Source organism: Streptomyces sp. rh34 (genome assembly GCF_002551245.1).
GTDB lineage: Bacteria > Actinomycetota > Actinomycetes > Streptomycetales > Streptomycetaceae > Streptomyces.
This window is the reverse complement of record NZ_NTGZ01000032.1, coordinates 1-42,372: the sequence shown is the minus strand read 5'-3', so window position 1 is coordinate 42,372 and position 42,372 is coordinate 1. Positions and strand designations below refer to the sequence as shown.

Sequence of the window (42,372 nt, the reverse complement as noted above, 5' to 3'; positions counted from 1 at the left end):
GTCGCCGCCCGCCCGGCGCGGAGACCGAACGCGCTGACGGCGGCGGCGGTCAGGGCCGCGGCCAGCGGGACGACCAGGGCCGCCCGGTACCCGTCGAGGAGGGCGGCGGACGACGTGCCGTCCGTGGCCGCGACGTTGACGGCGGCCACCGCCGACAGCCCCAGCGCGGCCCCGAACTGGAAGGACGTGTAGAGCAGCCCGCCCGCCACACCCTGCTCCTCCTCGGCGATGCCGTCGGTGGCCACGATGGTGAGCGGCCCGTAGACCAGGGAGAAGGCCACGCCCAGGAGGAGCAGGCCCGGGAACATCGCCGCGTACGTCCAGTCCGCGGCGATCGGCAGGAACAGGGCGTACGACAGCGACGCGAGAAGCAGTCCGCCGAAGATGACCCGGGCGTTGCCGAACCGGGCCACCAGCCTCGGGGTGAGCAGCGGTGAGAGGACCGCGTCCACGCCGATCACGATCAGCGCGAAGCTGGTCCGGAGGGACGACCAGCCGCGCAGTTCCTGGAGGTAGAGCACGGCGATGAACTGGAAGCCGAAGAACCCGGCGGCGAACAGCAGCCCCGACACATTGGCACGGATCAGCGCTCCGCTGCGGAAGATCCCCAGGCGCACCAGAGGTGAGGACGAGGCGCGCTCGATCAGGACGAACGCGAGGAAGAGGAGCAGGGCCGCGCCGATCGTGCCGACGGTCCAGGCGGCCGGGACGTGCGTGGCCCGCTCGACGCCGAAGACGAGCAGCAGGATCCCGGCGGTGACGGCGACCGCTCCGGCCAGGTCGACACCCTGCCCGGCTCGCTGCGGGCGGGGCGAGGCGGGGACGAGCGCGAGCGCGGCGAGAAGGATGCCGAACGAGAGGACGACCGGGGCGAAGAACACCCAGCGCCAGTCGATGGCGGAGAGCAGCCCGCCGACGACCAGGCCGATCGAGAAGCCTCCGGCGGCGGTGCCCGAGTAGACCAGCAGGGCCTTGTTGCGCTGCGGCCCCTCCGGGAAGCCGGTGGTGATGATCGACAGGCCGGCCGGGGTCATGAAGGCCGCGGCGATCCCCGTCACGAAGCGGGCGACGACCAGCATCCAGCCCTCGGTGGCCAAGCCGCCCAGGCCGGAGAAGAGCAGGAACACCACGAGCCAGAGGATGAACATCCGGCGGCGGCCGAACAGGTCGGCCGCCCGTCCGCCCAGCAGCATGAAACCGCCGTAGCCCAGGACGTACGCGCTCATCACCCACTGGAGCGTTCCGGTGGACAGATCCAGATCCTCGCGGATCGCGGGCAGGGCCACGTTGAGCATGGCCACATCGATGCCCTCCAGGAAGATCGCGCCGCACAGAACGAGCAGCACGGCCCAGGCGCGTCCGGTCAAGCGGTCACTGCTCGAACTCGGCGGGGACGGTTCCGAAAGGGACGGTGATGAGGACACGGGACTTCTCCTTGTAAGCGGACGAATGGACATGGCGAGTCACCGCAACGGCGGTCGCGTGGAACGGATTTGCTGTGCGGAGACCTCAAGCAGGGTGTGGCAGCGCCGAGTTACCGAAGTGCCGGTCGGTTCCCTCTTGTAACCACTCGAAGCTTGCGGCACCGTGGGGAGGTATGGAAGAAGGCACTTCGAAGTCACCGAGTAACTGCGCGGATACCGGCGCCGCGCAGGACTACGACATCAGCCAGTGGGACGTCCGCGAGGGATGCGAGGTGCGGCAGATCCTCGACCGCGTCGCGGACAAGTGGTCGCTCCTCGCCATCGCCCACCTGGAACGCCGCACGCTGCGCTTCTCCGAGCTGCGCCGGCTGATCGAGGGCATCAGCCAGCGCATGCTGACGGTGACCCTGCGCCAGCTCGAACGGGACGGGCTGGTGCGGCGCACGGTCTACCCTGTCGTCCCGCCCCGGGTGGAGTACGAGCTGACGGAGCTGGGCGCGACGCTGCACACGACGATCAGGGCCCTGGTCGACTGGACCGAGAGCCACCAGCAGGAGATCGCGAGTGCGCGTGCCGACTACGACGCACGCAAGGAAGTAGAGGCGTCGGCCTCCTGAGAACGCGGGTCTTCACCATGTCCGCGCCGCCGGGGCCGCACTAAAGTGGGGCGGTGAACTCACCCCAGGGAAACGCCGTTTCACGCGTGAGCGAGGACGACCGCGAGAGTGCCGTGCGGCGGGTGCGGGAGGCGTACGCCGAGGAGCACATCTCGCACGAGGAGATGGACGAGCGCCTCGGCCGGGTGCTGACCGCCACGACACACGGCGAGCTCGCGGCGGCCCTGGACCCGCTCCCGGCGGAGGACCCGGGCACCACGTCGACGATCGCCGCCGCCGGCGGACGGATCAAGCGGCGCGGCGCATGGCGGGTGCCCCGCGTCCTCAAGGTCGAGTCCGCCTTCGGGCGGGTGCGTCTGGACCTGTCCCGGGCGATCATCGAATATCCGGTCGTCGACATCGAGCTGAGCCTCGGCACCGGCAACGCGGGCATCACCGTCCCGCGCGACGCGATCGTCGAGGTCGAGGGAGTGGCGACCGGCTGGAAGGACCTGCGCTACAGGCCCCGGCAGCCGACCCGTCCCGGCGCGCCGCGCATCCGCTTCTCGGGGGCGCTGGGATACGGGCGGCTGAAGATCCGCCACGCCTGGCGCTGAGGCGGAGGCCTCCGGGCCGCGAGTGCGGCGTCGCCCTACGGGATCAGCCGACTCGTGAACCCGGCCTCGACCAGCCGTTCGTAGGCCGCCGCGACCTCGTCCGGGACGGGCTGCTCGATCATGAAGCCCTGCGCCGGATACACGAGCAGCCGTTGCAGGGTCCCGACGAGCATGTCGACGACCATCCGGTCGTCCCCGATTGTGGCCGCGTACTCCTCGAAGGTCATCGGACTCGACGCGCTCACGATGTCGACCCTCGGCCATAGCTTGCGGGCCGTGGCGTACGCCCGTCGCTCCTCGTACGGCTTGCTGACCAGCAGTACGGAGTCCACGTTCACGCCTGCCGCGTCCAAGACGGTCCGCGAGAAGCGGATGTTCTCACCGGTGTTACGGGCTCGCGGCTCGACCAGCACGGCGGAGTCCGGTACGCCGAGTTCGAGGGCCCGCTCCCGGTAGTGCGCGGCCTCGCCGCGCGGCATCCGGTCGCGGGTGGTGGAGCTGGTCGATCCGGTGAACACGATGACGGGGGCCAGCCCGCGCAGGTAGAACCCCGCCGATGCGTCGGCCACGCCGAGGTCATGGCTGCCGAGCCCGATGATGACCGAGCAGGGGTGGGGGGTGTGGCGCATGAGGTGGTGATCCCACACCTGCCGGGCGTCCGACCAGGACTGGTTGGAGATCATGACGCATTGCCCTTCTTTCGCGCGGAGTCCGGTACCGCGAACTCGTATGTCCACCGGAACCTGGATGCCGCATGTACCCCGATGGCGAACTCGACCACCGTTCCGTCTGCGGTGGAGGTGGTTCGATGGAGCTCCACCACGGCTTCGCCGCTCGGAAGTTGGAGAAGTTTCACCTCTTCCGGCGTCGCGGAGCGGGCGAAGAGGTCCTCGCGCATGTGGTCGATCTCGTACCCGGCGTCGTACAGGACGCGGAACCCTCCACCACGGCCCGCAGGGCCGGGTGTCGGGTCGACGAGGCGTGTTCCCTCGACGTGTTCGGGGCGGTAGTAGCTGGTCATGGTGTGGGTTGGGTGGCCGCTCTCCTTGACCAGGCGAGCACGCGCGTACACATCGGATCCCGGCTCCAGGCCAAGGGCGACGGCAACCGTTGTTGTCGCCTGGACGCGGTTGACCGTCTGCGTCTGGTCACCACGGTTGTGGGGTCGCCCCGAGGCGACACGGTCGGCGATGAAGGCGACTTCGTCGCCGTCGCGCCACTTCGCCTTGTCGTAGCGGTCGATGCCCAGCCGCTTGAGCGCGGCCGGCGGTCGAACGACGGTGCCATGGCCGCGCGACGAGGTGACCAGGCCTTCCGCCTCCAGCGCCCTGTATGCCGCATGGACCGTCGATTTGGAGCCCTCGCCAGTTGCCACGAGATCCCTGATGTGCGGCAACTGCCGGCCCGGCGCGTACTCGCCGCTCCTGATGCGTTCGGCCAGCTTGTCGGCCAGGTCTCGCCACTTGGCCGCCCTGCAAGTGCGGGCATTCGCTGTGCCCCGACCTCGTGCCGCCGGATGGCGACAGGTGACCCTCTGTTGACACAGCCGCCCCGGCCGCGGTGAACACATCTACGGCGGCCGGTCGGCAGTCTCGCGGTATCGGGAGGCGGCAGATCAGCCCGGCAGCCCCAACTCCCGTGCGATCAGCATCCGCTGCACCTCGCTCGTCCCCTCGCCGATCTCCAGGATCTTCGAGTCGCGCCACATCCGCGCCACCGGGTACTCGTTCATGAAGCCGTAGCCGCCGTGGATCTGCGTCGCCTCCCGGGCGTTGTCCACCGCGACCGTCGAGGAGTACAGCTTCGCGATCGCCGCCTCCTTCTTGAACGGTTCGCCCGCCACCAGCCGCGAGGCCGCGTCGCGCCAGCCCACCCGCGCCATGTGGGCGCGCATCTCCATGTCGGCGATCTTGAACTGGATGGCCTGGTTCGCGCCGATCGGCTTGCCGAACGCGTGGCGTTCGGCCGCGTACTTCACCGACTCGTCCACACAGCCCTGCGCCAGGCCCGTGGCCAGTGCCGAGATCGCGACCCGGCCCTCGTCCAGGATGCGCAGGAACTGTGCGTAGCCGCGGCCCTCCTCGCCCAGGAGGTTCGCCGCCGGGACACGGACGTCGGAGAAGGACAACTCCCGGGTGTCCGAGGCGTTCCAGCCGACCTTCGAGTAGGGGGCGGCGACCGTGAAGCCCGGGGTGCCGGAGGGGACGATGATCGCGGAGATCCGGGGGCGGCCGTCCTCCTTACGGCCCGTCACAGCCGTCACCGTCACCAACTCGGTGATGTCCGTACCGGAGTTGGTGATGAAGCACTTCGAGCCGTTGATGACCCACTCGTTCGTTGCCTGGTCCAGCACCGCCGTCGTCCGTGTGCCGCCCGCGTCCGAGCCGCCGTCCGGCTCGGTCAGGCCGAACGCGCCGAGCGCCTCGCCCGAGCAGAGCTTCGGCAGCCACTGCCGCTTCTGCTCCTCCGTGCCGAACAGGTGCAGCGGCATCGCACCCAGCGAGACCCCCGCCTCCAGGGTGATCGCCACCGAGGAGTCGACCCGGGCCAGCTCCTCCAGGGCGATCCCGAGCGCCAGGTAGTCGCCGCCCATACCGCCGTACTCCTCCGGGAACGGCAGCCCGAACAGGCCCATGCGGCCCATCTCGCGCACGATCTCGTACGGGAATTCATGGCGCTCGTAGAAGTCGCCGATCTTCGGCGCGACGACGTCGTGCGCGAACGCCTCGACCGTGCGGCGCAGTTCCTCGTGCTCGGCGGTCAGCCGGTGGTCCAGGGACATGGGTAGCTCACTCCTTGTCGGAGGGGGAAGAAGAGGAAGGGGTCAGGGCGCGGACCGTGCGGGATGGGCTCGGCCGGCCCAGGTGTCCGGCCATCCAGACGCTGGTGGCGGTCAACTCACCCAGGTCGACGCCCGTTTCGATGCCGAGGCCGTCGAGCATCCACACGAGGTCCTCGGTGGCGAGATTGCCCGTGGCGCTCTTCGCGTACGGGCAGCCGCCCAGGCCGCCCGCCGAGGCGTCGACCGTGCTCACCCCGTGCTGGAGTGCCGCCAGGGTGTTGGACAGCGCCTGGCCGTACGTGTCGTGGAAGTGGACGCCGATGGAGTCCGTGGGGACGGCCGCCTCGTTCAGCGCTGTCAGCAGTGCCGACACGTGGCCCGGCGTCGCCACTCCGATGGTGTCGCCCAGCGACAGCTCGTCGCAGCCCAGGTCCATCAGCGCTTTCGCGACCCGGACCACCCGCGCCACCGGCACCGCGCCTTCCCACGGGTCGCCGAAGCACATCGACAGATAGCCGCGGACGTGCGCCTTCTCCGCCTTGGCGCGGGCCACCACCGGCTCGAACATGGCCAGCGACTCGTCCACGGTCCGGTTCAGGTTGCGCGCGGCGAACGTCTCCGTCGCCGAGCCGAACACCGCGATCGACCGGGCCCCGAGCGCCAGCGCACGGTCCAGCCCGCGTTCGTTCGGCACGAGGACCGGGAGGGAGACGTCGCCCACGTCCGCGATCTCCCCGAGGAGCGGGAACAGGGCTTCCGCGTCCGCCAGTTGGGGTACCCACTTCGGGTGCACGAAGCTCGTCGCCTCGATGGTGGTCAGGCCGGCCACCGCCAGCCGGCGGATGAACTCCGCCTTCACCTCCGTCGGAACGATCCCCTTCTCGTTCTGGAGGCCGTCCCGTGCCCCCACCTCGTGGATCCGGACCCGGGCCGGCAGCCCGGGGGCCGGGAGAGTCATCGGGAGCGTGCGCGGGGTCATGAGCCCTCCTCGGCCGCTACGGGGACCACTACCGCCAGGATCTGGTCCATCGCGACCGTCGCACCCGCCGTGACGTCCAGCTCGGTGACGGTCCCCGCGTGCGGGGCGGAGATCACGTGCTCCATCTTCATCGCCTCCACCACGAGCAGGCTCTGCCCGGCCTCGACCTCGTCGCCGACGGCGACCTTCACCACCGTGACCGTGCCCGGCATCGGGGCCGCCAGCGTGTCCGCCCCGCTCCGGCCCGCCCCGCTCAGGGACGCCTCCACCGGATCGTGGTCCTGGACGTGCCAGGTGTCGCCGTCCCGGCCGAGCCAGTCCCCGGAGCGGTGGAAGTGGCCCACCGTGCCGTCGAGTTCGACGGTGACCCGGTCGTGCGTGACCGTCGCGGAGGCCGGCGCGCTCCGAGTGACGGGTTCAGCTCCCCCTACGCGCAGCGGGAAGAGCAACGGCGCCCGCACACCGCCCGTGCGCCACCCGCTCGGCACCGAGAACGGGTCCGTCCAGCCGCCCGCGTCCGGCCGGGGGGCCAGCGCCTCCCGGCGGACCGCCGCAGCCGCCGCGTACACCTCGTCCGGCACCCCGTCCGGCACCAGGCCCTCCGCCTCGCGCTCCACCAGCCCGGTGTCCAGGTCGCCGGAGACCACGTCCGGGTGGGCCAGCAGACGGCGCAGGAAGCCCGCGTTGGTCGGGACGCCGAGGATGACCGTGTCCGCGAGGGCCGCCCGCAGTTTGCGCAGCGCGCTCGCGCGGTCGGGGCCGTACGCGATGACCTTCGACAGCATCGGGTCGTACAGGCTGCCCACCGGCACGCCCTCGCTGAGCCCCGAGTCCGTCCGCACCCCGCCGCCCTGCGGCTCGCGCAGCGCCAGCACCGTACCGCCGGACGGCAGGAAGCCCCGGGAGGGGTCCTCGGCGCAGACGCGGGCCTCGATCGCCCAGCCGGTCAGGGTGATGTCCTCCTGCGCGTACGGCAGTCGCTCGCCGGACGCCACCCGCAGCTGCCACTCCACCAGGTCCAGGCCGGTGATCAGCTCGGTGACCGGGTGCTCGACCTGGAGGCGGGTGTTCATCTCCATGAAGTAGTACGAGGCCGGGTCGTCACCCGGGACGATGAATTCCACCGTGCCCGCGCCCGCATACCCGCAGGAGCGCGCCGCCTGCACGGCCGCCTCGCCCATCGCCGCCCGGGTCTCCTCGTCGAGGAAGACCGACGGGGCCTCCTCGATGATCTTCTGGTGGCGGCGCTGGAGCGAGCACTCGCGCTCGCCGAGGTGGATCACGTTGCCGTGGGCGTCGGCCAGCACCTGGATCTCGATGTGGCGCGGCCGGTCGATCCACCGCTCCACGAGGAGGGTGTCGTCGCCGAAGGAGGCGCGTGCCTCGCGGCGGGCCGCCGCGATCTCCTCCGCCAGCACCGCCGCGTCGCGGACCAGGCGCATGCCCTTGCCGCCGCCGCCCGCCGAGGGCTTCAGGAGGACCGGCACGCCGATCTCCCGTGCCGCTTCCTCCAGTTGGGCATCGGTCAGGCCGCTCCCGGAGGAGCCGGGCACGACCGGGACCCCGGCCGCCGCGACCGTCTCCTTGGCCCGGATCTTGTCGCCCATGAGGGAGATCGCGGAGGCGGGCGGGCCGATGAAGACCAGCCCCGCGTCCGCGCACGCCTGGGCGAAGCCGGCGTTCTCCGCCAGGAACCCGTACCCGGGGTGCACGGCCTGCGCGCCCGTGCGGCGGGCCGCCTCCAGGAGCGCGGCCACGTTCAGATAGCTCTCGGACGCGGGCGGCGGGCCGATCCGGACCGCCGTGTCCGCCTCCCGTACATGGCGGGCGTCCGCGTCCGCGTCGCTGAAGACCGCGACCGAGCGCACCCCCTGCTCCCGCAGGGTCCGGATCACCCGGACCGCGATCTCGCCGCGGTTGGCGACCAGAACGGTGTCGAACATCGTCATCTGTTCCTCACATCCGGAAGACGCCGAAGCCGGGCCCGGCCGGGTCCTTCTGGGGCAGCGGGGCATTGGCGCAGGCCGTGAGCGCGAGGCCCAGGACCTGCCGGGTGTCCACGGGGTCGATCACGCCGTCGTCCCAGAGCCGGGCGGTCGCGTAGTAGGCGTTGCCCTGGGTCTCGTACTGGGCGCGGATCGGGGCCTTGAACGTCTCCTCGTCCTCGGCGCTCCAGTCGTCGCCGAGCTGGTCGCGCTTGACGGTGGCCAGCACGGAGGCGGCCTGCTCGCCGCCCATCACCGAGATCTTGGCGTTCGGCCACATCCACAGGAAGCGGGGGCTGTAGGCCCGGCCGCACATGGAGTAGTTGCCCGCGCCGTACGAACCGCCGACCACGACCGTCAGCTTCGGCACGCGGGTGCAGGCCACCGCCGTGACCATCTTCGCGCCGTGCTTGGCGATGCCGCCCGCCTCGTAGTCCCGGCCGACCATGAAGCCGGAGATGTTCTGGAGGAAGACGAGCGGGATGCCCCGCTGGTCGCACAGTTCGATGAAGTGCGCGCCCTTCTGGGCCGACTCGGAGAACAGGATCCCGTTGTTCGCGACGATCCCGACCGGGTGGCCGTGGATCCGGGCGAAGCCGGTGATCAGCGTCGTGCCGTACTCCGCCTTGAACTCCTGGAAGCGCGAGCCGTCCACCACCCGGGCGATGATCTCGCGCACGTCGTACGGGGTGCGGGAGTCCACCGGGACCGCCCCGTACAGACCGGCCGGGTCCACCTTCGGCTCCTCGGCCGGCTCGACCGACCAGGGGAGCGGGGCACGGTCCGGGAGGGTCGCGACGATGTTGCGGACGATCCGCAGGGCGTGCGCGTCGTCCTCCGCGAGATGGTCGGTGACCCCCGACGTACGGGAGTGGACCTCGCCGCCGCCCAGCTCCTCCGCCGTGACGACCTCGCCGGTGGCGGCCTTCACCAGCGGGGGGCCGCCGAGGAAGATCGTGCCCTGGTTGCGGACGATCACGGCCTCGTCGCTCATCGCCGGGACGTACGCCCCGCCCGCCGTGCAGGAACCCAGTACCGCCGCGATCTGCGGAATGCCGGCCCCCGACATCCGGGCCTGGTTGTAGAAGATCCGCCCGAAGTGGTCCCGGTCGGGGAAGACCTCGTCCTGCATCGGCAGGAACGCGCCGCCCGAGTCGACCAGATAGAGGCAGGGGAGACGATTCTCCAGCGCGACTTCCTGGGCGCGCAGGTGCTTCTTCACGGTCATCGGGTAGTACGTGCCGCCCTTGACGGTCGCGTCATTGGCGACGATCACGCACTCCCGGCCGCTGACCCGCCCGATCCCGGCGATCACCCCGGCGGCCGGGGCGGCGCCCCCGTACAGCCCCTCGGCAGCCAGCGGGGCCAGCTCCAGGAACGGCGAGCCCGGGTCGAGGAGGGTGTCCACCCGGTCCCGGGGGAGCAGCTTGCCGCGCGCCTCGTGGCGGGCCCGCGCCTTCTCACCCCCGCCCAGCCGTGCCGTGGCGAGGCGCCCCGCCAGCTCGTCGGAGAGCGCGCGATGAGCCGCCTCGTTGGCCTGCCAGGCCTCCGAGGCGGGATCGGCCGCGCTCGCCAGGACCGGTGCCTGCTGCATCGTGTCGAGCCCCCTTGCCCGTACCGCGATAGTCAACCGCTGCTGTCACTGCTGTCACTGCTGTTAGTGCTGTTAGTGAGCGTTAACGCGTTTCCCTCAGGTTAACGAGCGCTAACGACCCTGTCTAGAATGAATCCTCATGAGCACCCATGCCGCCGCCCGCGTCGCGGCCCCCACCCGCCGCGAGCAGATCCTCCGGGAGGCCGCCCGCCTCTTCGCCGAGCGCGGCTTCCACGGCGTCGGCGTCGACGAGATAGGCGCCGCCGTGGGGATCAGCGGCCCGGGCCTCTACCGTCACTTCCCCGGCAAGGACGCGATGCTCGCCGAGCTCCTGGTGGGCATCAGCGAACGTCTGCTGGAAGGCGGCCGCATGCGGGTGTCGGAGGACGCCGCCCGGGGCGACGGTTCTCCGGAGGCCCTCCTGGACGCGCTCATCGAGGGCCACATCGACTTCGCCCTCGACGACCGTCCCCTGATCACCCTCCACGACCGAGAGCTGGACCGGCTGCGCGACACGGACCGCAAGCGGGTGCGCCGCCTCCAGCGCGAGTACGTAGAGGTCTGGGTCGGCGTCGTCCGCGCCCTCTATCCGTCGCTGGCCGAGAACCGGGCCCGTGTCACCGTGCACGCCGTCTTCGGCCTGCTGAACTCCACCCCGCACCTGGCCCGGCCCGAGGCCCTGCCCGGCCGGGCGGTGACCGCTGCCCTGCTGCACCGGCTGGCCCGGGGCGCCTTCGCCGCGGCGGAACCCTCCTGAGCAGCGTCTCCGCCTCCGTCCGCTGACCGGGCCCCTGCCCCTGCCCCAGCCCCTGGCCGCCCCCTGATCTGCTCCTTTCCGTTCCTGGGCAACCTCGGACGAGGTCCGCACGTCTGTCCGGACGACACGTAACGAATCGGGGAGCCGCTCCATGCCCGTCTCACTGGGCGAAGAAATCATGCTGCTGTCGCTGGACGACACGACCGGCGCGGCGAAGGGGGAGACCGCGGCCCGCTGGGGCGTGGCGGCCGGCATGCTCCTGGAGCTGGTCATGGCGGGCCGCGTCACGGTGAGGGGCGGCCGCGTCGAGGTCTTCGACCCGTCCCCGACGGGCGACCCGCTCCTGGACGGACGGCTCGACCGGCTGGCGCGCTGGGTCCACGGGACGTCCAGCAGCCGCAAGGTGACCGACTGGCTGACCCGGGACCACGCCAAGGGCTCGCAGGACGTCGTGGTGAGCCTCTGCGCCCGGGGCCTGGTGACCGAGGAGAAGCACCGGGCCCTCGGCGTCTTCCCGGTGCGCCGCTACCCGGAGGCCGACGGAACCGTCGAGCGGGAACTGCGCGCCCGGCTGACCGCCACGGTGCTGCACGGGGCCGAGCCGGACGCCCGCACCAGCGCCCTCGTCGCCCTGCTGCACGCCACGGGCATGCACCCCCAGGCCTTCCCCGGCCTGCCGAAGAAGCAGGTCACCCCGCGCATGGCCCACATCGCCGAAGGCCACTGGGCGGGCGTGAGCGTGCGCGAGGCGATCCGCAACCTCCAGGCGGCGATCTCCACGGTGACCGTGGTGACGGTCCTCTCCGTGGTGTCGTAGGGCCTGGCCGGACCTCGGGACCGGACGCCTGGCCGGACCTCGGGACCGGACGCCTGGCCGGACCTCGGGACCGGACGCCTGACCGGCCACACGCCCGGATGTCCGGCCGGAAGCGGACCCTCCGCCGGACAGAACACCCGGCACACCGGTCCGTCGGGCAAGACACCGGGGACACCCCGCGCACCGGACGGCACAATGGGGCCATGCCGATACCCAGCCGCGCCGCCCTCGTCGACCATCTCGTCCGTACGCGTATCGCGGGGGACGTCGCCACGCCACGCGACAACAACCTCTCCCACTACCGCAAGCTCGCCAACGGCGACCGCCACTACTGGCTGGGCCTGGAGCTGGGCGACCGCTGGACCGACGAGCAGGACGTGCTCGCCGTGATGGCCGAGCGCTGCGGGGTCAACGACGACCCGGCGCACCGGCAGGGCCAGGACACCATCGACCCGGAGCTGACGGTCGACGCCCTGGAGCGGATGGCGGCCCGGCTGCGCAAGGCCGCGGACGGCCGCGAGCGGGTCCTGTTCGCCACCGGGCACCCCGGCGGCATGCTGGACGTGCACCGGCAGACGGCGGACGCGCTGCGCCGCGCGGGCTGCGAGATCGTCCGCATCCCGTCCGGGCTGATGGCGGACGAGGGCATGGTCTTCCAGTTCGCCGACGTCGCGATGCTGGAACGCGGGGCGACCCTCTGGCACACCCACTCCCCGGCCCCGATGGCCGCCGTCCTGGACGCCATGGCCCACCTGGGCCGCCCGCTGCCCGACCTGGTCGTCGCCGACCACGGCTGGGCGGGCTGCGCGGGACAGCGGGGGCTGGACGCGATCGGTTACGCGGACTGCAACGACCCGGCCCTGTTCCTCGGTGAGGCGGAGGGCACCCTTCAGGTCACGGTCCCGCTGGACGACCACGTCACCGACCCGCGCTTCTACGACCCGATGACGGAGTACCTGCTGCACGCGGCGGGGCTGCTGGAGGAGCAGGCGGAGTCCGTGGAGTCCGTGGCATCCGTGGGGGAGCCGGCCGCGTAGGCGATGAGGGCCGGCGATGAGTTTCAGGCCCGGCGGGCGTCCTCATCGACACCGGTACTGACACCGACACCGGTACTGACACCGACACCGGTACTGACACCGACACCGATAAGCGTCAGGGGCCGGTGGCGGAGCCGATGCGGCAACCCTCAGGAGCCGCTGTGGCGCAGCCGCTGCGCCCGGCCCGGCGTCGGGTCCAGATAGACCCGCCGCACCGACGGGAACCGTTCGCGCAGCTGGGCCTCCGCCTCCTCGCAGGCCCACTCGACCTCGGTGGCGGTGGCCATGTCCCGGAAGTCGATCTTCGCCGCGATCAGGATCTCGTACGGCCCCTGGATGAGCGTGGTCAGCTCCAGTACGTCCACGATGTGCGGCACCGACAGCAGCTCCTCGCGCACCCCGGACCGCATCGCCGGGGGCAGCGGCCGGCCGATGAGCAGCTGGGCGTTGGACCGGCCCAGCACCCAGGCCACGTACACGAGCAGCAGGCCGATCAGACAGGACGCGATCCCGTCCCAGACCCCCGACCCCGTCAGTTGCCCGCCCAGCAGGCCGCCCGCGGCCAGCAGCAGGCCGGTCAGGGCCGCCGAGTCCTCCATCACGACGGCTTTCACCGCCGTGTCGGGGGTGTGGCGCAGGTAGTACGCGTCCGGCACCCGCAGCCGTGACGCCTCGCGCCGCACCTGTTTGACCCCGGTGCGCAGCGAGTAGCTCTCCAGGAGGAAGGCGACGCCGAGGACGATGTAGGAGACGAGCGGGTCGCCCAGTTCCTCGCCGGCGACCAGGGTGTGGACTCCGTCGTAGAGGGAGAAGACGGCCCCGCCGACGAAGGTGGCGATGGAGGCGAGCATCGCCCAGATGTAGCGCTCGGGGCCGTAGCCGAGGGGGTGGCTCTCGTCGGCGGGCTTCCCGCTCCGCTTGAGCGCGGCGAGGAGCATGACCTCCGTGACGGTGTCGGCGACGGAGTGGGCCGCCTCGGAGAGCATCGCGCTGGAGCCGCTGATCAGCCCGGCGACGGCCTTCGCCACGGCGATGCCGAGGTTGGCGACGGCCGCCACGATCACCGTGAACGTGGACTCCCCGCCATCAGCTTCACTGCCCGCTCTCGCGTCGCTCATGGTGGGGAGTATGTCCGAAATGATGCTTCGGGTGGTGCTCATCCCCGGGGGATGCGGACGACGCCTTCCTGGATGACGGTGATGGCGAGGCGCCCGTCGGCGGTGTGGATACGGGCCTGGCCCAGACCGCGACCACCGGAGGCGGAGGGCGACTCCTGGTCGTACAGCAGCCACTCGTCCGCCCGGAACGGCCGGTGGAACCACATCGCGTGGTCCAGGCTCGCGCCGACCACGTCCCCGACCGCCCAGCCGCCCCGCCCGTGGGCGAGGAGCACCGAGTCGAGCAGGGTCATGTCGGAGACGTACGTGGCCATGCAGACGTGCAGCAGCGGATCGTCCGCGAGCTTGCCGTTCGTCCGGAACCACACCTGGGACCGGGGCTCGCGCGCCTCGCCCACCGTGCCGAACGGCGGCGCGTCCACGTACCGCAGGTCCACCGCCGCCCGCGCCTCGATCAGCCGGTCCACGACCCCCGGATCGCTGAAGCGGTCCGCGTACCGGGGCAGCATCTCGGCGGCCGTCGGCAGGGTCTCCGGGTCCGGGGCGGTGGGCATGGGCGCCTGGTGCTCCATGCCCTCCTCGTGACTCTGGAAGGACGCGGAGAGGTGGAAGATCGGCTGCCCGTGCTGGACGGCGACGACGCGGCGGGTGGTGAAGGACCGGCCGTCGCGGATCCGGTCGACGCTGTAGACGATGGGCGCGCCGGGGTCGCCCGCCCGCAGGAAGTACGCGTGCAGGGAGTGGGCGGCCCGGTCGGCGGGGACGGTGCGGCCCGCGGCGACGAGCGCCTGGGCCGCGACCTGGCCGCCGAACACCCGGGGCACGAGCGCGCTGCGGCTCTCGCCCCGGAAGATGTCCCGCTCGATCTGCTCCAGGTCGAGCAGGTGGAGCAGATCGAGCAGGGGATCGGGACTCTCGTTCATGGAGGGAAGGTAATCCCTTACAGACCCATGGACTTGGCGATGATCGACTTCATGACCTCGCTGGTGCCGCCGTAGATGCGGTTGACGCGGTTGTCCGCGTAGAGGCGGGCGATCGGGTACTCGTTCATGAAGCCGTAGCCGCCGTGCAGCTGGAGGCAGCGGTCGATGACGCGGTGGGCGACCTCGGTGCAGAACAACTTCGCGGAGGCGGCCTCCGCCGCTGTCAGCTCTCCGGCGTCCAGGGCCTCCAGCGCGCGGTCGGCGACGGCCTGGGCCGCGTCCACCTCGGCCTGGCAGGCGGCCAGCTCGAACTTGGTGTTCTGGAACGAGGCGACCGTCTTGCCGAAGACCGTGCGCTCCCGCACGTAGTCCGAGGCGAAGCGGACGGCGGCCGCGGCCTGGGCGTACGCGCCGAAGGCGATGCCCCAGCGCTCGGAGGCCAGGTTGGTGCCGAGGTAGCCGAAGCCCTTGTTCTCCTCGCCGAGGAGGTCCTCGGCCGGGACCTTGACGTCGACGAACGCCAGCTCGGCGGTGTCGGAGGTCTTCAGGCCGAGCTTGTCGAGCTTGCGGCCGACCGAGTAGCCCGCGGACTTGGTGTCGACGGCGAAGAGGGAGATGCCGAAGCGGCGGTCGTCCTCGCGCGGGGCGGCGGTGCGGGCGCAGACGATGACGCGGTCGGCGTGCACGCCGCCGGTGATGAAGGTCTTCGCGCCGTTGAGGACGTAGTGCGTGCCGTCCTCGGAGAGCTTGGCGGTGGTCTTCATGCCCGCGACGTCGGAGCCGGTGCCCGGCTCGGTCATCGCGAGGGCCCACATCTCCTCGCCGGTGGCGAACTTCGGCAGCCAGCGCTTCTTCTGCTCGCCGGTGGCGAGCATCTTCAGGTAGGGGAGGCCGAGCAGCGTGTGCACGCCGGAGCCGCCGAAGGAGACGCCCGCGCGAGCGGTCTCCTCGTAGATGACGGCCTCGTACTTGTGCGAGTCGATGCCCGCGCCGCCGTACTCCTCGTCGACCGCGATGCCGAAGATGCCCAGCTCGCCGAGTTTGAGGTAGAAGTCGCGCGGCACCTCGCCCGCGGCGAACCACTCGTCGTAGACCGGCACGACCTCGGCCGCGATGAAGGCGCGGATGGTCTCCCGGAACGCCTCGTGGTCCTCGTTGAATACCGTACGGCGCACGGGATGCCTCCTAGGTCGGCAGTCGATTCGTTCTTGCTAAGCGCTTGCTCAGACTTCCCTCGAAGTTACCCGCCGGTTGTGGCCGCTGTCCAGGGTGATGCTCGGCACGCGGAGACCCGAGGGGCACCGCCTCAGCGCCCGCGCACGGCCCGATTGTCAGTGGCGTGGGGGAGTATCGGAACGGCGGCGACGGAACGTACGGAACGTATGGGGGAGACCACCGTGACCATCACGAACGAGCAGTTGGCGGAGCACACGTTCCTGGCCCTGCTGTACGAGGACGACTACTTCCCCGACCACGTCCTGGACAAGGGCACGGCGGTCCTGCGCGCCCTGTGCGAGCGGATCGAGGCCGAGCGGCCCGCGGACCTCACCGCCCTGTACGCCCTGACGGCCGCGCCGACCCGGGCCTTCAACGACCTGGAGGCGGAGTTCGAGGCGGCGGGCAGCGAGATCGAGACGACCGCCCGCGAGGAGATAGGCGAGGCCTTCTGGATCATCGCGACGGCGTACGGCTTCACGGACGCGGACCCGGAGAAGCTGATCGCCGAGCGTGAGTGGTGACCGGGTCCCGCCTCCGCGGGACGGGCCGGGCGCCGGCGGCCGTGGGACGGTGAAGGAGTGAGGCTGGAGGACCTGGCCCGGTTGCGTCGGGCCCGCGACCGCATGGACCGCGAGTACGCCGAACCGCTCGACGTGCCCTCGCTGGCCCGTGCCGCCCTGATGTCGCCCGGCCACTTCTCCCGCAGCTTCCGGGCGGCCTTCGGCGAGACCCCGTACAGCTATCTCATGACCCGCCGCATCGAACGGGCCAAGGCACTGCTGCGCCGGGGCGACCTGTCCGTCACGGACGTCTGCTTCGCCGTCGGCTGTACGTCGCTCGGCTCGTTCAGCTCCCGCTTCACGGAGCTGGTCGGGGAGAGCCCGAGCGCCTACCGGGCCCGACCCCACGACGCGGGCGAGACCATCCCGGCGTGCGTCGCCAAGATGCTCACCCGACCGGTCAGGAATGGAGAAGCGGATCGCAAGCCCCGCCCGTAGCGTGAAATGCATGAACATCAACCTCTCGCAGTGCTTCATCGCCGTCGACGACCACGACAAGGCGCTCGCCTTCTACCGCGACGCCCTGGGAATGGAGGTGCGCAACGATGTCGGATTCGAAGGCATGCGGTGGGTGACCGTCGGATCCCCCGCTCAGCCGGACGTGGAGATCGTCCTCGAACCCCCGCTCGCGGACCCGAACGCCCCGGAAGCCGACCGCCGCACCATGGCCGAGCTGCTCGCCAAGGGCATGCTGCGCGGCGTCATCCTCTCTTCCGAGGACGTCGACGCGGCCTTCGAGAAGGTCCGCGCGGCGGGCGGCGAGGTGCTCCAGGAGCCGATCGACCAGCCGTACGGCGTCCGCGACTGCGCCTTCCGCGACCCCTCCGGCAACATGCTCCGCATCACCCAGGCCAAGAAGTAGCACCAGCCCGTGAGGGCCGGGGCCGAAACAGGCCCTGGCCCTCACGCACGACCAGTAGGCTCCGCGCACCGACAGCCGCCCGTACCAGCCCAACCAGCCGTACCAGCAGGGCTCCCGCACCAGCAGGGCGCCGTACCAGCAGGCTCCGCGCACCAGTAATGGAGAGACGACGAGCATGGCTCCGCGAACGAAGACCCAGCAGCCGCCCGCGCAGCACGCTGCCGACAGCCACGACCTGATCCGCGTGCACGGTGCGCGGGAGAACAACCTGAAGGACGTCAGCATCGAGCTCCCGAAGCGCCGGCTGACGGTGTTCACCGGAGTCTCCGGCTCGGGCAAGAGCTCGCTGGTCTTCAGCACCATCGCCGCGGAGTCCCAGCGGCTGATCAACGAGACGTACCCCGCCTTCGTCCAGGGCTTCATGCCCACGCAGGCGCGGCCCGACGTCGACGTCCTCGACGGTCTGACGACCGCGATCATCGTCGACCAGCAGCGGATGGGCAGCGACCCCCGCTCCACGGTCGGCACCGCCACCGACGCCAACGCCATGCTGCGCATCCTCTTCAGCCGACTGGGCAAGCCGCACATCGGCCCGCCCGGCGCGTTCGCCTTCAACGTCCCCTCGGTGACGGCGAGCGGCGCGATCACCGTCGAGCGCGGCAACAAGAAGGCCGTCAAGGCGACCTTCAGCCGCACCGGCGGCATGTGCAACCGCTGCGAGGGCCGCGGATCGGTCTCCGACATCGACCTCACCCAGCTCTACGACGACTCCAAGTCGATCGCGGAGGGCGCGTTCACCATCCCCGGCTGGAAGTCGGACAGCTGGTGGACCGTGCGGACGTACGCGGAGTCGGGCTTCCTGGACCCGAACAAGCCGATCGCCGAGTTCACCGAGAAGGAGATGCAGGACTTCCTCTACCGGGAGCCGACCAAGGTGAAGGTCGAGGGCGCGAACCTCACCTTCGAAGGGCTGATCCCCAAGATCCAGAAGTCGTTCCTCTCCAAGGACCGCGAGTCCATGCAGCCCCACATCCGGGAGTTCGTCGACCGGGCGGCCACCTTCACCACCTGCCCCGAGTGCGAGGGAACCCGGCTCACCGAGGGCGCGCGCTCCTCGAAGATCAAGAAGATCTCCATCGCCGACGCCTGCGCCATGGAGATCCGCGACCTCGCGGAGTGGGTCCGCGGCCTGGACGAACCCTCGGTCGCCCCCCTCCTCGAAGCCCTTCAGCAGACGCTGGACTCCTTCGTGGAGATCGGCCTCGGCTACCTCGCCCTGGACCGGGCCTCGGGCACCCTGTCCGGCGGCGAGGCGCAGCGCGTCAAGATGATCCGCCACCTCGGCTCCTCGCTGACCGACGTCACCTACGTCTTCGACGAGCCCACCATCGGCCTGCACCCGCACGACATCCAGCGCATGAACGACCTGCTGCTGCGCCTGCGCGACAAGGGCAACACGGTCCTGGTCGTGGAGCACAAGCCCGAGGCCATCGCCATCGCCGACCATGTGGTCGACCTCGGCCCCGGGGCCGGCACGGCGGGCGGCACCGTCTGCTTCGAAGGCACCCTGGACGGACTCCGCGCCTCCGACACCGTCACCGGCCGCCACCTGGACGACCGGGCCGTCCTCAAGGAGGAGGTGCGCAAGTCCACCGGTGCGCTGGAGATCCGGGGCGCGACCTCGCACAACCTCCGCGACGTCGACGTCGACATCCCGCTCGGCGTGCTCACCGTCATCACCGGCGTCGCGGGCTCCGGAAAGAGCTCGCTCGTCCACGGTTCGATCCCGGCGGGCGAGAACGTCATCTCGGTCGACCAGAGCCCGATCCGCGGTTCGCGCCGGAGCAACCCGGCGACGTACACGGGCCTCCTCGAACCGATCCGCAAGGCCTTCGCCAAGGCCAACGGCGTGAAGCCCGCCCTGTTCAGCGCCAACTCCGAGGGCGCCTGCCCCACTTGCAACGGCGCGGGCGTCATCTTCACCGACCTCGGCATGATGGCGAGCGTCTCCAGCCCCTGTGAGGACTGCGAGGGCAAGCGGTTCCAGGCCTCGGTGCTCGACTACCACCTGGGCGGCCGCGACATCAGCGAGGTCCTCTCGATGTCGGTCGCCCAGGCCGAGGAGTTCTTCGGCTCCGGCGACGCGGCCATCCCGGCCGCGCACAAGATCCTCGACCGTCTCGTGGACGTCGGCCTGGGCTACCTGAGCCTCGGCCAGCCGCTCACCACCCTGTCCGGCGGCGAACGCCAACGCCTGAAGCTGGCCACGCACATGGCTGACAAGGGCGGCGTCTACGTCCTCGACGAGCCGACGACGGGCCTGCACCTCGCGGACGTCGAGCAGCTCCTCGGCCTGCTGGACCGGCTGGTCGACTCCGGAAAGTCGGTGATCGTCATCGAGCACCACCAGGCGGTGATGGCTCACGCCGACTGGATCATCGACCTCGGCCCCGGCGCCGGCCACGACGGCGGCCAGATCGTCTTCGAGGGGACCCCGGCGGACCTGGTCGCGGCCCGCTCCACGCTGACGGGCGAGCACCTGGCGGAGTACGTGGGGGAGTGAGACGCCGGGCCCTTTCCGCCTGTCTTTCGGGTCAGGCGGAGAGGGCCCCGCTCTTGACCGCGTCCACGAAGGAGGTCCACCCGGCGGCGGGGATGAGCAGGGCGGGCCCGCCGGGGACCTTGGAGTCGCGGACGGGGACGGCGGTGGGGTGGTGGTCCTGGACTTCGAGGCAGCTGTCCTTGTCAGGGCCGCTGTACGACGACTTTCGCCATACGGCTAGCAGGTTGGCGCCTTCACTCACGGTATCCGTACTCCTTCGCCGCTGCCCTGAGCACATTCAGCGACTCGGGGAGGGACAGCGCGTCGCTCATGGCCAGAGAGTAGGTGGCCTCGATCCGCTCGACCAAGTGCGGTGCATCGTGCACCTTGGCCACCTGCGTGCCTTCGGAGTACGCCACCGGTGGCTGATCCTCGAAGTGCATCAGCGTCACCATGCTCTGGTGCAGATTGCAGATGGGGCCGCCCAGGGGCAGCACGTGGGCGCGGATTCGGCCACGCTCGGCCAGATGCACCACGTGCATGATCTGTTCCGCCATGATGTCCGCACTGCCCGCCACGCGCCGGAGGACAGCCTCGTCCAGCACCGCCCAGACTACTGGCGACGTGGGGCGCTCCAGAACCTTGGCCCGCTCCAGTCGTGAGACAACGGCCTTGTCACGTTCTTCATCGCTGTACGGCGGAAATGCGGTGCCCAGCACCGCATCCGCGTACCGGCGCGTCTGGAGGATTCCAGGAAAATAGGCGATGGCGAACTCGCGGATGAACGTTGCCTGTTCCTCAAGTTTCCGAGCCGCCTTGAAGCGTTCCGCGACGGAACGGTCATCTGCCTGGGGCCGGAAAGTGGTCAGTACATCCCCTGTGCCCAGCGCCCTGTCCAGCCGCAGGGCGTCTTCCTCGCTCGGCATGCGACGCCCTGCCTCGATGTGCGAGATATGCGACCGCGTCATGATCGCCATGTCCGCAAGCTGCTGCTGAGTCAGCCCTGCAGCTTCCCGCTGAGCCTTCAACCATGTGCCATAGGTATTACTCACAGCCAACTCCCGTGCGACGAGCGCGATGTCACCCCGACCCCCCTGGCGAGCCTAGCCGCGCCCATCGCACTCTGTGAGTGGATCGCTACGCAGCGAAGAATTCACCCCCACTGCTCACGGAGTTGACGCCCCCATGAACGAACAGCCCAAGAACGCCGCACGACTGCTCCCCTGGTCCGGAGTGGAGGGCAGGCCCTGTTACGTCGCGGGCGACGGCGACGGACAGGTCTCGCGCACGGCCGACCGGGTGGAGGCCATGCAGCTGGGCATGGCGTACGAACTCCTCGACCACGCCGACGACATGGTCGCGGACGACGGGTCCACGGCTGTCCAGCTCCGCCATGTCGCCGCCGCACTGGCGCACTCCCTGCGGGACGTCCACCGGGTCGCCCGGAGCCGGGGCCTCAGGCTGGGGATTCCCGACGCCTTCGAACCGGGCCACCCGTCGGGCCCGGGGCTGGTCCGGCTGCGACCGTGAGGCGTGGGCGGGCGACCGGGCCCGCTCCGGGCGCTCCGGTACGGTCGCGGTATGCCGTTCTACGTACATGCTCAGGACCAGCCGGACGTCGCGGACCAGTTGATGGAGTTGTGCGAGGAGCACTGGTCCTACATGGACCGCTTCGACAGCCGGCTGATACTCCGCGGCCCCACCCTGTCCGACGACGGGGAGGAGCACACGGGGAGCGTCCACGTCGTTGACGTCGCCGACCGTGCCGCCGCCGAGCGGTTCGCGACCGAGGAGCCCTTCTGGAAGGCCGGTCTCTACCGGTCCTTCACGGCGGTCGCGACGGTGGTATTGCTGCGCCGTGAACCGGCGGCGGATGCCCCGTACACGCTGGTCACCGCCCGGTGGCCTGCGCGGGACCGCGCCCCGGGCCGGGGCGAGCAGGGGCTGTTGGGCGCGGAGCCGGACAGGCGGCTGAGCTTCGTGGCTGTTCTGCTCGACGACGAGGGAGCCCGTACGACGGGGGTGGTCGCGGCGGTGCGAGCGCTCCCGGACGAGGCGCAGCTCGTGGTCCAGCCGTTCGCGGATCAGCTCGCCGGTGGGCCCACGCCCCTCGGTGCGCAGCGCTGGCAGCGCGGCGGACGCTCCTGAGGGGCCGGGGTGAACCCCCGGATCAGCCGGCGTGAAGACCGGGCGCGCGGCTGGTCCGGCTGCGGCCGTAGGGCGGCGGAGGCGCCAAAGGGGGCACGGGTGACGATGGGGCCATGACCCGCGCCCTGTCGACACCGCCCGCGATGATCTCCGGCTGCCTCGCCGCCGCCCCGCAACCCGTGCTCCCGGCAACCGGCGGCGACGGCCTGCTGCTGCGCCCCTGGGGGGCGGCCGACGCGCGGGCGTTCCTCTCCGCATACGAGGACGAGGAGACCCGCCGCTGGCACACGCACCGGCCCTCGACCGAGGGCCAGGTCCGCGAGTGGTTCGAGGGGTACCGCCAGGACTGGGAGCGGGAGAAGGGCTGCCACTGGGCCGTCGCCCGCGACGGCGGCGAGGTGCTCGGCCGGATGGCGTTGCGCGGCCTGGACTTCGACGACGGCGTCGCGAACGTCGCGTACTGGGTGCTCCCGGCCGCACGCGGCGCGGGGGTCGCCTCCCGGGCACTCGCGGCGGTCAGCGGGTGGGCGCTGGACGACATCGGCTTCCACCGGCTGGAGTTGGACCACTCGACGCGTAACCACGCCTCGTGCAGGGTCGCGACGAAGGCCGGCTACCGCCTGGAAGGCACCAAACGCAACGCGGCCGTGCATGACGACGGGCGGCACGACATGCATCTGCACGCCCGGGTCAAGGGCGACTGATCCTGTCGCGCAGCCAGGAGTTGATGCCGTCGAGCGCCGTCGCGGCCAGGGCGGTGGGGTGGCCGGTGAAGCCGTGGGGCGACTCGGGATAGACGCGCAGCTCCACGTCGTTGCCGGCCGCCGACAACCGACCGGCCAGCGTCAGGTTGTCCTCCAGCAGTACGTCCTCGCTTCCCACGACCAGCAGGGCCGGAGGCAGCCCGCTCAGGTCGGCGTAGAGGGGCGAGATGTCGGGAAGGGTGCGGTCGGCGACCTGGCCGACGTAGGCCTGGATGAAGAACTCGTCGGCGATGCGACGGCCGCCGGGGGTGTGCGCGCTCAGGTCGTAGGTGCCGAAGCGGAGCGCGGCCCCGGCGAACCGGTCGACGACACCCCGGTCCCGCAGCCGCAACAAGGTCGCCAGGGCGAGGGTCGCCCCGGCCGAGCTTCCGCCGATCGCGAGCCGGGAGGTCCCGAAACGGGCCTCGGCCTCTTCGACGAGCCAGAGCGCGACCGCCGCGCAGTCGTCGGGCGCGGCCGGCCAGGGGTGCTCGGGCGCGAGCCGGTAGTCGACGCTGACGACCGCGATGCCCAGGGCGTCCGCGAGTTCGCGGTGGCGTTCGTCGCCCTGCGCCGCGGAGCCCATGTAGAAGCCGCCGCCGTGGATGCCCAGGTAGACAGCCCGGGGCGGACCGTCGGCAGGGAGGAAGATCCGGACCGGGACCCGTACCCCGGCGGCTTCGACCGTCTCTTCGACGGCAGGCGGAACGGCGGCACGAGGGCCGGGCTTCTTCGCGCGGGCCTCCTTCAGCTCCTCGTACGATCCGGGCCCACGGCCTGCCACTCTCGACCGGTAGAAGGCGCGAGCCTCGGCAACCTGCTCGGCCGGCACGTCGACCAGCAGTGCTTCCAGCGCGAATCGCACGTGTCGCTCCTCATCCGTCGTCCTGGCTCATCCTGCCTGCCCGGCAGTCAATGTAGCGGCGGACCGTGGGGTTCGGATCGTCACCGTCTGCCGTGATCGCTGCTGTCACGACAGCGCGATCGATCCCGAGGTCAGGCCTCCACCCGCTCCTCCAGGAGGATGGTCACGCTGTCCCCGTCCTCCTTGCCGATCGCCTTGCGTACATCAGCCTTCACGGGCAGTTTGTGCGTGCCGTCGCCCAGGGCCATGAACGAGCTGCGGAACGGATGGCCGTCGATGGTGCCCCGGACCTTCACGAGGCCGCGGGTACCGAAGAACTCGGCCGACTCCGGCCATACGACGTAGGTCCAGCCGCCCTTCTCCGGACTCTTCCGCAGGGTCGCGGTGAACTGCTTGTTCAGCTTGTTCATCGTGCTGCTCATCGTTGATACCGCCTGTCCAGGTGCTTTCGACGAGAAGGGGGCTGTTGCCACCCACCTGTAGGACCGAGGCGATCCGGGAAACTCATCGCGGCCACGACGACCGCCGGACCCTGCACGACCTCTGTTCATGGCATCTGCCATGAACAGAGGTGACAGCAGGCGCCGCCCTGTCCCCTCGTCGCGGGGCAGGCTTGGGCGGGAGTGCGAACCGGAACAGAGCAGATGCGGCGCGGAAGCGGTGAACGCCGCGGTGACGCGGACCGTGGCGGCGGTCTCGGCGGGCACGGGTCTCGGCGGGCACGGTCGTCGCGGTGAGCAGTCAGGGGCTTCTCTGGCTCGCCTTCGGCTCAGGCGGGGCGGCGGGCCATCCACGTCTCACGGGTCGACCGTACGACGAGGTCGTCCCGGTGACGTACGTCCTCGGGCCCGCCACCGATGAGCCGGTCGAGCGCGGCCAGGTCCTCCGGTGAGACGCGCCCGACCAGGTTGCCGCGGATGCGCTCGAAGACGAGATAGGCGTACCGGCCCGCCCCTTCGGGAAGCGGCGCGCGCAGCTCCCACGGCTCGGCGCGTTCCTGCTCGACGGAGAAGCCGGCGGCCGCCAGCAGCGAGCCCCAGTCGGCTCCCCGGTGCGGCAACTGCTCGGCATGCAGGCCGTCGAGGGCCTCCCGGCAGCGGTTCTCCAGCGCACCCGGCTCCCCGTCCTCGGGAAGGAAGGTCGGCATCCCGTCCACCTCCGCGACGGCCAGCAGCCCGCCGGGGCGCAGCGCGGCGCGGATACCGGCCAGGGCGGTGGCGGGGTCGTCCAGGTGATGCAGGGACGCCGACGCCCAGACGAGGTCGGCGTCGACGACCCCGGGCAGCCCCGCACCGGCGTCGGCCTCCAGCGTGTGCACGCGGTCGCCGACTCCCCGGTCCCGCGCCGCTGAGGCGAGCCGTTCCAGCATGTCGGGGGAGCTGTCGACGGCGGTCACCCGGGCGGTCGGGAACCGCTCCAGCAGGGCGAACGTGCCGGTCCCGGTGCCCGAGCCGAGGTCGACGATATTCCGTACGTCGTCACCGGCCAGGCAGGCGATACGCCCGGTGAGAGCGGTCAGGTGGGGCGCGAAGAGGGCGGCGTCGAGGTCGAGGATCTCGGGGAGACCGTTCGGCGTCGCGGCGGAGCCGTGGGAGTGGGCCGCATGTCCGTGCTGGTGCTGGTGCTGGTGCTGGTGTTTGTGAGCCATGAGATCGAGCGTACGGACTCTTGCGTCAGATGCATGCCTTCTTGCTGATAACGCAAGAAGATGGTGCCGGAGCCACCCTCGTACGCAATCGGATCGGCTCCCGATGTGCACAACCATTCACGGTACGGATGGTCTTCCTCAGCAGTGAGCACGTGCGCACATCAGGGGGATGAACAACGATGAAGACTTCTCGACTCCGTACCGCTTCCGCGATCTTCGTGACGCTCGCGGCCACGGCAGCCGCCGTACCGGCCGTGTCCGGTACGGCGGTGGCGGCCACGCAGGTCTCCGCCGCGCGCCAGCTGGTCGACTTCAACGGGGACGGATACGCGGACATGTTCGCCTCGGTGCCCGACGGGACCGTGGCCGGTCTCAAGAAGGCCGGGTACCTGGTGGTCTACCCGGGCGGCGCGAAGGGCATCAGCCCGGCCCGGAACCGGGTGATCAACCAGAACACGTCCGGCGTCCCCGGTACGGCTGCCGCGAACGCCCGCTTCGGCACGGGCACGCCTGCCGACATCGACCGGGACGGGTACACCGACCTGCTGGTCTCGGCCGGCAAGGGCCCGCGGGTCATCCTGTTCGGCGGCAAGAGCGGCCTCGGCACCCGGGCGGTCGAGTTCCGGGGCCAGGGGTACGCGGTGGGCGACTTCGACGGCGACGGCCGGACGGACGCGGCCTGGATCGACCACACCGAATGGGACGGGAAGGTCGTCCTGGACGAGAACATCGGCGCGGACGGCTCGGTCGGCGGCACCCGCACGGCACTCACCGTGAACAACGGCGCCACCGTCTTCGAGGACGTGCAGACCGTGGACATGAACAACGACGGCAAGGACGACCTGCTGGTGAGCACCGGCTGCAACGACGAGCCGGACTGCGGCGGGCGGTCGCTCCACCTGTCGACGGGTACGGGCTTCACCCGCACCCCCATCGCCACCGCGCCGGGGACGTACCTCGACCACTCCTCGGTGACGGTCGGCTCGGTCAACGGCGACGCGTACCCGGACCTGGTCTTCACCCGGCAGCCCACCGGCCTGGACAGCGACCTGGACTTCCCGAGCAAGGGCGGCGCGGTGGCGGTCGTCCTCGGAGGCCCCAAGGGCCAGAACACCTCCGTGAAGCCGAAGTGGATCACCCAGGCCACCACCGGAGTGCCGGGCGCCGACGAGAAGGGTGACGCCATGGGCGCGAGCGCCGCGGTGGGGGACCTGGACGGTGACGGCTACGGCGAGGTCGTCGTGGGCCTGCCGGGCGAGGACGTGGGCCCGGCCAAGGATGCCGGCGGGGTCCTGGTCTTCAAGGGCCGCGCCTCGGGCATCACGGGCGCCGGCACGAAGGTGATCGGCCAGTCCACGGCGAACGTCCCCGGCGTCGACGAGAACGGCGACGCCTTCGGCGGCGAGGTCCACGTCGTGGCCCCCGCCAAGGGCATACCGGCCACACTGGCATTGGCCGCCCCCGGCGAGAACACCGGCCAGGGCGGCGTCTGGCTCCTCAAGGGCAGCCGCACGGGCCCGGTCACGAAGGGCAGCGTCTCCTTCGGCGAGTCGAGCCTGGGCGTGAAGCCGTCGGCGGTCCGTTTCGGGGGCTTGCTGGGGTGAGGGGCGCTGCGGGGCCTGGAGCGCGCACCTGCTGGTGCCCGGCAAGTCTCTGACGCGTCTCTGCGACCATCCGCTCGCGCCAGGCGTCGTTCACTCCCGAACGTAGGAGCGCCCCGCGGCTCCTTGTCTGACCGCCCTGAATGAGCCGATCCCCCTTGGAATATGGGAGTCGCGGGCGCGACTGTGTCGCAGTTCTATGACCCACCTGATTCTTATGGGGGCCGCAATAGGTGCTTTATTCGCCGGCCATTCTCCGGAGAACCCAGAACTCGTCCGTCGCAGTCGGTGGTTCACCTGCAATATGTCCTGCCGTTCTGTCAGTCGGAGAATCCCTGAAGCTCTCCAGGGCTGCCGAGGGCGTCAGGCCACGCTCGAAAGCTTCATGTAGCTTCTCCAGCCATGCCAGACCTGCATGATATCCGGCTAGATCGGCATCATCGCATGGCTCAAAGCTAGCGGCTCCTTCAGCATCCGATGCCCACAAGTAGCCTAGAAGCTTATTCTCGCCGTGCACGGGAAGGTAGGAAACCCGGCCGGTGGCCTCGCGCTTGTACGTTGACTGGAAAGGCGGAGTGTGGCTGAAAGTGCTGTTTCGCTGAGGGATCTCGAAGCGAATCCACACATTGGACGCGGATCCATCGTCCTCGAAGTGGTTTTCCACCCCTTCATCGGTAGCGATACCCAGCCGGGATGGATCGTCTGGATCCACTTCTGTTTTTAGTGCTACTGAAATATCTTTCAGGAGCTCCTCGAGGCGTGGTCGATTCAATCGGAATAGAGAATCGTTCTCTTTGCCTTTGAGGTCGTATTGCATCCAAGCGTCTGAAAATGTCGCCAGCGTTACAGTGAAGTAACTTTCGGATACGTCCACAGAGACAGTGAAGAGCCCTTCTGTCGTTACGGGTCCATCTTCTGTTTCCAGGACGCCGTCGCACGATGTGAACATCTCCACCGTGCCGACGTCTCCCGTCCTTGCGCTTTCTTTTATGCTGTCCAAAAGTGCACTGGTGACTGGGTATTCCTGCTGGGTTAGGAAGCTCCTGTGTCCTGGCTCCGGAATCTTGACGGAAACCTGACCCCTGTGCGGTGTTCCGAGACGGTGACGGTCGAGAACCTCAAGGGTGGCCGAAAACCTGCGGACCGCCTCGTGGATCAAGTCGGTGTCGTGACCGCGGTCGCCCCAATTCCATTGAGCGATCGGTGTGCTGGCGATCAAGGTCGTCCTCCTGGCATGAAGTTCGCGCCCGGCGGATACATTAGCGTTCCATCCTCCACGCGTAGCACGACGATCACGCCGCGTTCGGAGTGGATCCGGCTCAGGTCCTTCTCGATGCCGGATTCCATCATGTCCGCGAGAGTACCCTTCGTGTCAACTACGTACACTTTCACATCCGCATTGGAGTCGGCGAGTTGACCGATGTTTTGCCACATTTTACTGGCGGCTTTCTTCGGATTCAGAACTTCTTTGAATTGATATCCGTAGATCCTGCCGTCGTGGGCACGAGCCATGACGTCCATGTCTGTTCTCGGGCCGGTCATCACCCCCGGGCTGATTTCTATGTCACTTTTGATCTCGAAGCTGATGTCTGCAACGCCATTCTCCTGCAGCATTCGCCCAAGGCGGAGCTGCTCGATGCCGCCGGACATGGCGTTCTTCTGGGTGAAACTGGATACAACCTGGTCGTAGTTCGGAAGGCCTTGGAACCGACCCGAGGCGAGCAAATTTGCTATTTCTCCGCCCGCCGGGTGGCTTGCCAGGTTGGCCAGGGCCTTGTCCAGGTCGCCTGGCTTCACCTTTGAGCCTCGCAGGTTCTCCCGAATTCTCCTCTCGGTCTTACCTCCGCGTTCAAAGGGCTGCGGCTCACCAGAGGGCACGGGACCGTCACCGTGCCGAGGCCCCGGCAGCTCGGGTGTTTCACCGCTGGGCCAGCCAGGGTTGTTGCCCGAGTGGCGATCACCTCCTCCGGGGCCGCCCTCGTGAGCTCCTCCGGAGGGGCTGTGTGTGTCGGGGTGAGGCGGCCCCGTATGCGCGGCAAGGCCGTCGGGACGCTCGTCGCGGGCCCCTGCGGAATGGCTGACGGCGTCGCCTGAATTGCTGCCAGTAGGACGAGAGCTGTCCACGCTGTTGGTCGGCAGGTTGTTCGCGGTGCCGCCCGGTGCCCTGTTCGGACTCGCTGCGTTGTCGCCCGTCCGGCCGAGGTCGTCGCCGATCCGCCCCGCGTCGCCCAGGTCCGAGCCCAGCCGTACCGTGTCGCTGCCGCCGCGTGTGCCCGTGCCGACCAGGGCCGACTGTTCTGCTGGTGTGCGGGGGAGGGGGGTGTCCGCGTCCGTCCTGACGGAAGCGCCGTCCGTCGGGTTCTCGCGGTGGGCGGCGGTGTGGTGCTGCTTGAGGGTGCCGTCTTCCCCGAGGATGTTGCCCTCGCGGTCCACGTGGACGATGTTGCCGTCCTTGTCGGTGCCTCGGAGGGTGCCCTCGGGCAGGGCGGTGGTGCCTTCGGGGAGTTTGAGCGCGCCTTCCTGGATCGGCAGGGAGCCTGCGGGCGGGGCCATGCCTTCGGGGAGGTGGACCACGCCGTCGCCCAGGTCGATCGCTCCGGCGGGGATCTCCGCGCCGTCCGGGAGCTTGACCGAGTTCCTCGGGATCTCGAACGCGCCGTCCGGGAGCGTCGCGCCCTCGGGCAGGTGCAGGGTGCCGTCGGCGAGTTTGAACCCGCCGTCCGGCAGAGTGATCGCGCCCGGCGGCAGTGGCGGGATCTCGACGTTGCCCATGCCCTTGAGGCCGGCCATGACGTCGCTGATCTTGGTGAGGCCGGTGCTCGCGCCCTTGAAGAGGTACGTCGTCGGGTCGGCGTAGCGGCCAGCCTTGTTCGCGATCGACAGGGCCTTGGCCGCCATCGCCGCCTTGCCCGCGCCGGAGGCCGCGCCTCCGGTGCCGCCGGTGAAGACCGTCGTCAGGACGTTGAAGGTGACCGCACCGCCGGCGCGGGCCGGGTTCTCGCCCCACTGGTCGTAGGCGATGAGGGCCTTGCCGGTCTCCGTCATCGCCTTGCGTGCGTCGCGGGCGAAGCCCGGCAGCTTGTCCTCCGGGGTGAGCCACAGGACGTGGGGTGCGGCGACGGTGAGGATGACGCCGGTGCTGAGGTTGCCCAGGCCGGTCCAGGCCTGTTTCGCGGCGTCCCAGCCGTCGAACCCGGCAAGGGTGCCCAGACCCTTGACCGTGGCCCAGACGCCGTCGACGACGAAGCCCTTCCCGAAATCGTAGAGGTGTTCGTGGACCTGCCACCAGGGTGTGGACTCCTTGACCGGGTCGCCCCACGGCAGGCCCTTGGCCTGCTTCAGGACCTCGGCGTCGTACCCGTACGTGCCCTTGCCTCCGGAGCCGTCGTCGGTCTTGAGCGGCTTGCCGTCGGGCACCAGCGCGATGATCTTGTTGTAGCAGGCGCGCTCCGCCGCCTGGAACGCCGCCCACGTCTCGGCGATCTCCCCGCGGCGACGGTTGTTCTCCTCGACCAGACCGCCGTCCTCGCGCCACTTGTCGTCCGCGTCCGCCTCGTCCACGAAGGCCGAAGCCTCCCGCTTGAGCCGCTTCAGCTTCGCCACCAGCGGCTGCGCGTCATCCGCATACGCGCCGAGCGCGCCGGTGATCCGCGCCAGGTCCCACTTCAGCGCGTCCCCGCGGTACGCGACCGGTCGTGTCGTCGCGAACAGCTGATCGGCCTCCGGGGCCTTGTAGAAGGCCTGCAGACCGCCGAAACTGCCGTGGATGGCACCCGCGGCCGACGCGATGTTCTCCCCGTCCCCGGCCAGGGCGGTCACCTTCTGGCCCAGCACCGCCAGATCCCCGGTGAACACCGGAATGCCGGACGGGTCGACCGGCTCCTTGTCGCTCACTTCCCACCCCGCAGTTCCTTCAGCACGTCCAGACGGACCGCCTTCGCCGCGTCCTGCGCCTGCTTCGCGGTGTCGAGGTCACCCTCCACGTACTCGTTCGTCGCCGTCGCCGCACCCAGCACCGCCGCCTGGATCCGCTCGGACATCGACTTCAGCTGCGCCTGCCGCGCCGTCACGTACGCACCCAGCGCCGCCGCCACCGGACCCGTCATCGCCGGGGTGTCCACGAGCGCCTCGACCGGGCCGGCCTGCCGGCGCGGAATCACCGGGCCCGCCGGCTGTCCCACCTCCGTGCCCCCCGGCACGGCGGTCCCCGCCGCTTCCGCCGCCTCGGACAGGTGCGTCATCAGCGCGTTGAGCGCCTCCTCCAGCTCACCGGCGTGTCCGCCCACCACCTTCAGCTGGCCCTGTACACCCTGCGGTTTGATATCCCACGCAACCATTCACGCCCCCGTACGCACGCACAACACAACCGGCCCACCCCGTACGGGGTGGGCGCATTCATGAATCACCCCGGCGGTCAGCCGATGCCGTCGACCGCGGCCTTCGCCCGCGCTAGGGTCTGCGCGGCCGTGCCGTCGTTCTTCTCCAACGTCGTCCGCAGCAGCCGGATGATGTTCCGCACCTCCTGCGACGTCGCGTTCCACCGCAGTTCCTTGCCGTGGTACTCATCGGCCACGCCATCGGCCGCGAAGTCGTTCATCGCCGCCTTCACCTGCGTGTCCCGCGCCGTGATCACCTGCTCCAAGCGGCCGATCACCACCTGGAGCGCCGCCTGCACCTCCGTCGAAGCCCCCGTGTCGTACGAACGCCGATCCGCGCTGCCCGCCATCAGTCCTTCAACTCCCCGTAAGACAAAAAAGTGTGGCCGAGCCGTCAACCTGACCGGTTTCAACGGCCGCCGAAACGCGCCGCGTCGAAATTCGCCGACGCCATCTGCGACTTCGCGTTCTCGTCCTGCTCCTGATCACCCGAACCGAACGCCGCGTCCATCCCCGACTGACCGCCCAGGATCCCCGACAACGACGCGTTCAACGCCTTCGTGATCTCGTCCGAACGTGTCTTGAAATCGTCGAACGCGACCTTCCCCGCCCCGTTGAACTTCCCCTCCAACGGCTCCGCCGCCGCGATCAGCTGCTGGATCAGCGTCCCCAGATCCGTACTCGCACCCTGCGAATCCGACAACAGCCTCGACAGGACCGTCGCCCCCATGTCGAACTTCATGACATCCCCCGTTACATCGAACGCATCGAACGCATCGCATACTTCGCATACATCGAACGGGCGCACGCGTACGTGCGCGTAAGTGTGCGCACATCCTGTTTACCAACCCTGGCGTCATTCCTGCTATCTGCAATCAGCCAGAATGCTGCAGTGAGGGCCCGGGAAGTCCCTACGCCCCTTTGAGGTGCCGCATCAGCCTCTCGAACTCCCGCCACCCCGCCAGATCCGAAGGGTCCCCCGGCAGCGGGTAGTACAGCGCCGGCCTCGTTCTCGGGCCGAGCCGCACCGGCTGCTCGGCCAGCGGCGTGCGTCGCGCCCGGTCTCCCGGCATCGCGCGGACCTCCTCCGCGCCCAGCACGAAGGCCAGCGGGACCCCCGGGCCCTCGAAGCGGGGCGGTACGGCCACATCGCGGCGCGCTCTGCGCAGTTGTACGACCATCGACTGGAGGCGGTGGCGCGTGGCGAGCGCCTCGGCGGCCGCGGGCAGGGCGTCCAGCGGAGGTTCCTCGTCGGCGCCGTAGCCGAACGCGAGCGTGACCTCCTCCTCCACGCCCGCCTTCGTCCGGGTGACGCGGACGGTCGCGATGCCCGGTCGCGAGCGGTTCCCGACCACGACGAACCACGTGGGCTCCGGCGCCCGCTCGTACGCGACATCGGTCAGGCGGGCGGGGGACCAGGGGAGGTTCGCCGGTTCGGAAGTGCCCCAGCCGGCCGGCGGTTCGCCCGTCAGCTCCCGCCACACCGTCTCCAGGCCGCCGCCCAGCATCAGCCGCTCGTCCGCCGGGTGCACCATGCGGAAGGTCAGGCCCAGTTGGCGGTCACCGGCGTCGTGGACCACCTGGTAGACGGCCGCCACCGGGGTGCGCGGGTCGTCCTCCGTGGCGTCGGGGGAGCGGACCGGGTCGAACGCGCCGTCCTGCCAGCGCAGTACGGCTCCCGTCAGACCGTCGTAGTAGCCGTCCCGGTCGTCCTGGACGATCCAGCGGGACGGCCAGCCGCCCAGCGCGTCCCGTACGGCGGGGGAGAGGGTGGCGCCCGCCGGGCTGACGATCTGGAGGCCGAGGCCCGCCTCCGCCGCCGCGCGTAAGGCGTCGGACAGCCAGGCCGTCATCGCCACCACCGGGCGGTCCTGGATGACGACCGCGACCTTTTCGGTGAGCACGTCGATGGCGGGCTGCGCGGCGGCGGCTTCCGGCGCGACGCTCACGCCGTCGGTCTTCACCACGGCGAGTGACCCGGCCGCGTCCGGCGGCCAGGCCGAGCCGCCCACCAACGCGGCGATCCGGGTCGCGAAGGCGCCCGCGAGCTGCTCCGCCTCCGCGACGCCCGTGGTGGCGCGGGCCTCCGTCCACCAGTACGGGACCGGTGGCGCCGTGGTCCCGAGCAGCCGTTCGGCCTCGCCCTCCACGGAGACCAGCAGCGGCGCCTCCACGGAGACGAGCGGGCGGCCCTGTGCGTCGCAGAGCTGGATCACCGCGCCCTCGCCCCGGGTGCCCACCAGCTTGTCCGGGCCGCCGGAGAGCAGCCCCGCCAGTACGGCCCACGGGTCGGGCATACGGGGTGTGAGAGCGATGACGTCCTTGGTCATGGAGTGGTCGTCCGGTCCTTCCGGTCCTTCGCTGTTCGGCGGTGGGCGTGCACGGGCGGGCGCTGTTCTGCGCCGAGGGGTCTCACGTCGGCGCGTACACCGTCTGGATCAGGCGGTTCGGCTGGCCCCGGCGGACGAAAACACCTCGCCCGGGCGCCTGTTGGGAGGCGTACACGCCGGGGAACAGCTGGCCCTCGCTGCGGTCGCCCGCCATCAGGAGCGCAGAGGCCCCCGACTCCCGCAGGCCCTGCACCAGCGGCTCGTACATGCCCCGTGAGGCACCGGCGACCCGGCGCGTCAGGACGAAGTGAAGGCCGATGTCGACCGCCGAGGGGATGTACGGGAGGAACGCCGACAGCGGGGACTGCCCGGCCGTCGTGAGGACGTCGTAGTCGTCGACGAGGACGACAATGCGCGGGCCCGTGCCCCAGTTGCCGGGCTCCAGGTCCTCCAGGCGGGCGTTCTCGTCGGGCAGGCGCTTCTCCAACTCGGTGGCGATGCCCGCCGAAAGCCCGGCGCACAGCTTGGAGTTGTACGCGTATCCCCCGTTGAACTCCTCCGGGACCGCACCGCGCAAGGAGCGCCGCGGGTCCATCACGGCGAACACCAACTCGTCGTCGCCGTACCGGTCGATGAGGCCGTGGGCGACGGTCCGCAGCAGGTTCGTCTTGCCGCATTCACTGTCCCCCAGCACCAGCAGGTGCTGATCGTGCTGGAACAGGTCGAGCAGTACGGGCGCGAGCGCCGTCTGGTCGAGCCCGATCGGTACGCGCGTGGGCTCGGCTGCCGGGCCCGGCAGCGCGAGCGGCTCCAGAAGGTGTGGCAATACCCGTACCGGCTGCGCCACTTCGCCGCTCCAGGTGGCCCGGACCGTACGGGCCGTGCGCTCCAGGACCGCGCCGAGGTCCGCCGTGTCGGCGATCCCGTCCGTACGGGGGAGCGCCACCTGGGCGAAGAGCTTTCCGTCGGTGAGGACGCGCCCGGGCTCGTCGGGCGACAGGGTCTCGGCGAGCTTGCGGTCGATGCTGGACTCGCCGGGGTCGTTGAGGCGCAGTTCGACGCGGGTGCCGAAGTTGGACTGGATGGCGATGCGTACGTCGTTCCAGCGCAGCATGCCCGCGACGACGTGGATGCCTTAGCCGCCGCCGCGCTTGAGGATGTCGGCGATCGCGTCGTCCAGCTCGTCGAAGTCGTCGCGGAGCGCGCCGAATCCGTCGATGACGAGGAGAATTTCGGCCGACGCGAGTTCGGGCAGCCGGCCGGCCGCGTGCAGGGTGCGCAGTTGCTCGACCGAGTCGATGCCGTGCTCGCGGAAGAGGTCCTCGCGCAGCGCGAGCATCGTCCGGACCTCCTCGACGGTGCGGGCTGCCCGTTCCCGGTCGGCGCGGCCCGCGATACCGCCCACGTGCGGCAGACCCGAAAGCGCCTGGAGACCGCCGCCGACCAGATCCAGTCCGTATACGCCGATCTCGCGCGGGGTGTGGGTGAGCGCGACGGAGAGCACGAGCGTGCGCAGCAGCGTCGTCTTGCCCGACTGAGGCCCGCCGATCACCGCCGCGTGGCCGCCCGCCGTCGTGAGGTCCAGGAACCACTGCCCCTGCCACTGCTTGGCCGGGTCGTCGATCAGGCCGACGGGAACGCGGAGAGGCCTCCGGTGTCCGTCCGCGACCGCTCCGGTCAGCCGCATCCCGCGCGGTCCGATGTCCAGCGGACCGGCGATGGTGTCCAGCGCGGTGACCGTCGGCAGGGGCGGCAGCCAGATGCTCCGTACGGGCGGTGCCGATCCGGTCAACTGGGCAACCATGACGCCCAGTTCGGTCGGGCCCGTCTCGCGGCGACGGGATGCCGGTGCTGCGGACTGTCGCGCCTCGTCCGGTCCTGCCAGGGTGTTGAACGCCTCGTACGGCAGTGCCAGCGGGCCGGTCTCCTCCTCGTCGGCGACGCGGACCGGACCGCGATAGCCGCCCGAGACATAGCCCGCCTTGAACCGGGCGTAGTGGCTCGTGTCGACCTTCAGATAGCCGAAGCCGGGCAGCGGAGGCAGGTGGAAGGCGTCCGTCGTGTCCAGGACGGTGCGGGACTCGTCGGCGGAGAAGGTCCGCAGGCCGAGACGGTAGGAGAGGTAGGTGTCCAGGCCCTTCAGCTTGCCGCCCTCGATGCGCTGGCTGGAAAGCAGCAGATGCACGCCGATGGAGCGGCCGATCCGTCCGACGGAGAGGAACAGGTCGATGAAGTCCGGCTTCGCGGTGAGCAGTTCACCGAACTCGTCGATCACCACGAACAGGTGCGGCAGGGGATCCAGATCCGGCCGCTTCTCGGCACGCAGAGCCGCGTAGTCCCCGATGTCCGCGACGTTCCCCGCGTCCTTGAGCGCCTGCTGGCGGCGCTTGACCTCACCGGCGAGGGAGGCGTGGACCCGTTCGACGAGCCCCGCCTGGTTCTCCAGGTTGGTGATGACCCCGGCCACGTGCGGCAGACCGGCGAACGGCGCGAACGTCGCCCCGCCCTTGTAGTCGACCAGCACGAGCGCCAGGTCCTCCGGCGGATGGGTGGCCACCAGGGCGAGGACCAGGGTGCGCAGCAGCTCCGACTTGCCCGAGCCGGTCGCGCCCACGCACAGACCGTGCGGGCCCATCCCTAGCTCCGAGGACTCCTTGAGGTCCAGCAGCACCGGCTCGTGGGAGTCGGTGATGCCGATCGGGACGCGCAGGAACGCGCGCTCGCCGCGCGGCGCCCACAGTCGGTCCAGATCGAGCCGGGCCACGTCGTCGATGCCGAGCATCGCCGCGAACTCCACCGGCCCGGAGAGTGGGGCATCGACCAGGGATTCGGCGGACAGCCGCAGCGGCGCGAGCATGCGGGCCAGCCCCTCGGCGAACGGGACGCCCGTCTCGTCCACCGTGCCGTGCGCCTTCACGGGCTCCGGCGTCCGCAGGTCCTCGATGGTCACGTCCGTGCCGTCGACCGTGATCCGTACGCTGACGTGGCCCGGCTCCTGCACCCGTCGCTCCAGCAGATGCAGCACGGTGACGCCCATCTCGCGCAGGCCGACGGCGTCGTCCGGGCGCGGCAGCTCCACGGCGTCCTCGCCGTGCCCGTCGGTGACGACGAGCAGCCGGGAGTTCATGGACAGCGCGTCCCGTCCGGCCAGGCCCCGCCGGACCTCGGCCGCGTATGAGGCCCGACGGCGCAGCTCCGCCCCGATCTGCCGCGCGAGCTGCGGGGCGGAGGGGGCGATACGGCGGGCGGCCACGGGCCCGTCGAACTGCTCGGTGTCGAGCAGGTGCGGCAGCCACTTGGCCCATTCCCAGTCGGCCACGCGGTCCCCCGGCGCCGCGACCGCGATGGCCACGTCGTCGGGTGCGTGCAGGGCGGCCGTCTGGACCAGCAGCGCGCGGGCCACCCGCAGACAGTCCTCGCGGGGGCCGATCACACTGACGTTGCCGATCCGGTCCAGCGGGACGGTGAGCGGCAGTTCGGTGCCGTTGCGGAACCGGTTCACCAGCGCCGACGCCTCGTTGAGCATGAACAGGTCGGGCGGAGTGAGCACCGTCGAACCCGGCTCGGCGATCCCCAGATCCCGTACGGGCATCTCGCCGGTGCCGACCCGCACCCGCAGGAAGTCGTCGTCGACCCTGCGCCGCTCCCAGAGGCGCGCCGGGTCCCGCACGATGTCGTACAGGGCGTACGGCGGGGGGTTCAGGACATCGGCGCGCTCGCGTCGCTCGCGCTCCTCGCCCGACAACTCCTCCCGCAGGTCCTCCACATAGGCGAGATACGCCTCGCGCTGGGTGCGTCGAGTGCGCTGGGCCTTGCCCCGCTGCGAGAAGAGCAGCGCCACGGAGCCGATGACGGTGACCACGAGAATGATCGCGCCCAGGGCGGCGAACTGGCTGTTGCGGACGACCGTCATCATCACGACGGACGACATGACCCCGGCGACCGGCAGCAGCGACATCGCGATGTTGCCCGCCTTCCCCTCGGGGAGGTTGGGCGGGGCCTCGATGGTGCGGGGCGCGGGCGCGGCCGGCGGGCGGGTGGTCCGGGCGGGGCGGTGGATCAGGCGGGTGCTCATCGGCGTGGTCCGGCGTTCGCGGTGGCGGAAGTGGCGGAAGTGGCGGAAGTGGCGGAAGTGGCGGAAGTGCCGGCAGCGGTGGCCTTGGTTGTGGCGGAAGCCGTGGCCGTGGTCGTGGCCGTGGTTCTTGTTGTGGCGATGCGTCGCACCGAGGTCACCGGCGCTTCTGGGAGAACTGGAAGACCTCGGCCGCCAGCCGGGTGGCGGCCAGTCGCGTCGGCCGGGCGAGCAGTTCGGTGCGGAGGGCTCCGCCTGCCGCCAGATGCCGGTCGTGGGGCAGTACGTGGACGGTCGCGCCGGTGGACCGGAGCTTCTCGGCGGCGGCCTCCACATCGATCCCGGGGCGCGGCGTCGTGCTGGTGAGCGCCACCACGGTCCCGGCGATCAGGTGGCGGGGCAGCCCCTGCATCCACTGGAGGACCGCGTACGTGCTGGTGATGCCGTCCAGCGTGGCGGGGGCGGCCAGTACCCGGGCCTGGGCGGCGGAGAGCGCGACCCGGGCGACCTCGGCGGGCAGCGTCTCGCAGTCGACCACGGTCACCCCGAAGTACCTGCGGAGCGCGACCATCACCCGCTCGTACGCCGCCGTGTCCAGCATCGCCCCGATCCGGCCCTGACTGCCGGGCAGCAGCCAGGCGTTGTCGGGGAGCTGGACGAGATAGCCGGTGACGTCGAGCAGCGACATCTGCGGCTCCACGATGTCCGCCAGGTCGGCGGTCGTCCAGCGCAGCGTCTCCGCGCCGAGACGCAGGGGAAGCGAGCCGAGCGCCGGATCGGCCTCGACGAGGAGGACCGGGTCCTGGCGGTAGTGCGCGTACGCCGTGCCGAGCAGGGCGGCCACCGTCGTCTTGCCGGCGCCGCCCCGGATGGAGGTGACGGCGATCTGCCGGCCGGTCGTCACCGGCTGCTGGATGCGCTCGGCGGTGCGGGTGATCTCGGCGACCTCGCGGGCCGCCGACGAGGAGACGAGCCGGCGTACCGCACGCGAGACCCGCGTGGCCGGCGGCTCACCCTGCCGGGGGCGGCGGACCGTACCGGACAGCGCGCTGTCGACCACGGGCCGTGAGTCGGGGGAGCGGGCGGGCCGTCGCGCACGTGCCGGAGGAGCGGCGGGAGGAGGAGCGGCGGCAGGGGGAGCGGCGGACGAGGGAGCGGCAGGCGAAGGAGCGGGCGACACAGCAGGCGACGCGGAGGTGTCCGGGCTCGGTGCCCGCCCACCCGTACGCGGCTGCGGTTGCTCCTGCGGAGGCTGCCGCCGTTCCTGTGCCGGAGGGTTGCTCTGCCCCGCACCGTGGCTGGGCGCGCCCTGCGGAGGAGGCGTTCCCCTCAGGTCGCGCAGCACATCACCCTGCCAGTTCTCCGCGTTCGGCATGTCTGCCCCCCTTCTCCTCCGCTCCGGTGCCCCGCCCGGAGCCGCCCGTGCATGCATGTCAGAACTTGTCGAGCAACTGGCCGTACATGCCGAACACGCCGATGGCGAGCGGGAACAGCCCCACCATGCCGATGGACTCGACCAGATCGGCGGTGCGCCGCAGCCTCACCCGTACATGCTCGGGAGGCTCCACCGCCAGGGCGAGCAGGGGCAGCAGCGCCGCCACGCCGAGGACGACAACGGGCCCCGCGTCCCCGGACGCCTGCTCCATCCACAGCATCACGAGGCGTACGAGAAGCACCGCCGCGGCGGCGAACAGGGCCACCACCTCGGCCACCAGGGGGAACGCGCGAGCCCTCGACAGCAGCACCACCGCCACCAGCGAGGGCAGGAGCACCGTCCACACGGTCGGCCGCGCGGTCAGGGTGAGGAGCCAGCCCGCCGCCGTCGCCGACGCCGCGGTGACCACGGTGGCGAGGGCGAGCCCGCGGTGCGTGGCGGCCAGCGCGTCGGCCACGTTGTGGCGGCTGACCGACGCCCCGCCCGACCGTCGGTCGTCGAGCGCGGTGAGGCCGGAGACCATCAGTGCGAGCCGCGGCAGCATGCCGAGCAGCACGACGGAGAACACCGCCATCACGGCGCCCAGTCGGGCCGGATCCGGTTCCACGGCGGCGACGGCCTCCCACACCGCCGTGACGGCGGCAGTGGCGGCCGCACCGATCAGGCCGCCGCGGCCGAGCGGCGAGAAGAAGCCGAGCAGCAGCAGGGCCAGGGCCACCGCCGTCGCCACCGCGGCGAGCCGGGCCGGCCCCGACCAGCCGTATGTGTCGGCGGCGGTCCAGGCCGTGAGAACGCCGAGGCCGCCCGAGACGAACAGCAGCGCGGTCGCCAGGCCGCGGTTGCCCGTTCCGATCCGGGCGCACAGCGCGCCGCCCACCAGAAGGACGACGGTGGCGACCGCCAGCGCGACGGCCAGGGTGCCGAGCGGGAATTCGCGCCGGGCCAACAGGGCGGCGATCACCGCGAAGGCCACGGTCGACGTCCCGGCGGTGACCCTGCGAGCGGCCGGACGCCAGCGCCAGGCCTGCAGGTCGAGACTGTCGGCCACCTGGTCCGTGACGTCGTGGACCACCGGGGCGGGCGGAGCCGCGTGGGTCCTGACCAGGCGCAGCACGGCGCCGTCGCTGACACCGGCCGAGGCGAGCGTGCTGTCGTGCGGCAGAGCCGAACCGTCGGAGGTGATCAACTGCCGGGTCAAGGGCCGCGATGCCGCCCGGTCGTCCAGCAACTGAAGCATGTCCGGCAGCAGTTGACCGATGGGCGTGTCCGAGGGCAGCACGATGTCGGCCCGGCGCCGCTCACCGACCAGGGTCACCCGGCTCAGTTCCGATCGGGACGTCATTGCTGTGCTCACCACTTACGGAAACCTATCATCGTGATGTTCCGAGATTTCGGTCCAATGAGGCATAGTGCATGGCGTGGTCGGCGCATTTCCGAGTTCGGCGAAATATCGACTGCGATACGTGCGCGCCTGGTGAATTTCCGGCCACTTCATCGTTTCTCGGCCGGAGTTGATCAGCGGCCCTTCTCCGGGCTGGAAGAGCGCGCCGACAGTTCGTACCGCTGCGCCTGCCGCTGCTGTTTCTCCTGCTCGGCCTTCTGTTTGTCCAGTGTGTGCTGGAGGAAGGACCAGCCGACGCACCCGGCGCAGAGCACGGCGGTGATGGCGATGCCCGCGAATACCTTCCCGAGCCGCTCGTCGGCGGTGCGCCGTGCGCGCCCCACGCCGAAGAGCAGGGCGTCTCGCATCCTGCGGCGGCGTACCCCTACCGATTCCAGCAGTTGACTGTCGTAATCCCGTGCCACACGATCCCCCTTTGCCACTGCAACATACCGAGGGACGGTCGTGGAGTACACACCAGGGGACGGGACGTGAGGGAAGCGGTGTTCAGCCCCGGCCGGGGCGCGTCCAGTCGTGGTTCTCGCGTACGAGGGTGAATCCGGCCGATCGGTAAAGCGCTGCCGCCGCCTCGTTCTTGGCCGGCGTCAGAACGGCCACCGCGCTCGCGCCCAGGTCGGCGAGTGCCGCGCACGCGCCCCGTACGGCGTCGCGCCCGTAACCGTGTCCGCGGTGGTCCTGATGCGTGCCGACCGGTTCGAGCAGGCCGCACCTGCCCGCGCCCCCGAACCAGCCGGTCGCGGCGGCGGCGGGCTCGCCGGCGGGCGTGCGGACGAGCGTCTCCACGGCCAGGTGGCCCGCGGGGGACTCCGTCATCCTGCGCCAGTGGTCGACGGAGAGCGTGGATCCCGCGAAGGCGGCTCGGTGCACCAGCGCCCGGTCGGCGAGGTCGGACTCGCCGACCCGCACGGCGCGGCTCGACACCGGCTCCGGGGTCCAGGAGAAGACGAGCCAGGGCTCCTCCGTGTCCGGTTCCCAGCCGGGCACGGGCAGGCCGTCGGTCGCGTCGTTGCCGGGTACGAGCAGCTCCTCGGCATCCGCCGCGAGCGCCCCGAGGTCGGCGCCGGGTGCGACGGTCACCCGCAGCACGGGGCCGTCGAGGAAGCCGACCGCCACGGGGGCCGACTTCGCCGCATCGCCGGACCCGGCCTCGGCCTGCGAGGAGGCCCGTGCGTCGGTCCACAGGTAGACGGTCGCGTCGTCCCGTCGCAGTAGCCAGCCCACGTCCCCGGGGTGCAGGCTCCCGGACGGGGCGTCGGGCGGTGTCCACGCGCGCAGTGCCCGCAGCGCCGGGCCGGTGTCGGCAGGGGACAAACGGTGCCGCGCGAGTGAGGGCATGTGCGGAGACTAGTCAGCGCGCCACGGAGGCGCGAAGGCTTTTGTGCCCGGGACGGTGGTCATGTCTGCCGCAGCGCGAACCACAACTCCGCCCGTACGTCCATGTCGTCCAGGTCGGCGCCCAGCAACTCCCCGCACCGCCCGATGCGTTGGCGGACGGTGTTGCGGTGGACGCCGAGGGCCACCGCCGTACGGTCCCAGCCGCCGTGGAGGGAGAGCCAGCAGCGCAGGGTGTCGGCCAGCGGCGCGGTGAGCGGGGCGAGGAGGGCGCGGGCGTGGGCGGCCGCCTGTTCGGGCGGGACCAGCGCGGCGAGGCCGCTCGTGGGGGCGTCCACCGTCAACGGGGCGCGGGTCGCCCACGCGTGGGCCAGGGCGCGGGCCGCCCGGCCATCGGCGGCGTCGAGAGCGGTGACGGGGGTGGGTGCGGACGCGCCGAGCGTCCAGCCGGGCCTCGGGGTGAGCCGGGTGGGCCGGGGCGGTGAACCCCCCGCAGGATCGTCGTTCAGCGGCTCCCCGCCGACCGGCAGCAGCAGCCGGACCGCCTCACCGGCCCCGCGCCCCGCGTCGACCAGGGCCGTGCCCAGCGACTGTCTCTTATACACATCT

Annotated in this window: 39 protein-coding genes and 1 pseudogene; 13 read left to right on the top strand and 27 right to left on the bottom strand. The window is 70.7% G+C overall.

Annotated elements, in window-relative coordinates; translation table 11 throughout:
- On the bottom strand, positions 1-1,367 hold a 1,367-nt coding region (locus tag CR470_RS09560), incomplete at its 3' end, for an MFS transporter (RefSeq protein ID WP_097867136.1).
- A 230-nt stretch (positions 1,368-1,597) separates the two neighbouring features.
- Between CR470_RS09560 and CR470_RS09555 the strand changes: the two genes are divergently transcribed.
- Positions 1,598-2,041 carry a winged helix-turn-helix transcriptional regulator gene (locus tag CR470_RS09555; RefSeq protein ID WP_097867135.1) on the top strand — a complete coding sequence of 148 codons (444 nt, stop codon included), beginning with the start codon at positions 1,598-1,600 and terminating at the stop codon, positions 2,039-2,041.
- Positions 2,042-2,127: 86 nt separating this feature from the next.
- Positions 2,128-2,637, top strand: a complete 510-nt coding sequence (locus CR470_RS09550) for a DUF1707 SHOCT-like domain-containing protein (RefSeq protein WP_373561396.1) — start codon at positions 2,128-2,130, stop codon at positions 2,635-2,637.
- Between the two features lie 35 nt (positions 2,638-2,672).
- Here the strand turns inward: CR470_RS09550 and CR470_RS09545 are convergent, their stop codons facing one another.
- The 6 genes from CR470_RS09545 to CR470_RS09520 form a co-directional block, all read right to left on the bottom strand.
- Positions 2,673-3,320: a YdcF family protein gene (locus tag CR470_RS09545; protein WP_097867133.1), complete on the bottom strand. Its 648-nt coding sequence runs from the start codon at positions 3,318-3,320 to the stop codon at positions 2,673-2,675.
- Entirely contained in the window at positions 3,317-4,090 is a 774-nt protein-coding gene (locus CR470_RS09540) for a GntR family transcriptional regulator (protein WP_257138530.1), read from the bottom strand. Before CR470_RS09540 ends, CR470_RS09545 begins: the two co-directional genes overlap by 4 nt.
- Before the next feature lie 162 nt (positions 4,091-4,252).
- Complete coding sequence (locus CR470_RS09535) at positions 4,253-5,419, bottom strand: acyl-CoA dehydrogenase family protein (protein WP_097867131.1); 1,167 nt, start codon at positions 5,417-5,419, stop codon at positions 4,253-4,255.
- Positions 5,420-5,426: 7 nt separating this feature from the next.
- Positions 5,427-6,398: a hydroxymethylglutaryl-CoA lyase gene (locus tag CR470_RS09530; RefSeq protein ID WP_097867130.1), complete on the bottom strand. Its 972-nt coding sequence runs from the start codon at positions 6,396-6,398 to the stop codon at positions 5,427-5,429.
- Positions 6,395-8,347 carry an acetyl-CoA carboxylase biotin carboxylase subunit gene (locus CR470_RS09525; protein WP_097867129.1) on the bottom strand — a complete coding sequence of 651 codons (1,953 nt, stop codon included), beginning with the start codon at positions 8,345-8,347 and terminating at the stop codon, positions 6,395-6,397. The genes CR470_RS09530 and CR470_RS09525 overlap by 4 nt, the downstream gene beginning before the upstream one ends.
- 7 nt (positions 8,348-8,354) lie before the next feature.
- Positions 8,355-9,977, bottom strand: a complete 1,623-nt coding sequence (locus CR470_RS09520; RefSeq protein ID WP_097867128.1) for a carboxyl transferase domain-containing protein — start codon at positions 9,975-9,977, stop codon at positions 8,355-8,357.
- A gap of 139 nt (positions 9,978-10,116) precedes the next feature.
- Here CR470_RS09520 and CR470_RS09515 point away from each other — a divergent pair, with 139 nt between their 5' ends.
- The 3 genes from CR470_RS09515 (at position 10,117) to CR470_RS09505 (ending at position 12,588) form a co-directional block, all read left to right on the top strand.
- On the top strand, positions 10,117-10,734 hold the full coding sequence (locus CR470_RS09515) for an SACE_7040 family transcriptional regulator (protein ID WP_007452780.1): 618 nt from the start codon (positions 10,117-10,119) through the stop codon (positions 10,732-10,734).
- A gap of 151 nt (positions 10,735-10,885) precedes the next feature.
- The gene (locus tag CR470_RS09510; protein ID WP_097867127.1) at positions 10,886-11,551 is read left to right on the top strand and encodes a GOLPH3/VPS74 family protein; all 666 of its coding nucleotides are present in this window, start codon (positions 10,886-10,888) and stop codon (positions 11,549-11,551) included.
- A 203-nt stretch (positions 11,552-11,754) separates the two neighbouring features.
- Positions 11,755-12,588: a phosphatase gene (locus tag CR470_RS09505; RefSeq protein WP_097867126.1), complete on the top strand. Its 834-nt coding sequence runs from the start codon at positions 11,755-11,757 to the stop codon at positions 12,586-12,588.
- A 149-nt stretch (positions 12,589-12,737) separates the two neighbouring features.
- Here the strand turns inward: CR470_RS09505 and CR470_RS09500 are convergent, their stop codons facing one another.
- The 3 genes from CR470_RS09500 to CR470_RS09490 are packed head-to-tail and all read right to left on the bottom strand — an operon-like array spanning position 12,738 to position 15,804.
- On the bottom strand, positions 12,738-13,706 hold the full coding sequence (locus CR470_RS09500; RefSeq protein WP_097867139.1) for a cation diffusion facilitator family transporter: 969 nt from the start codon (positions 13,704-13,706) through the stop codon (positions 12,738-12,740).
- Positions 13,707-13,744: 38 nt separating this feature from the next.
- Positions 13,745-14,629 (bottom strand): acyl-CoA thioesterase, encoded by an 885-nt coding sequence (locus tag CR470_RS09495; RefSeq protein ID WP_097867125.1) that lies wholly within the window; start codon positions 14,627-14,629, stop codon positions 13,745-13,747.
- A gap of 17 nt (positions 14,630-14,646) precedes the next feature.
- The gene (locus CR470_RS09490) at positions 14,647-15,804 is read right to left on the bottom strand and encodes an acyl-CoA dehydrogenase family protein (RefSeq protein ID WP_097867124.1); all 1,158 of its coding nucleotides are present in this window, start codon (positions 15,802-15,804) and stop codon (positions 14,647-14,649) included.
- A gap of 222 nt (positions 15,805-16,026) precedes the next feature.
- On the opposite strand from CR470_RS09490, the gene CR470_RS09485 reads away from it, so the two are divergent.
- The 4 genes from CR470_RS09485 (at position 16,027) to CR470_RS09470 (ending at position 19,832) form a co-directional block, all read left to right on the top strand.
- Positions 16,027-16,368 carry a DUF5713 family protein gene (locus CR470_RS09485; protein ID WP_097867138.1) on the top strand — a complete coding sequence of 114 codons (342 nt, stop codon included), beginning with the start codon at positions 16,027-16,029 and terminating at the stop codon, positions 16,366-16,368.
- Positions 16,369-16,425: 57 nt separating this feature from the next.
- Positions 16,426-16,845, top strand: coding sequence for a helix-turn-helix transcriptional regulator (locus CR470_RS09480; protein WP_097867123.1), 420 nt, complete (start codon positions 16,426-16,428; stop codon positions 16,843-16,845).
- Positions 16,846-16,855: 10 nt separating this feature from the next.
- Complete coding sequence (locus CR470_RS09475) at positions 16,856-17,269, top strand: VOC family protein (protein ID WP_026290780.1); 414 nt, start codon at positions 16,856-16,858, stop codon at positions 17,267-17,269.
- 175 nt (positions 17,270-17,444) lie between these two features.
- Entirely contained in the window at positions 17,445-19,832 is a 2,388-nt protein-coding gene (locus CR470_RS09470; RefSeq protein WP_097867122.1) for an ATP-binding cassette domain-containing protein, read from the top strand.
- A gap of 31 nt (positions 19,833-19,863) precedes the next feature.
- Here the strand turns inward: CR470_RS09470 and CR470_RS09465 are convergent, their stop codons facing one another.
- Together CR470_RS09465 and CR470_RS09460 are read right to left on the bottom strand one after the other, a co-directional pair.
- On the bottom strand, positions 19,864-20,109 hold the full coding sequence (locus CR470_RS09465; RefSeq protein ID WP_097867121.1) for a DUF397 domain-containing protein: 246 nt from the start codon (positions 20,107-20,109) through the stop codon (positions 19,864-19,866).
- On the bottom strand, positions 20,066-20,863 hold the full coding sequence (locus tag CR470_RS09460) for a helix-turn-helix domain-containing protein (protein WP_097867120.1): 798 nt from the start codon (positions 20,861-20,863) through the stop codon (positions 20,066-20,068). Before CR470_RS09460 ends, CR470_RS09465 begins: the two co-directional genes overlap by 44 nt.
- 133 nt (positions 20,864-20,996) lie before the next feature.
- Between CR470_RS09460 and CR470_RS09455 the strand changes: the two genes are divergently transcribed.
- The 3 genes from CR470_RS09455 to CR470_RS09445 all read left to right on the top strand — a co-directional run bounded on the left by CR470_RS09455 (position 20,997) and on the right by CR470_RS09445 (position 22,663).
- On the top strand, positions 20,997-21,341 hold the full coding sequence (locus CR470_RS09455; protein ID WP_097867119.1) for a hypothetical protein: 345 nt from the start codon (positions 20,997-20,999) through the stop codon (positions 21,339-21,341).
- A gap of 51 nt (positions 21,342-21,392) precedes the next feature.
- On the top strand, positions 21,393-21,959 hold the full coding sequence (locus CR470_RS09450) for a YciI family protein (RefSeq protein WP_097867118.1): 567 nt from the start codon (positions 21,393-21,395) through the stop codon (positions 21,957-21,959).
- A gap of 113 nt (positions 21,960-22,072) precedes the next feature.
- A complete protein-coding gene (locus CR470_RS09445) occupies positions 22,073-22,663 on the top strand; it encodes a GNAT family N-acetyltransferase (protein ID WP_097867117.1) in 591 nt (196 codons plus the stop codon).
- Here CR470_RS09445 and CR470_RS09440 read toward each other — a convergent pair.
- The 3 genes from CR470_RS09440 to CR470_RS09430 all read right to left on the bottom strand — a co-directional run bounded on the left by CR470_RS09440 (position 22,650) and on the right by CR470_RS09430 (position 25,215).
- A complete protein-coding gene (locus CR470_RS09440; protein WP_097867116.1) occupies positions 22,650-23,567 on the bottom strand; it encodes an alpha/beta hydrolase in 918 nt (305 codons plus the stop codon). The two genes, CR470_RS09445 and CR470_RS09440, sit on opposite strands and share 14 nt — an antisense overlap.
- Before the next feature lie 131 nt (positions 23,568-23,698).
- On the bottom strand, positions 23,699-23,977 hold the full coding sequence (locus tag CR470_RS09435; RefSeq protein ID WP_097867115.1) for a DUF1905 domain-containing protein: 279 nt from the start codon (positions 23,975-23,977) through the stop codon (positions 23,699-23,701).
- 359 nt (positions 23,978-24,336) lie between these two features.
- The gene (locus CR470_RS09430; RefSeq protein WP_097867114.1) at positions 24,337-25,215 is read right to left on the bottom strand and encodes a class I SAM-dependent methyltransferase; all 879 of its coding nucleotides are present in this window, start codon (positions 25,213-25,215) and stop codon (positions 24,337-24,339) included.
- Positions 25,216-25,394: 179 nt separating this feature from the next.
- On the opposite strand from CR470_RS09430, the gene CR470_RS09425 reads away from it, so the two are divergent.
- Positions 25,395-26,819, top strand: coding sequence for an FG-GAP and VCBS repeat-containing protein (locus CR470_RS09425; RefSeq protein ID WP_097867113.1), 1,425 nt, complete (start codon positions 25,395-25,397; stop codon positions 26,817-26,819).
- A gap of 235 nt (positions 26,820-27,054) precedes the next feature.
- Here the strand turns inward: CR470_RS09425 and CR470_RS39090 are convergent, their stop codons facing one another.
- The 12 genes and pseudogenes from CR470_RS39090 to CR470_RS09370 all read right to left on the bottom strand — a co-directional run.
- Positions 27,055-28,035 (bottom strand): hypothetical protein, encoded by a 981-nt coding sequence (locus CR470_RS39090; protein WP_143663794.1) that lies wholly within the window; start codon positions 28,033-28,035, stop codon positions 27,055-27,057.
- A complete protein-coding gene (locus tag CR470_RS09420) occupies positions 28,032-30,635 on the bottom strand; it encodes a hypothetical protein (RefSeq protein WP_257138528.1) in 2,604 nt (867 codons plus the stop codon). The genes CR470_RS39090 and CR470_RS09420 overlap by 4 nt, the downstream gene beginning before the upstream one ends.
- A 71-nt stretch (positions 30,636-30,706) precedes the next feature.
- Complete coding sequence (locus tag CR470_RS09415; RefSeq protein ID WP_097867112.1) at positions 30,707-31,153, bottom strand: DUF6507 family protein; 447 nt, start codon at positions 31,151-31,153, stop codon at positions 30,707-30,709.
- Positions 31,154-31,230: 77 nt separating this feature from the next.
- A complete protein-coding gene (locus CR470_RS09410) occupies positions 31,231-31,542 on the bottom strand; it encodes a pore-forming ESAT-6 family protein (protein WP_097867111.1) in 312 nt (103 codons plus the stop codon).
- A gap of 59 nt (positions 31,543-31,601) precedes the next feature.
- Positions 31,602-31,934, bottom strand: a complete 333-nt coding sequence (locus CR470_RS09405; protein ID WP_097867137.1) for a hypothetical protein — start codon at positions 31,932-31,934, stop codon at positions 31,602-31,604.
- Positions 31,935-32,103: 169 nt separating this feature from the next.
- Positions 32,104-33,522: a DUF6177 family protein gene (locus CR470_RS09400; protein WP_097867110.1), complete on the bottom strand. Its 1,419-nt coding sequence runs from the start codon at positions 33,520-33,522 to the stop codon at positions 32,104-32,106.
- Between the two features lie 82 nt (positions 33,523-33,604).
- A pseudogene (gene eccCa, locus CR470_RS09395) lies at positions 33,605-37,597 on the bottom strand (type VII secretion protein EccCa).
- A 154-nt stretch (positions 37,598-37,751) separates the two neighbouring features.
- Entirely contained in the window at positions 37,752-38,969 is a 1,218-nt protein-coding gene (locus CR470_RS09390) for a MinD/ParA family ATP-binding protein (RefSeq protein WP_257138527.1), read from the bottom strand.
- A 58-nt stretch (positions 38,970-39,027) separates the two neighbouring features.
- The gene (gene eccD / locus CR470_RS09385) at positions 39,028-40,371 is read right to left on the bottom strand and encodes a type VII secretion integral membrane protein EccD (RefSeq protein WP_097867108.1); all 1,344 of its coding nucleotides are present in this window, start codon (positions 40,369-40,371) and stop codon (positions 39,028-39,030) included.
- 173 nt (positions 40,372-40,544) lie between these two features.
- The gene (locus CR470_RS09380) at positions 40,545-40,835 is read right to left on the bottom strand and encodes a hypothetical protein (RefSeq protein ID WP_097867107.1); all 291 of its coding nucleotides are present in this window, start codon (positions 40,833-40,835) and stop codon (positions 40,545-40,547) included.
- Between the two features lie 82 nt (positions 40,836-40,917).
- Positions 40,918-41,766, bottom strand: a complete 849-nt coding sequence (locus tag CR470_RS09375; protein ID WP_097867106.1) for a GNAT family N-acetyltransferase — start codon at positions 41,764-41,766, stop codon at positions 40,918-40,920.
- Between the two features lie 59 nt (positions 41,767-41,825).
- The coding region (locus CR470_RS09370; RefSeq protein ID WP_179892195.1) for a helix-turn-helix domain-containing protein at positions 41,826-42,372 on the bottom strand (547 nt) is incomplete at its 5' end.

What these genes read in the sequence shown, in the direction of transcription:
- CR470_RS09450 (WP_097867118.1), top strand. Translation starts at nt 21,393, where the DNA reads ATGCCGTTCTACGTACATGCTCAGGACCAGCCGGACGTCGCGGACCAG.
- CR470_RS09435 (WP_097867115.1), bottom strand. Translation starts at nt 23,977, where the DNA reads ATGAACAAGCTGAACAAGCAGTTCACCGCGACCCTGCGGAAGAGTCCG.
- CR470_RS09525 (WP_097867129.1), bottom strand. Translation starts at nt 8,347, where the DNA reads ATGACGATGTTCGACACCGTTCTGGTCGCCAACCGCGGCGAGATCGCG.
- CR470_RS09455 (WP_097867119.1), top strand. Translation starts at nt 20,997, where the DNA reads ATGAACGAACAGCCCAAGAACGCCGCACGACTGCTCCCCTGGTCCGGA.
- CR470_RS09515 (WP_007452780.1), top strand. Translation starts at nt 10,117, where the DNA reads ATGAGCACCCATGCCGCCGCCCGCGTCGCGGCCCCCACCCGCCGCGAG.
- CR470_RS09400 (WP_097867110.1), bottom strand. Translation starts at nt 33,522, where the DNA reads ATGACCAAGGACGTCATCGCTCTCACACCCCGTATGCCCGACCCGTGG.
- CR470_RS09545 (WP_097867133.1), bottom strand. Translation starts at nt 3,320, where the DNA reads ATGATCTCCAACCAGTCCTGGTCGGACGCCCGGCAGGTGTGGGATCAC.
- CR470_RS09475 (WP_026290780.1), top strand. Translation starts at nt 16,856, where the DNA reads ATGAACATCAACCTCTCGCAGTGCTTCATCGCCGTCGACGACCACGAC.
- CR470_RS09445 (WP_097867117.1), top strand. Translation starts at nt 22,073, where the DNA reads ATGACCCGCGCCCTGTCGACACCGCCCGCGATGATCTCCGGCTGCCTC.
- CR470_RS09520 (WP_097867128.1), bottom strand. Translation starts at nt 9,977, where the DNA reads ATGCAGCAGGCACCGGTCCTGGCGAGCGCGGCCGATCCCGCCTCGGAG.
- CR470_RS09510 (WP_097867127.1), top strand. Translation starts at nt 10,886, where the DNA reads ATGCCCGTCTCACTGGGCGAAGAAATCATGCTGCTGTCGCTGGACGAC.
- CR470_RS09495 (WP_097867125.1), bottom strand. Translation starts at nt 14,629, where the DNA reads ATGAACGAGAGTCCCGATCCCCTGCTCGATCTGCTCCACCTGCTCGAC.
- CR470_RS09390 (WP_257138527.1), bottom strand. Translation starts at nt 38,969, where the DNA reads ATGCCGAACGCGGAGAACTGGCAGGGTGATGTGCTGCGCGACCTGAGG.
- eccD (WP_097867108.1), bottom strand. Translation starts at nt 40,371, where the DNA reads ATGACGTCCCGATCGGAACTGAGCCGGGTGACCCTGGTCGGTGAGCGG.
- CR470_RS09410 (WP_097867111.1), bottom strand. Translation starts at nt 31,542, where the DNA reads ATGGCGGGCAGCGCGGATCGGCGTTCGTACGACACGGGGGCTTCGACG.
- CR470_RS09405 (WP_097867137.1), bottom strand. Translation starts at nt 31,934, where the DNA reads ATGAAGTTCGACATGGGGGCGACGGTCCTGTCGAGGCTGTTGTCGGAT.
- CR470_RS09415 (WP_097867112.1), bottom strand. Translation starts at nt 31,153, where the DNA reads ATGGTTGCGTGGGATATCAAACCGCAGGGTGTACAGGGCCAGCTGAAG.
- CR470_RS09500 (WP_097867139.1), bottom strand. Translation starts at nt 13,706, where the DNA reads ATGAGCGACGCGAGAGCGGGCAGTGAAGCTGATGGCGGGGAGTCCACG.
- CR470_RS09470 (WP_097867122.1), top strand. Translation starts at nt 17,445, where the DNA reads ATGGCTCCGCGAACGAAGACCCAGCAGCCGCCCGCGCAGCACGCTGCC.
- CR470_RS09425 (WP_097867113.1), top strand. Translation starts at nt 25,395, where the DNA reads ATGAAGACTTCTCGACTCCGTACCGCTTCCGCGATCTTCGTGACGCTC.
- CR470_RS09505 (WP_097867126.1), top strand. Translation starts at nt 11,755, where the DNA reads ATGCCGATACCCAGCCGCGCCGCCCTCGTCGACCATCTCGTCCGTACG.
- CR470_RS09555 (WP_097867135.1), top strand. Translation starts at nt 1,598, where the DNA reads ATGGAAGAAGGCACTTCGAAGTCACCGAGTAACTGCGCGGATACCGGC.
- CR470_RS09530 (WP_097867130.1), bottom strand. Translation starts at nt 6,398, where the DNA reads ATGACCCCGCGCACGCTCCCGATGACTCTCCCGGCCCCCGGGCTGCCG.
- CR470_RS09535 (WP_097867131.1), bottom strand. Translation starts at nt 5,419, where the DNA reads ATGTCCCTGGACCACCGGCTGACCGCCGAGCACGAGGAACTGCGCCGC.
- CR470_RS09430 (WP_097867114.1), bottom strand. Translation starts at nt 25,215, where the DNA reads ATGGCTCACAAACACCAGCACCAGCACCAGCACCAGCACGGACATGCG.
- CR470_RS09375 (WP_097867106.1), bottom strand. Translation starts at nt 41,766, where the DNA reads ATGCCCTCACTCGCGCGGCACCGTTTGTCCCCTGCCGACACCGGCCCG.
- CR470_RS09465 (WP_097867121.1), bottom strand. Translation starts at nt 20,109, where the DNA reads ATGTGCTCAGGGCAGCGGCGAAGGAGTACGGATACCGTGAGTGAAGGC.